Source organism: Methylopila sp. Yamaguchi, assembly GCF_002897035.1.
In the GTDB taxonomy this organism is placed as follows: Bacteria; Pseudomonadota; Alphaproteobacteria; order Rhizobiales; family Methylopilaceae; genus Methylopila.
In genome coordinates, this window is the sequence record NZ_BAUX01000005.1 from 1 (window position 1) to 57,671 (window position 57,671).

The 57,671-nt window shown below is 69.1% G+C and carries 47 protein-coding genes, 2 pseudogenes and 1 riboswitch (1 of these 50 running past the window's edge); of the genes and pseudogenes, 24 read left to right on the forward strand and 25 right to left on the reverse strand.

Annotated features, from left to right (window positions below; genetic code table 11):
- The coding region (locus METY_RS07140) for an AbrB family transcriptional regulator (protein ID WP_103120706.1) at positions 1 to 842 on the forward strand (842 nt) is incomplete at its 5' end.
- Here the strand turns inward: METY_RS07140 and METY_RS07145 are convergent.
- The 6 genes from METY_RS07145 to purC all read right to left on the reverse strand — a co-directional run bounded on the left by METY_RS07145 (position 832) and on the right by purC (position 4,657).
- The gene (locus tag METY_RS07145) at positions 832 to 1,632 is read right to left on the reverse strand and encodes a DUF72 domain-containing protein (RefSeq protein ID WP_103120707.1); all 801 of its coding nucleotides are present in this window, start codon (positions 1,630 to 1,632) and stop codon (positions 832 to 834) included. The two genes, METY_RS07140 and METY_RS07145, sit on opposite strands and share 11 nt — an antisense overlap.
- On the reverse strand, positions 1,632 to 2,321 hold the full coding sequence (purQ, locus tag METY_RS07150; RefSeq protein ID WP_103120708.1) for a phosphoribosylformylglycinamidine synthase subunit PurQ: 690 nt from the start codon (positions 2,319 to 2,321) through the stop codon (positions 1,632 to 1,634). Before purQ ends, METY_RS07145 begins: the two co-directional genes overlap by 1 nt.
- 20 nt (positions 2,322 to 2,341) lie before the next feature.
- Entirely contained in the window at positions 2,342 to 2,908 is a 567-nt protein-coding gene (locus METY_RS07155) for a hypothetical protein (RefSeq protein WP_103120709.1), read from the reverse strand.
- 8 nt (positions 2,909 to 2,916) lie between these two features.
- Positions 2,917 to 3,162, reverse strand: a complete 246-nt coding sequence (gene purS, locus METY_RS07160) for a phosphoribosylformylglycinamidine synthase subunit PurS (RefSeq protein WP_103120710.1) — start codon at positions 3,160 to 3,162, stop codon at positions 2,917 to 2,919.
- Between the two features lie 24 nt (positions 3,163 to 3,186).
- Positions 3,187 to 3,762: a hypothetical protein gene (locus tag METY_RS07165; RefSeq protein WP_103120711.1), complete on the reverse strand. Its 576-nt coding sequence runs from the start codon at positions 3,760 to 3,762 to the stop codon at positions 3,187 to 3,189.
- A gap of 88 nt (positions 3,763 to 3,850) precedes the next feature.
- Entirely contained in the window at positions 3,851 to 4,657 is an 807-nt protein-coding gene (purC, locus tag METY_RS07170; protein WP_020184348.1) for a phosphoribosylaminoimidazolesuccinocarboxamide synthase, read from the reverse strand.
- A 250-nt stretch (positions 4,658 to 4,907) separates the two neighbouring features.
- Between purC and METY_RS07175 the strand changes: the two genes are divergently transcribed.
- Positions 4,908 to 5,312 carry a hypothetical protein gene (locus tag METY_RS07175; protein ID WP_103120712.1) on the forward strand — a complete coding sequence of 135 codons (405 nt, stop codon included), beginning with the start codon at positions 4,908 to 4,910 and terminating at the stop codon, positions 5,310 to 5,312.
- A gap of 64 nt (positions 5,313 to 5,376) precedes the next feature.
- On the opposite strand, the gene glgX (METY_RS07180) is transcribed toward METY_RS07175, so the two are convergent.
- Together glgX (METY_RS07180) and METY_RS07185 are read right to left on the reverse strand one after the other, a co-directional pair.
- A complete protein-coding gene (glgX, locus tag METY_RS07180) occupies positions 5,377 to 7,455 on the reverse strand; it encodes a glycogen debranching protein GlgX (RefSeq protein ID WP_103120713.1) in 2,079 nt (692 codons plus the stop codon).
- Between the two features lie 126 nt (positions 7,456 to 7,581).
- Positions 7,582 to 7,965 (reverse strand): DUF2934 domain-containing protein, encoded by a 384-nt coding sequence (locus tag METY_RS07185; RefSeq protein ID WP_103120714.1) that lies wholly within the window; start codon positions 7,963 to 7,965, stop codon positions 7,582 to 7,584.
- Positions 7,966 to 8,152: 187 nt separating this feature from the next.
- Here METY_RS07185 and METY_RS07190 point away from each other — a divergent pair.
- From METY_RS07190 to METY_RS07250, 13 genes and pseudogenes are all read left to right on the forward strand, one after another.
- Positions 8,153 to 10,105 (forward strand): annotated as a pseudogene (locus tag METY_RS07190) (alpha-1,4-glucan--maltose-1-phosphate maltosyltransferase); the annotation flags it as partial.
- Complete coding sequence (treS, locus tag METY_RS07195; RefSeq protein ID WP_103120716.1) at positions 10,102 to 13,416, forward strand: maltose alpha-D-glucosyltransferase; 3,315 nt, start codon at positions 10,102 to 10,104, stop codon at positions 13,414 to 13,416. The pseudogene METY_RS07190 and the gene treS, both read left to right, overlap by 4 nt.
- Positions 13,413 to 15,596, forward strand: coding sequence for a 1,4-alpha-glucan branching protein GlgB (gene glgB / locus METY_RS07200; RefSeq protein ID WP_103120717.1), 2,184 nt, complete (start codon positions 13,413 to 13,415; stop codon positions 15,594 to 15,596). The genes treS and glgB overlap by 4 nt, the downstream gene beginning before the upstream one ends.
- Positions 15,597 to 15,980: 384 nt before the next feature.
- Positions 15,981 to 18,113 carry a glycogen debranching protein GlgX gene (gene glgX, locus METY_RS07205; protein WP_103120718.1) on the forward strand — a complete coding sequence of 711 codons (2,133 nt, stop codon included), beginning with the start codon at positions 15,981 to 15,983 and terminating at the stop codon, positions 18,111 to 18,113.
- A gap of 14 nt (positions 18,114 to 18,127) precedes the next feature.
- Positions 18,128 to 19,864 (forward strand): malto-oligosyltrehalose trehalohydrolase, encoded by a 1,737-nt coding sequence (treZ, locus tag METY_RS07210; protein WP_103120908.1) that lies wholly within the window; start codon positions 18,128 to 18,130, stop codon positions 19,862 to 19,864.
- Positions 19,861 to 21,948, forward strand: coding sequence for a 4-alpha-glucanotransferase (malQ, locus tag METY_RS07215; protein ID WP_103120719.1), 2,088 nt, complete (start codon positions 19,861 to 19,863; stop codon positions 21,946 to 21,948). The genes treZ and malQ overlap by 4 nt, the downstream gene beginning before the upstream one ends.
- Positions 21,945 to 24,587, forward strand: coding sequence for a malto-oligosyltrehalose synthase (gene treY / locus METY_RS07220; RefSeq protein ID WP_103120720.1), 2,643 nt, complete (start codon positions 21,945 to 21,947; stop codon positions 24,585 to 24,587). Before malQ ends, treY begins: the two co-directional genes overlap by 4 nt.
- A gap of 149 nt (positions 24,588 to 24,736) precedes the next feature.
- Positions 24,737 to 24,967: a hypothetical protein gene (locus METY_RS07225; RefSeq protein ID WP_103120721.1), complete on the forward strand. Its 231-nt coding sequence runs from the start codon at positions 24,737 to 24,739 to the stop codon at positions 24,965 to 24,967.
- 129 nt (positions 24,968 to 25,096) lie between these two features.
- On the forward strand, positions 25,097 to 27,601 hold the full coding sequence (locus METY_RS07230; protein ID WP_103120722.1) for a glycogen/starch/alpha-glucan phosphorylase: 2,505 nt from the start codon (positions 25,097 to 25,099) through the stop codon (positions 27,599 to 27,601).
- 99 nt (positions 27,602 to 27,700) lie between these two features.
- Positions 27,701 to 28,963 carry a glucose-1-phosphate adenylyltransferase gene (glgC, locus tag METY_RS07235; RefSeq protein ID WP_103120723.1) on the forward strand — a complete coding sequence of 421 codons (1,263 nt, stop codon included), beginning with the start codon at positions 27,701 to 27,703 and terminating at the stop codon, positions 28,961 to 28,963.
- A 2-nt stretch (positions 28,964 to 28,965) separates the two neighbouring features.
- Positions 28,966 to 29,655: a hypothetical protein gene (locus METY_RS07240; protein ID WP_103120724.1), complete on the forward strand. Its 690-nt coding sequence runs from the start codon at positions 28,966 to 28,968 to the stop codon at positions 29,653 to 29,655.
- A 24-nt stretch (positions 29,656 to 29,679) separates the two neighbouring features.
- Positions 29,680 to 31,116 carry a glycogen synthase GlgA gene (gene glgA, locus METY_RS07245; RefSeq protein ID WP_103120725.1) on the forward strand — a complete coding sequence of 479 codons (1,437 nt, stop codon included), beginning with the start codon at positions 29,680 to 29,682 and terminating at the stop codon, positions 31,114 to 31,116.
- Between the two features lie 145 nt (positions 31,117 to 31,261).
- Entirely contained in the window at positions 31,262 to 31,873 is a 612-nt protein-coding gene (locus METY_RS07250; RefSeq protein WP_103120909.1) for a L,D-transpeptidase, read from the forward strand.
- An 85-nt stretch (positions 31,874 to 31,958) separates the two neighbouring features.
- Here the strand turns inward: METY_RS07250 and METY_RS07255 are convergent, their stop codons facing one another.
- The 3 genes from METY_RS07255 to METY_RS07265 form a co-directional block, all read right to left on the reverse strand.
- The gene (locus METY_RS07255) at positions 31,959 to 32,936 is read right to left on the reverse strand and encodes a hypothetical protein (RefSeq protein WP_244593559.1); all 978 of its coding nucleotides are present in this window, start codon (positions 32,934 to 32,936) and stop codon (positions 31,959 to 31,961) included.
- A gap of 39 nt (positions 32,937 to 32,975) precedes the next feature.
- On the reverse strand, positions 32,976 to 34,775 hold the full coding sequence (locus tag METY_RS07260) for an ABC transporter ATP-binding protein (RefSeq protein WP_103120910.1): 1,800 nt from the start codon (positions 34,773 to 34,775) through the stop codon (positions 32,976 to 32,978).
- Positions 34,776 to 35,180: 405 nt separating this feature from the next.
- Positions 35,181 to 35,363, reverse strand: a complete 183-nt coding sequence (locus METY_RS07265) for a YdcH family protein (RefSeq protein WP_024816232.1) — start codon at positions 35,361 to 35,363, stop codon at positions 35,181 to 35,183.
- Positions 35,364 to 35,561: 198 nt separating this feature from the next.
- Here METY_RS07265 and METY_RS07270 point away from each other — a divergent pair, with 198 nt between their 5' ends.
- From METY_RS07270 to METY_RS07290, 5 genes and pseudogenes are all read left to right on the forward strand, one after another.
- Positions 35,562 to 35,786, forward strand: coding sequence for a YdcH family protein (locus METY_RS07270; RefSeq protein WP_103120727.1), 225 nt, complete (start codon positions 35,562 to 35,564; stop codon positions 35,784 to 35,786).
- A gap of 70 nt (positions 35,787 to 35,856) precedes the next feature.
- Positions 35,857 to 36,366 (forward strand): 5-(carboxyamino)imidazole ribonucleotide mutase, encoded by a 510-nt coding sequence (purE, locus tag METY_RS07275; protein ID WP_103120728.1) that lies wholly within the window; start codon positions 35,857 to 35,859, stop codon positions 36,364 to 36,366.
- Positions 36,367 to 36,368: 2 nt separating this feature from the next.
- Entirely contained in the window at positions 36,369 to 37,448 is a 1,080-nt protein-coding gene (locus tag METY_RS07280; RefSeq protein WP_103120729.1) for a 5-(carboxyamino)imidazole ribonucleotide synthase, read from the forward strand.
- Positions 37,449 to 37,632: 184 nt separating this feature from the next.
- A pseudogene (gene rpsU, locus METY_RS07285) lies at positions 37,633 to 37,851 on the forward strand (30S ribosomal protein S21); the annotation flags it as partial.
- A 212-nt stretch (positions 37,852 to 38,063) separates the two neighbouring features.
- Complete coding sequence (locus METY_RS07290; RefSeq protein ID WP_103120730.1) at positions 38,064 to 38,921, forward strand: tetratricopeptide repeat protein; 858 nt, start codon at positions 38,064 to 38,066, stop codon at positions 38,919 to 38,921.
- 7 nt (positions 38,922 to 38,928) lie between these two features.
- On the opposite strand, the gene METY_RS07295 is transcribed toward METY_RS07290, so the two are convergent.
- The gene (locus METY_RS07295) at positions 38,929 to 40,146 is read right to left on the reverse strand and encodes a class I SAM-dependent methyltransferase (protein WP_444849073.1); all 1,218 of its coding nucleotides are present in this window, start codon (positions 40,144 to 40,146) and stop codon (positions 38,929 to 38,931) included.
- Between the two features lie 222 nt (positions 40,147 to 40,368).
- Complete coding sequence (gene thiC, locus METY_RS07300; RefSeq protein WP_103120732.1) at positions 40,369 to 42,228, reverse strand: phosphomethylpyrimidine synthase ThiC; 1,860 nt, start codon at positions 42,226 to 42,228, stop codon at positions 40,369 to 40,371.
- Between the two features lie 81 nt (positions 42,229 to 42,309).
- Positions 42,310 to 42,419: riboswitch (TPP riboswitch) on the reverse strand.
- A 105-nt stretch (positions 42,420 to 42,524) separates the two neighbouring features.
- On the opposite strand from thiC, the gene METY_RS07305 reads away from it, so the two are divergent.
- Positions 42,525 to 43,001, forward strand: coding sequence for a bestrophin-like domain (locus tag METY_RS07305; protein WP_103120733.1), 477 nt, complete (start codon positions 42,525 to 42,527; stop codon positions 42,999 to 43,001).
- Positions 43,002 to 43,050: 49 nt separating this feature from the next.
- Here METY_RS07305 and METY_RS07310 read toward each other — a convergent pair whose 3' ends face one another.
- The 12 genes from METY_RS07310 to METY_RS07365 form a co-directional block, all read right to left on the reverse strand.
- On the reverse strand, positions 43,051 to 43,692 hold the full coding sequence (locus METY_RS07310; protein ID WP_444849074.1) for a 2,3-bisphosphoglycerate-dependent phosphoglycerate mutase: 642 nt from the start codon (positions 43,690 to 43,692) through the stop codon (positions 43,051 to 43,053).
- A 103-nt stretch (positions 43,693 to 43,795) separates the two neighbouring features.
- Positions 43,796 to 45,196, reverse strand: a complete 1,401-nt coding sequence (locus METY_RS07315) for an NAD(P)(+) transhydrogenase (Re/Si-specific) subunit beta (protein ID WP_103120734.1) — start codon at positions 45,194 to 45,196, stop codon at positions 43,796 to 43,798.
- A gap of 8 nt (positions 45,197 to 45,204) precedes the next feature.
- Positions 45,205 to 45,648 (reverse strand): proton-translocating transhydrogenase family protein, encoded by a 444-nt coding sequence (locus METY_RS07320; protein ID WP_020184318.1) that lies wholly within the window; start codon positions 45,646 to 45,648, stop codon positions 45,205 to 45,207.
- A complete protein-coding gene (locus METY_RS07325) occupies positions 45,648 to 46,790 on the reverse strand; it encodes a Re/Si-specific NAD(P)(+) transhydrogenase subunit alpha (RefSeq protein WP_103120735.1) in 1,143 nt (380 codons plus the stop codon). Before METY_RS07325 ends, METY_RS07320 begins: the two co-directional genes overlap by 1 nt.
- Positions 46,791 to 46,794: 4 nt before the next feature.
- Positions 46,795 to 47,079: an aa3-type cytochrome c oxidase subunit IV gene (locus tag METY_RS07330; RefSeq protein ID WP_103120736.1), complete on the reverse strand. Its 285-nt coding sequence runs from the start codon at positions 47,077 to 47,079 to the stop codon at positions 46,795 to 46,797.
- Between the two features lie 258 nt (positions 47,080 to 47,337).
- Positions 47,338 to 48,183, reverse strand: coding sequence for a phosphotransferase family protein (locus METY_RS07335; protein ID WP_160147324.1), 846 nt, complete (start codon positions 48,181 to 48,183; stop codon positions 47,338 to 47,340).
- Between the two features lie 121 nt (positions 48,184 to 48,304).
- A complete protein-coding gene (locus METY_RS07340) occupies positions 48,305 to 49,672 on the reverse strand; it encodes an ABC1 kinase family protein (RefSeq protein WP_103120738.1) in 1,368 nt (455 codons plus the stop codon).
- 110 nt (positions 49,673 to 49,782) lie between these two features.
- Positions 49,783 to 50,424: a class I SAM-dependent methyltransferase gene (locus METY_RS07345; RefSeq protein WP_103120739.1), complete on the reverse strand. Its 642-nt coding sequence runs from the start codon at positions 50,422 to 50,424 to the stop codon at positions 49,783 to 49,785.
- Entirely contained in the window at positions 50,421 to 51,608 is a 1,188-nt protein-coding gene (mnmA, locus tag METY_RS07350; RefSeq protein ID WP_103120740.1) for a tRNA 2-thiouridine(34) synthase MnmA, read from the reverse strand. Before mnmA ends, METY_RS07345 begins: the two co-directional genes overlap by 4 nt.
- Before the next feature lie 58 nt (positions 51,609 to 51,666).
- A complete protein-coding gene (locus tag METY_RS07355; RefSeq protein ID WP_103120741.1) occupies positions 51,667 to 52,587 on the reverse strand; it encodes a hypothetical protein in 921 nt (306 codons plus the stop codon).
- A 193-nt stretch (positions 52,588 to 52,780) separates the two neighbouring features.
- Positions 52,781 to 53,455: a flagellar hook assembly protein FlgD gene (locus METY_RS07360; RefSeq protein WP_103120742.1), complete on the reverse strand. Its 675-nt coding sequence runs from the start codon at positions 53,453 to 53,455 to the stop codon at positions 52,781 to 52,783.
- A 16-nt stretch (positions 53,456 to 53,471) separates the two neighbouring features.
- Positions 53,472 to 54,869, reverse strand: coding sequence for a flagellar hook-length control protein FliK (locus METY_RS07365; RefSeq protein WP_103120743.1), 1,398 nt, complete (start codon positions 54,867 to 54,869; stop codon positions 53,472 to 53,474).
- Between the two features lie 292 nt (positions 54,870 to 55,161).
- On the opposite strand from METY_RS07365, the gene sciP reads away from it, so the two are divergent.
- The 3 genes from sciP to fliG all read left to right on the forward strand — a co-directional run.
- Complete coding sequence (gene sciP / locus METY_RS07370; RefSeq protein WP_020184309.1) at positions 55,162 to 55,437, forward strand: CtrA inhibitor SciP; 276 nt, start codon at positions 55,162 to 55,164, stop codon at positions 55,435 to 55,437.
- Between the two features lie 159 nt (positions 55,438 to 55,596).
- Positions 55,597 to 57,288, forward strand: coding sequence for a flagellar basal-body MS-ring/collar protein FliF (gene fliF, locus METY_RS07375; protein ID WP_103120744.1), 1,692 nt, complete (start codon positions 55,597 to 55,599; stop codon positions 57,286 to 57,288).
- Between the two features lies 1 nt (position 57,289).
- Positions 57,290 to 57,671 carry the 5' end (the start) of a flagellar motor switch protein FliG gene (fliG, locus tag METY_RS07380; protein ID WP_103120745.1) on the forward strand. The gene runs 659 nt beyond the window's last position, so the window shows 382 of its 1,041 coding nt (coding positions 1-382); it begins with the start codon at positions 57,290 to 57,292; its stop codon lies beyond the right edge, outside the window.

Here is a 57,671-nt window from a genome sequence, read left to right on the forward strand (position 1 = left end):
CCGAAATCGCCAAGGACTGGCCGATCTTCATCGGCGGCATCGTGTCGACCACGATCGCAAGCAACGCGCTCGGCTACCTGCTCGCCCGGCGGCAGGTGCTGCCGGGCACGACCGCGATCTGGGGGTCGTCCCCCGGCGCGGCCTCCGCGATGACCTTTCTGGCGGAGGCCTACGGCGCGGACGTGCGTCTTGTCGCGGTGATGCAGTACCTACGGGTCGTGCTCGTCGCCGTCTCCGCCTCGATCGTGGCGCTGATCTGGGTTTCGCCGGACCGCGGCGCGGCGAGCGTCGACTGGTTTCCGCCCGTGGACTGGCCGAGCCTTGCCGCCACGCTTGCCCTCGCCGCGGCGGGCGCCTGGGCCGGTCGGCGTTCGCGGCTGCCCGCCGGGCAACTCCTGCTGCCGCTGGCGCTCGGCGTGCTGCTGCACGACTTCGGGCTGCTGAAGATCGAGCTTCCGCCGTGGCTGCTGGCCGCGAGCTATGCGCTGGTCGGCTGGAGCATCGGCCTGCGCTTCACCCGCCCGATCATCCTGCACGCCGCCCGGGCGCTGCCGATTCTCGCGGTCTCGGTGCTGACGCTGATCGCGCTCTGCGGCGGCTTCGCCGCGGCGCTGGTGCATTTCGCAGGCCTCGACCCGCTGACGGCCTTCCTCGCCACCAGCCCCGGCGGCGCCGACTCGGTCGCGATCATCGCCGCGTCGAGCGACGTCGACCTGCAGTTCGTCATGACCATGCAGACCGCGCGGCTGGTGATCGTGCTGCTGACCGGCCCAAGCGTGGCGCGGTTCATCGCCCGGCGGATCGAGCGCCGGCGAGCGGCCGAGACCCCGCCTAGCTCTTGAGGCGCGCGATCATCGCCTGCGCGGCCGCCGGATTGCGGACCTTTGCGCCCGAGATGAAGAACGCGAACACCTCGCGCGGCGTCTTCGGCGCCGGCGCGCGCCCAAGCGTCGGCAGGTCCTTCGGCGTCTCGCCCTTGGCGTAGGCCGCGAACCGCTTCGCCCAGACGTCGAGCTCGTCCTCGGCGTAACCGGTTTCGATCTCCTCCTGCGCGCGCTCCAGCCGCAGATAGACGAAGTCCGCGGTCGGATCGGCGATCATCGGGTGGTCGGGGTCGTCGAGGATCACCTGCGCGACGTTCGCCTCCCGCAGCATCTCCACGAACCGCGGGTCGGCGAAGCTCTCGTGCCGCGCTTCGATGACGTGGCGCAGAGCCAGGCCCTTGTGCTTCGCCGGCAACAGCTTGAGGAAACCCGCGAGATCGTCCGGCTCGAACCGCTTAGTCGCCGCGAGCTGCCACAGGATGGGACCGAGCTTGACCCCAAGCTCCGTCACGCCGCTGTCCAGGAAGCGCGTCACCGACTCCGCGCCCTCGATGAGCACCTTGCGGTTGGTGGCGAAGCGCGGGCCCTTGACAGAGAACAGGAAGCCGTCCGGCGTCTCCGAGGCCCATTTTCGGAAGCTCTCCGGCTTCTGGGAGCCGTAGAACGTCGCGTTGATCTCGATCGCGGTGAGACGCTCGGCGGCGTAGGCCAGCTCGCGCTTCTGCGTCAGATCCTCGGGATAAAACGTCCCGCGCCAGGGCTCGAAGGTCCAGCCGCCGACGCCGACCCGGATCGCCCCGGCCGCCATCACGCGGCTTTCGCAAGCCCCGCGAACAGCGCAAGGCCGTCCGTACCGCCGACCGCGCCGTCGATCAGGTTCTCGGGGTGCGGCATCATGCCGAGCACGTTGAGGTTTTCGGAGTAGATCCCGGCGATGTCGTTGATCGACCCGTTGGCGTTGGCGAGGCCGCCGACGACCCCCGCCGCATCGGCGTAGCGGAACGCGACGCGGCCGTCGCCTTCGAGCCGCTCGATGGTCTCGGCGTCGGCGAAGTAGTTGCCCTCGCCATGGGCGCAGGCGACCTCGATCAGCTGTCCGGGCTGGTAGCCGCTCGTGAACCGGGTGTCGACGCGCTCGATCTTCAGGTGCTGCGTCTTGCAGATGAAGCGCAGGTTCTTGTTGCGGGTGAGGATCCCGGGCAGCAGGCCGCTCTCGACCAGGATCTGGAAGCCGTTGCAGATGCCAAGCACCAGCCCGCCGCGTGCGGCGTGGGCGCGCACCGCGTCCATGATCGGCGCCCGCGCGGCGATCGCGCCGCAGCGGAGGTAGTCGCCGTAGGAGAAGCCGCCGGGCAGCACGACGAGGTCCGTGCCGGCCGGAAGTTCGGTGTCGGCGTGCCAGACCATGGCGGGCGCCGAGCCCGTCCCGGCCCGCAACGCCGCCGCGACGTCGCGCTCGCGGTTGGACCCGGGAAAGACGATGACGGCGGCGTTCATGGGTCTCGGTCCTCGGAGCGTTACTGCTCGATCTTCAGCGAGGCGAGCAAGGCCTCGATCTTCGGCTGGTGGGTCGCCCAGCTCTCGGACGGCGTCACGCAGTTGAAGGCCACGTCGTAGCCTTTCGCGGCGACGAGGAACAGTCCGAAGCGCAGCTTGCCGGGCTCGCCTTCCGCCTTCAACTCCGCCCAGTGCCCGAGGTTCGGCCCGAAACGCTTCGGCGCGAAGGGCGCCACGTAGGAGGTCGCGAAGTCCTTTGGGGCGTTGGCGATGACGCCGTCGCCGAACTTCGTGGCGGTCTGGTCGGCCAGGGCGACGCCGGGGCGCGCCTGTTCGTCCGCGCGGGTCTGGATGGTGCAGAACACGCGCTCCCCGCCGCAGGCCTTGTCGGTGCAGCGAACGCCGATCTGCCGCACGGTCTGGAACTTGGACCAGTTGGCCCCGTCCGGCAGCAGCGAGAACACGCCGTCGGGGCCGCGAATGTCCGGAATGACCGCGGGCTTGGGCGCGCCCTGCGCGACCGCGGCCCCCGCGGCGATCACGAAGACCGCGGTGCTGAGCGCAGCTGTGGGCAGACGGGTCGTCATAGTCGGGGTCACCCCGCGATGTCGTAGCGATAGCTCTCGATGACGGTGTTCGCGAGCAGCTTTTCGCACATGGCTTTGAGGGTCGCCTCCGCCTCGGCGCGATCTTCGGTGGCGAGCTCGACGTCGAACAGCTTGCCCTGGCGGACGCTTTCAACGCCGGGCACGCCGAGAGAGCCGAGCGCTCCCTCGATCGCCTTGCCCTGCGGATCGAGGACGCCGTTCTTGAGGGTGACGGTGACGCGCGCCTTCATGATCGGAATCCTCTCGAGCGACGGTGGCTACAGGGTGGCGTCGAGCGCCTTGTTGATCTTCGCGGCGCTGTCGTCCCGCAGCTTAAGAGCCGCGCTCTCGCCCTTCGTCAACACCTGAACCGCCATCAGCCGCTCGGACCTGGCGTCGAAGATGGTGGACATCACCGCCGAAGATCCGTCCGGGCAGCCGCCGGCGCTGTCGATCTGCACGCGGGCGTCGTTGATCTTCTTGATGTCGTAGCTCCTGAAGGCGCAGCCCGTCGCCTTCATCGATTCCTCGTTGCCGTATTTGAAGGCGGTCAGCGCGCCCTGCGGATCGGCGACGACTTTTTTCAGATACTCGCCGCTCGGCTTCGCTGCGCTGATCCCCAGCACGCCGCGGCCGCCGCAGCTGTCCTTGTCGCAGACGTAGGTGACGCTCTCGCCGGTTGCGTTCTGTTTCGTCCAGCCGGCGCCGACCTCGCCGAGCGTCTTCTCGATGTCGAGCTGGGGCGCGTCTTCGGCGGCGGTCGCAACAGCGGGCGGGGCCACGGTCTGGGCGGCGGCCGGGACAACCGCGAGGCACGTCGCGACGGCGATCAAAGCCCTGATGTTTATGGGCATTTTATTATCCTCCCTTCCGAAACGACGACGCCCCGCTCGGGTGGGAGCGGGGCGTCGGCAGTCTTATGAACCGTGAGGTTGAGGCGCGCTATGCGTCCTTCGACGTCACCAGCACCGGGCCGCGGCCGTTCGGGACCTCCGACTCGGGCAGGATGCCGAGCCGGCGCGCGACCTCGGAATAGGCCTCCACCAGGCCGCCCATGTCGCGGCGGAAGCGGTCCTTGTCGAGCTTGTCGTTCGACTTGATGTCCCACAGACGGCACGAATCCGGGGAGATCTCGTCGGCGACGACGATGCGGACCGTGTCGTTCTCCCAGAGGCGGCCGGTCTCCATCTTGAAGTCGACAAGGCGGATGCCGACGCCGAGGAACAGGCCGGACAGGAAGTCGTTGACGCGGATCGCCAGCGCCATGATGTCGTCGATCTCCTGCGGGCTCGCCCAGCCAAAGGCCGTGACGTGCTCCTCGGAGACCATCGGATCGTTCAGGGCGTCGTTCTTGTAATAGAACTCGATGATCGAACGGGGCAGCTGGGTGCCCTCCTCGATGCCGAGCTTGGTCGCGAGCGAGCCTGCGGCGACGTTGCGCACCACGACCTCGAGCGGGATGATCTCGACTTCGCGGATTAGCTGCTCGCGCATGTTCAGCCGACGGATGAAATGCGTCGGCACCCCGATGTCGTTGAGGTGCTGGAAGACGAACTCCGAGATCCGGTTGTTCAGGACGCCCTTGCCGTCAATCACCTCGTGCTTCTTGGCGTTGAAGGCGGTTGCGTCGTCCTTGAAATGCTGGATCAGCGTGCCGGGCTCAGGTCCTTCATAGAGGACTTTCGCCTTGCCTTCATAGATGCGGCGACGGCGGTTCATCGGCGTATACCGTGGCTTGAGGAAATCCATAACACCTGCCGGTTTGTCGTGTCTGACCGGATGGTCGTCGGTCCGGCGGCGCGCAAGAATCGGTCGCCTCCGGTGGAACGGAGACGCCATGCGCGCGGCCGGACCCTAGCCGATCAGGCCGTCCAGCACAACGAGGGCGACCGCGCGAGCCGCCGCCACATTCCAGCCATGCAACTCCCGAAATCGTAATCCGCCGCGTCGCCTCAGCGCGATGCCCGCGCTGCTCCCATGGTTCCAAGGACGCTCCCACATGAAGCGCACAGCCGCCGCCCTCGCCTTCGTTCTCGGCTTCCTCGCCGCCTCGGGTTCGGCCCGAGCCGCGGCCTCGTGCCCGGGCGTCACGCTTCAGGACGGCCCGCAGCCGCCCGCCGTCATGGCGGCGGTCGGACGGCAGATCAGCGATGGGGCGCTGCCGATCGACCGCACGCTGACCTCGGGCTCATGGCGCATCTACCATGTACGGCCAAAGACGGCGGACCCGCTGTACATGTTCTTCCATGGCGACCCTGCGCGGACGAGCCGGATCTACCTGTCGCCAGGCCTCGGCCGGCCCGACGAGTACGCCGACATCAAAATGGAGGTGGAGCAGAATGCGACTGGCATCCCGCCCGCTCTCTCCGCCTGCTTCGCCAGACTTGTGACCGGCGCTAAGTGAGGGGTGGTGTTCGAGCCTACACGAGCGGGCTCCAACGCGGCCGGCGTCGGAGCCCGCTCGACGATCAACGCATCAGCAGGATGAGCGAGCGCGGGGCGACCTCCAACGGTTCGCCGCCCCCCTGGAGAGCGCGCTCCTCGACCTCGTCGGGTGTCTCGGTATCGATCACGACCCGCCAAGCGGCTTCGCCCTCGGCGGCGGGCAGCATGAACGGCACGACGCCGTCATGGCTGTTGAAGATCAGGATCGCCTGTTCGTCCTCGGTCGTGAGCTGCAGGCCGATGCAGTCGGCGCCGGCGTCCGCCCACTGCTCCGGCGTCTGCTCGCCGCCGCCGGGGTTGAGCCAGGTGACGCCCATCCCGTCGCGGAAGCTCGCCCGGCGCAGGATCGGATGCTCCGCGCGGAGCTGCACCAGCCGCTTGGTAAAGGCGAGGAGCTTCTGGTTGTTCTCGTTGAGGTCCCAGTGGACCCACGAGATCTCGCTGTCCTGACAGTAGCCGTTGTTGTTGCCGCCCTGGGTGCGGCCGAACTCGTCGCCCGCGAGGATCATCGGCGTCCCATGGCTGAACAGCAGCGTCGCCAGGAAGTTGCGCTTCTGACGCTCGCGCACAGCGACGATGCCTTCGTCGTCAGTCTCGCCTTCGACGCCGTAGTTGTAGCTGCGGTTGTCGCCGTGGCCGTCGTTCCCGCCCTCGCCGTTCGCCTCGTTGTGCTTCTCGTTGTAGGTGACGACGTCGTGCAGGGTGAAGCCGTCATGGGCGGTGATGAAGTTGACGCCGGCCCACGGGCGCCGCCCCTGACGGTCGTAGATGTCGCCGGAGCCCGTGATACGTGCGGCGAAGTCGCCGAGATGGCCGGCGCCCTGCTTCCAGTAGTCTCGGACGTTGTCGCGGTACTTGTCGTTCCATTCGGCCCAGCCGGGAGGGAACCCACCGACCTGATAGCCGCCGGGACCGATGTCCCATGGCTCGCCGATCAGCTTCACCTGCCGCAGCACCGGATCCTGCCCGATCGCGTCAAAGAAGCCGGAGCGGGCGTCGAAGCCGTAGGTCTCTCGACCGAGGATGGTGCCAAGGTCGAAGCGGAAGCCGTCGACGTGCATCTCCTCCACCCAGTACCGGAGGCTGTCCATCACCATCTGCAGCACGCGCGGATGTCTAAGATTGACGGTGTTACCGGTGCCGGTGTCGTTGATGTAGTAGCGGTGATTGTCCGGCATCGTCCGGTAGTAGCTCAGATTGTCGATGCCCTTGAACGACAGGGTCGGCCCGAGCTCGTTGCCCTCCGCCGTGTGGTTGTAGACGACGTCGAGGATCACCTCGAGGCCGGCGTTGTGGAACGCCCGGACCATGTTCTTGAAGCTCGCGAGCCGCGCGCGGCCGGACTTGTTGGGTCCGCCGGCGTAGCGGCCCATCGGCGCGAAGAAGCCGATGGTGTTGTAGCCCCAGAAGTTGCGCAGCCCCTTGTCGATCAGGTGCTGGTCGTCGAGGAAGGCGTGCACGGGGAGCAGCTCGACCGAGGTGACGCCAAGCGCCTTGATGTGGTCGATCACGGCCTTCTGGCTCAGCCCGTCGAAGGTTCCGCGAAGATCCTCCGGCACGTCCGGATGGAGCATGGTGTAGCCGCGGACGTGGGTCTCGTAGAACACGGTCTTGTCCCACGGCACGTCCGGCTTGACGTCGCGCGTCCAGTCAAACGCGGTGTCAGCGACTTCGCACTTCGGCATGAACGGCGCGCTGTCCCGCTCGTCGAAGGTGAGGTCCTTGTCTTCGGCGTTCAGATCGTAGGCGAAATGGGCCTCGTTCCAGTCGATGGAGCCGACGAGGCTCTTGGCGTAGGGGTCGAGGAGGAGCTTGTTCGGGTTGAAGCGATGGCCTTCCTCGGGCCGGAAGGGGCCGTGGACGCGGTAGCCGTAGATCTGCCCTGGGGAGATCCCAGGAAGATAGCCGTGCCAGATCTCGTCCGTGTATTCCGGAAGGGTGACCCGCTCGATTTCGTTCTGATTGTCGTCAAAGAGGCAGAGTTCCACGCGCTCGGCGTAGGCCGAAAAAATCGCAAAGTTCGTCCCCTGACCGTCGAAGGTCGCGCCGAGCGGTTGCGGCCGCCCAGCCTCGGCCCGACGGTCGGTCTTGATATCGCCCATGGAAGATGTCGCCTCGCCTCGAGCGGGCCGAAGCGGCCCGCGATCCCGTCACCGCATCACAACGAACGCACCCACTCGACGTTCCGAGCGATCGGGCGCTAACTTCACCCAAATTCTCCGGGCCCTTCAGCCCTTCGTCTTTTTCGACGGCTTCGCCCCGGCGGCCTTCGCGGCCTGGGGCGCGTCGGCCGCGCGCTTGCCGTCCGAGGATTTGCCGCCGCCGGCTTTCGCCGCCTTCGATTCGGGCGCGGGAGGAGCGGGCTTTGCCGGCTTGCCCCCGGCCTTCGGAGGCGTGCCCGCAGCTGTAGCGGCGGCCTTCGCTTTCGGGGCCTTTACCCCTTTTCCGTTGGCGCCGGAGCCCTCGCCGCCGCCCGCCGTCGCCGAGGCGAGCTCTGCGGCATAGCGTCTTTCAGCCTCGCTCCAGTGGCGCGCTTCCGCGCCTTCCGGTCGGCCGTCTTCTTCCCAGATCTGGTAGGCGAGATCGCGCACCCGTCGCTCGCGATTGGTCATGTCCTGGCTCCTTTCACGTCGGGCAAGGGGTTGTCGGAGTGAACCGCTGACCGATCTGTGGAGTTCCGCACGACCTCCCGCTGGACGTCGCGTCCCACGCCGATTCGATCGCCGTAGCCTTCAATTTAAGGGAGACCGCCGCATGACCCTCGCCTCAATCGACGCCATCGAGGGCGCCAAACGCCCGCGCATCGCGATCGAGGCGGTCACGCCCACGGTGGACGGTGGTCGGTTCCCCATAAAGACCGTCGTCGGCCGCGACCTGACGGTCGAGGCCGACGTCTTTGCGGACGGCCACGAGGTGCTGAAGGCCGACGTTCTCTGGCGTCCGTTGGGGGGAGAGTGGCGGCGCAGCCCGATGGCCTACGTCATAAACGATCGCTGGCGCGGGACGTTCACGCCGGACGCGATCGGGCGCCACGAGTTCGTCGTCGAGGCGTGGTGGGACGATTTCGGGACCTTCCGGCGCGACCTGACCAAGAAGCGCGAGGCGGGGCTGGACGTTCGGCTGGAGACGGACGAGGGCCTGCTGCTGCTCGAGGACGTCGCGGCGCAGGCCCCCGCCGAGGCCGCCCGAACGCTCGCCGACTTCATCCTCGCGGCCCGCGCGGCCGACGTGCCGACGCGCGTCGCCGAGCTGCTTTCGCCGGAGGCGCACGCCGCAGCCGTGGCCGCCGACCCGCGCGCCTTCGCGTCACGCTCCGAGATCTTCGGCGTGGAGGTTGAGCGGGTCCAGGCCGAGTTCGCGAGTTGGTACGAGTTGTTCCCGCGCTCCGAGAGCGGCGACCCGACCCGGCACGGCACCTTCCGCGACGTCGTCAAGCGGCTGCCGATGATCCGGGACATGGGCTTCGACGTGCTTTACTTCCCGCCGATCCACCCGATCGGCACGAGCAACCGCAAGGGCCCGAACAACACGCTGACCCCCGGCCCGACTGACGTTGGCAGCCCTTACGCCATCGGCGCGCCGGAAGGGGGCCACGACGCCCTGCATCCCGAACTCGGCACGATCGAGGATTTCCGCGCTCTGGTGCAGGCGGCGAAGGAGCATGGGCTCGAGATCGCGCTCGACTTCGCGATCCAGTGCTCTCCGGACCACCCGTGGCTGAAGGAGCATCCCGGCTGGTTCAACTGGCGGCCGGACGGCTCCATGAAATACGCGGAGAACCCGCCGAAGAAGTATCAGGACATCGTCAACGTCGACTTCTACGGGCCGGACGCCGTGCCGGGCCTGTGGATCGCGCTGCGCGACGTGGTGCTGTTCTGGGCGTCCGAGGGCGTCAAGACTTTCCGCGTCGACAACCCGCACACAAAGCCGTTTCCGTTCTGGGAGTGGATGATCGCCGAGGTCAAGGCGAAGCATCCCGACGCGATCTTCCTTTCGGAAGCCTTCACACGCCCGAAGGTGATGTACCGCCTCGCGAAGGTCGGCTACTCGCAGTCGTACACCTACTTCACCTGGCGCAACACCAAGCACGAGATGGCGGAGTACCTGACGGAGCTGACGACGACGGCGCCGAAGAACTTCTTCCGCCCCCACTTCTTCGTCAACACTCCGGACATCAATCCCTATTTCCTGCAGACGTCAGGCCGCCCCGGCTTCCTGATCCGCGCGGCGCTCGCGACCACGCTGTCGGGACTTTGGGGCATGTACAACGGCTTCGAGATCTGCGAGAGCGCGCCGCTGCCCGGCAAGGAAGAGTATCTCGACAGCGAGAAGTACGAGATCCGGATCCGGAACTGGAACCAGCCCGGCAACATCATCTCCGAGATCACCCGGCTGAACCGTATCCGCAAGCAGAACCCCGCGCTGCAGACCCATCTCGGCGTCACGTTCTACAACTGCTTCGACGACCAGATTCTGCTTTACGGCAAGTCGCGGCCCAGGTCGGACGGCGCGGGCGTCGAGGACATGATCCTCACCTTCGTCAGCCTGGATCCGCACGCGGAGAAGCATGCGGCCTACGAGCTTCCGCTGTGGGAGTTCGGTTTGCCCGACGGCGGGACGGTCGCGGTAGAGGACCTCATGCGCGGCAACCGCTTCACCCTGACCGGCAAATCCCAGTGGGTCTACGTGAACCCGGCTGAAATGCCGTTTCACGTCTGGCGCCTCACGAACGTAGCTGGAGCATCGGCATGAACGCCCCTGTGGCACACGGCGACCTGACGCAGCCGAGCGGGACCGTGGTTTCGCGTGAGGGCGTCGACCCGCTGTGGTTCAAGGACGCGATCATCTACCAGGTGCACGTGAAGTCGTTCTTCGACTCGAACGACGACGGCATCGGTGATTTTCCCGGCCTGATCTCAAAGCTCGACTACATCGCGGGCCTCGGCGTCAGCGTCATCTGGCTGCTGCCGTTCTACCCCAGCCCGCGGCTCGACGACGGCTACGACATCTCCGAGTACAAGGGCGTGTCGCCTGACTACGGCACCCTCGCTGACGTGAAGCGCTTCATCGCCGAGGCGCACAAGCGCGGCCTCAAGGTCATCTCCGAGCTCGTGATCAACCACACCTCGGACCAGCACCCGTGGTTCCAGCGGGCGCGGACCGCAAAAAAGGGCTCGGCGCACCGCAACTTCTACGTCTGGTCGGACGACGACACGCTCTACTCCGGAACGCGCATCATCTTCCTCGACACCGAGCGCTCGAACTGGACCTGGGACCCGGTCGCCGGCCAGTACTTCTGGCACCGGTTCTACAGCCATCAGCCGGACCTGAACTTCGAAAACCCGGCGGTCCTGAAGGCCGTGTTCGGCGTGATGAAGTTCTGGCTCGACCTCGGCATCGACGGCCTCCGCCTCGACGCCGTGCCCTACCTGATCGAGCGCGACGGCACGTCGAACGAGAACCTGCCCGAGACCCACGACATCCTGAAGAAGATCAGGGCCGAGCTCGACCGCACCTATCCCGACCGGTTCCTGATCGCCGAGGCCAACATGTGGCCCGAGGACACCAAGGACTACTTCGGCGACGGCGACGAATGCCACATGGCGTTCCATTTCCCGCTGATGCCGCGGATGTACATGGCGATCGCGCGGGAGGACCGGTTCCCGATCACCGACATCATGCGGCAGACGCCGGCGATCCCCGACAACTGCCAGTGGGCGATCTTCCTGCGGAACCACGACGAGCTGACGCTTGAAATGGTGACCGACAAGGAGCGCGACTACCTCTGGAACACCTACGCCTCCGACAAGCGAGCCCGCATCAACCTCGGCATCCGCCGCCGCCTCGCTCCGCTGATGGAGCGCGACCGGCGCCGGATCGAGCTGATGAACGCGCTGCTGCTGTCGATGCCCGGCACGCCCGTGATCTATTACGGCGACGAGATCGGCATGGGCGACAACATCCACCTCGGCGACCGCGACGGCGTGCGCACGCCGATGCAGTGGTCGATCGACCGGAACGGAGGCTTCTCGCGCGGCGATCCGGCCTCGCTCGTGCTGCCTCCGGTGATGGATCCGCTCTACGGCTACTACGCGGTGAACGTCGAGGCGCAGGCGCGCGACCCGCACTCGCTGCTCAACTGGACGCGGCGCATGCTGGCCACGCGCCGGCAGCACCCGGCCTTCGGGCGCGGGACGATCCGCTTCCTGTTCCCGCAGAACCGCCGCATCCTGGCCTACCTCCGCGAATACGACGGCGAGGCCATCCTGTGCGTGGCCAACATGGGCCGCAGCCCCCAGGCGGTCGAGCTCGAGCTGTCGGAGTTCGAGGGCCGGGTGCCGGTCGAACTGACGGCGGGTTCGGTGTTCCCACCGATCGGCCAGCTCACCTACCTCCTCACGCTGCCGCCCTACGGCTTCTACTCGTTCGTGCTGGCCACCGCGCAGGCTGCGCCTGCCTGGCACAGCCCCGCGCCTGAACCTCTGCCGGACTACGAGACGCTGGTGCTGCGCGCCGGCGTCGACGACGCCATGCAGACCGAGGCGCGCAAGACGCTCGAGACGGCGGTGCTCCCGACCTACCTCGCCAAGCGGCGCTGGTTTTCGGGGAAGGACCAGAAGCAGATCCTGCCGCGCATCAAGTCGCTTACGCGGCTGTCGGCGCGCGGCCAGGACATCGGACTGGTCGAGGTGGAGGTCACCGGCGGTCCGGAGCCGACGCGCTGGCTGCTCCCGCTCGCGGTCGTCTCCGAAGACGAGACGCTGTCGGCGCTGCCCGGCCGCCTCGCCCTCGCCCGCGTCCGCAAGGGCCGCGACGTTCATCTCCTGACCGACGCCTTCGCGATCCCGAGCTTCGCCTTCGCAATCGCCAACGCTCTGCGCGACGAACGCGTGATAGACGGGGCGAGCGGTCAGATCCGGTTCGAGCCGACCCCCGGCGTCGAAATCCCCACCCTGCCGGATGACGCCGAGATCCTGTGGCTCTCCGCCGAGCAGTCGAACTCCTCGCTGATCGCCGGCGACCTGATGATGATCAAGCTGCTGCGAAAGATCGCGGCGGGGCGGCATCCGGAGGCGGAGATGGGCCGCTATCTCACCGAGCAGGGCTACGCGAACGCGGCGCCCTTCCTCGGCGAGATGGTCCGGGTCGACGCCGAGGGGAATCGCGCGACCCTCGCCATCATCCAGGGCTTCATCCGCAACCAGGGCGACGCCTGGACCTGGACGCTCGATCACCTCACCCGCGCCCTCGACGAATTCGGGGCGACGGGCGGCGGCGAGATGGCGGACCACCATCGCTTCGCGGAGTTCACCGCCTTCGCCGCGACGCTGGGCAAGCGCCTCGGCGAACTGCATGCGACGTTGGCGCGTCCGAGCGACGATCCCGACTTCGCGCCTCAGCCAGCCGCCACCAAGGACGTCGAAAGCTGGAAGGCTCGCGCCCTGTCTCTGCTCGACGGCGCGATGCACGCCCTGCAGGCGAAGTCGACCTGGGAGTCCGAAGCGCTCGCCGAGCGGGCGAAATCGGTCATCCGCCGGAAGGACGCGCTGGCCGCCGCGATCGGCCGGCTGGCCGACGCCGGCGTGGGGTCCACTGTCAGCCGCATCCACGGCGACCTGCACCTCGGCCAGATCCTGGTCGCGGGCGACGACGTCGTCTTCATCGACTTCGAAGGCGAGCCTGCCCGTCCCTTGGCCGAGCGGCGGGGCAAGGCCAGCCCGCTCCGCGACGTCGCCGGCGTGCTGCGGTCGTTCGACTACGCCGCGGCGATGGTCGGCCGCAACGAGCAGGCCTCGGCCCATGTCGCCGGACCGCGCCGTGAGGCCTTCATTGAACGCTTCCGCGCGGACGCCGGAGCGGGCTTTCTCGCCGCCTACCGCACGACCATCGAGGCGGCCGGCGGCGGCGTCTCCGAGCCGCTGCTCGACATGTTCCTGATCGAGAAAGCCGCCTACGAAATCGCCTACGAGGCGGCCAACCGGCCAGCCTGGATCGACGTGCCGCTGGGGGGCCTGCACGCTCTCGCCGCCCGGCTGGCGCCTGACGACGGAGCCTCCGCATGACGGCGACCACCACTTCCCTCGACCGGAGCGCGCTCGACGCCCTCGCCCAGGGCCGTCACGGCGATCCCTTCGCCGTGCTTGGCCGCCATGACGACGGCGACGGACCCTATGTCCGCGCCGTTCTGCCGGGGGCCCTCGAGGTCGAGATCGTCGACCGTGCGAGCGGGGCGACGGTCGGCGAACTTACGGACGTCGGCGGCGGGGTCTGGGAAGGCCGCGTCCGCGGCGTCGACCCCTATCTCTTCCAGATCAGCTGGCCCGGCGCGGGCCAGGAGATCGAAGACCCCTACAGCTTCGGCCTGCTCCTGGGCGACCTCGATCTGCACCTGATCGCGGAAGCGCGTCACTTCCAGCTGGCGTCGGCGCTCGGCGCCAACGCCATGACCGTGGACGGGGTCCCGGGGGTTCGTTTCGCAGTGTGGGCGCCGAACGCGCGCTCGGTCGCCGTCATCGGCGACTTCAACTCCTGGGATTCACGCCGCCACCCGATGCGGCTTCGCCAGCCGGCCGGCGTCTGGGAACTGTTCGTGCCCCGCGTCGGCCCGGGCGAGCGCTACAAGTTCGCCATTCACGGGCCGGACGGCGCGCGGCTGCCCGACAAGGCGGACCCGGTCGCCCGCGCTTACGAAGCCGCGCCCGCGACAGGCGCCGTGGTGGCCTCGCCCGAGCCCTACGTCTGGACCGACGCCGACTGGATCGAGCGCCGCACCAAAGCGCAGGAGCCCGATCAGCCGCTGTCGTTCTACGAAGTGCACCTCGGCTCCTGGATGAAGGCGGACGGGCGCGAGGTCGACTGGACCTTCGCGACCGAAAAGCTGATCCCCTACGCCGTCGACATGGGGTTCACCCACATTGAGCTGCTGCCGATCACCGAACACCCGTTCGGCGGCTCGTGGGGCTATCAGCCGCTCGGCCTGTTTGCGCCGACCGCGCGCTACGGCGCGCCGGAGGACTTCGCGCGCTTCGTCGACGCGGCCCACGCCGCGGGCGTCGGCGTGGTGCTGGACTGGGTTCCCGCCCATTTCCCGACCGACGCGCATGGCCTCGGCCGGTTCGACGGCACCGCGCTCTATGAGCACGCCGACCCGCGCGAGGGGTTCCACATCGATTGGAACACCGCGATCTACAACTTCGGACGGCGCGAGGTTCAGGGCTTCCTGATCGCAAGCGCGCTGCACTGGCTCGAGACCTTCCACGTCGACGGGCTGCGCGTCGACGCCGTCGCCTCGATGCTCTACCGCGACTACAGCCGCAAGGCCGGCGAATGGGTGCCGAACCAGTATGGCGGCCGCGAGAACCTGGAAGCGGTCGGGTTCATCCAGCACCTGAACGCGGTGGTGCGCGAACGCGCGCCCGGCGCGATCATGATCGCCGAGGAGTCGACCGCCTGGCCCGGCGTCACGCGACCGACGACGGAGGGCGGCCTCGGCTTCCACTACAAATGGAACATGGGCTGGATGCACGACACGCTCCATTACATGGAGCAGGACCCCGTCTACCGGCAGTACAACCACAACGGCATAACCTTCGGGCTCGTCTACGCCTTCTCGGAAAAGTTCGTCCTGCCGCTCAGCCACGACGAGGTCGTGCACGGCAAGGGCTCGCTGATCCAGAAGATGCCGGGCGACCTCTGGCAGAAGTTTGCGAACCTGCGCGCTCTCTACGGGATGATGTGGAGTCATCCCGGCAAGAAGCTGGTGTTCATGGGCGCCGACACCGCGCAATGGCGCGAGTGGAATCATGACGACCAGGTCGACTGGCCGGCGCTGGACGATCCGAACCACGCCGGGATCCAGCGGCTGATGCGGGACCTCAACCATCTGTACCGCGCCAATCCCGCGCTTCACCGCCGCGACGCGGATCCCGCCGGCTTCCGCTGGATCGTCGGCGACGACACCGCGAACTCCGTCTTCGCCTTCCTGCGGCTCGGCGACGACGGCGACGCACCTGTCCTCGTGGTGGCGAACATGACGCCGGTCCCGCGGCATGGATATCGCATCGGCGTTCCGAAAGCCGGACGGTGGAGCGAGATCATGAACACGGACGCGGGGATCTACGGTGGTTCGAACGTCGGCAACGGCGGCGGACTTCCGACGACCGACGTCGAAAGCCATGGGGAGCAGCAGGCGCTGGATCTGACGTTGCCGCCGCTCGGCGTCGTCTTCCTGCGCGCGGAATGACCATGGCGTGACGGCTGACGGGTCACGGCGCCGCCCTCGATGGCGCGCGCTCCCGGCCGCTTCGTCTCCTGCTTCCGACGGCGCGACCTTCTCCCGTGACGTCGGACGGCGCCCGCTTTGTCGCCGCGGAGGCCGAGGCGCGCGCCGTCCTTTGACCGCATCGTTTCCCCGGAGGAGCGATCTAGGTTCAGATCAGCGATCCTGCGCAAAGGCCGTTACACTCCGTCTCGCGGGCCTCTCCAAGCGCATAAGAGGAGTCTCCGCGCCGGGCGATAGACGCTCGCCGACCACGCCGTTTCGGGACGAACCATTGCACCACGCTCGACACCCTGCAGGCCCGCCCTCCATGCCCACCCGCGGGCGCCTTAGAGCGGCGGAGCGCCCGTGAGCCAGACCTTGGAACCTGGCTCGCCCTACCCGCTCGGCGCGACGTGGGACGGGCTCGGCGTGAACTTCGCGGTTTTCTCCGCCAACGCCGACCAGATCGACCTCTGTCTGTTCGACCCGTCCGGTCGCCGGGAGATCGGCCGCCTGCCGTTGCCCGAGAAGACGGACGAGGTGTTCCACGGGTATCTGCCGGAGGCGCGCGCCGGCTTGCTCTACGGCTTCCGCGCCCACGGCGTGTACGAGCCGCAGCACGGCCACCGCTTCAATCCCAACAAGCTGCTGCTCGACCCCTACGCCAAGCAGGTCGCCGGAGAGGTGCGTTGGTCCGACGCGCTCTATGGCTACCGCCTGCACAGTCCGCGCGGTGATCTCTCCTACGACCGGCGCGACAGCGCGCCGGGCATGCCGAAGGGGGTCGTGGTCGACGACGCGTTCAACTGGGGCGACGACCGCCCCCCCAACACGCCGTGGCAGGAGACGGTGATCTACGAGGCGCACGTGCGCGGCCTCACGATGCAGCGGGAGGACCTGCGGCCGCACGAGCGCGGCACCTTCGCGGCGCTCGCAAGCCCCCCGATGATCGAGCACTACAAGAGGCTCGGGATCACCGCGGTCGAGCTGCTGCCGATCCACGCCTTCGTGCAGGACCGCAGGCTCATCGAGCTCGGCCTCCGCAACTACTGGGGCTACAACACCCTCGCCTTCTTCGCGCCCGAGCAGCGCTACCTCTCGGACGGTTCGCTGAACGAGATCAAGGTCGCGGTGCGCCGGCTGCACGCCGCCGGCATCGAGGTCTTCCTCGACGTCGTCTACAACCACACCGCCGAAGGCAGCGAGGAAGGGCCGACGCTGTCTTTTCGGGGGCTCGACAACGCCAGCTACTACCGCCACGTCCGCGACAACTGGCGGCTCTGCGTCAACGACACCGGCACCGGGAACACCGTGAACCTCAGCCACCCGCGGGTGCTGCAGATGGTCATGGACAGTCTGCGCTACTGGGTCGAGGCCTACCACATCGACGGCTTCCGCTTCGACCTCGGCGTCACGCTGGGCCGCGAGGAGCATGGATTCGACCCTGGCTCGGGCTTCTTCGACGCGATCCGCCAGGACCCGGTCCTGCAGCGGGTGAAACTGATCGCAGAGCCCTGGGACATCGGGCCCGGCGGATATCAGCTCGGCCATTTCCCGCCAGGCTTCGCGGAGTGGAACGACAAGTACCGCGACAGCATGCGACGGCTGTGGCGCGGCGACCCCGGCCAACGCCCCGAAGTCGCAGCGCGGCTCGCGGGCTCGAGCGACCTGTTCGACCGGCGCTCACGCAAGCCCTGGGCCTCGGTGAACTTCGTCGCGAGCCACGACGGCTACACCCTCGCCGACGCCGTCGCTTACGTGGAGAAGCACAACCACGCCAACGGCGAGGACAATCGGGACGGCCATGGCGAGAACTACACCTCGAACTGGGGCGTCGAGGGACCGACCGACGATCCCGACATCCTCGAGACCCGGGCGCGGGTCGCGCGGGCGCTGCTCGCCAGCGTCTTCTTCGCCCATGGCACTCCCATGCTGTTGGCCGGCGAGGAGTTCGGCCGGACGCAGGGCGGCAACAACAACGCCTACGCGCAGGACAACGGCGTCTCCTGGGTCGACTGGCGGCTGGCGGAAGGCGACGAAGGCCGGGCGCTGACCGCCTTCGTCGGCCGCCTCGCGCGGCTGCGGGCGGAGCACCCGATCCTGCGATGCAAACACTTTCTCCACGGCCGGGAAGAACCCGCGCCCGGCGTGCTCGACATCGCCTGGTTCGACGAGGCCGGCGAGGCGATCAGTTCCGACGCCTGGAACAACCCCGATGAAAGGACGTTATCGCTGCGACGCGCCGCCCGGCGGGAGGACGGCGCCGTTCCCATCCTGACCTTGATGCTCAACCCGACGTCCGAAGACCGGTCGTTCAAGCTGCCGCCTCCGGCGCTGCCGACGACCCTGCTGGTCGACACCGCCGCCCCCGAGGCGCCGGAGCGGACGCTTGAGGGCGACGTCGTCATCGTCGCCGCCCGCAGCGCCGTCCTCGTGATGGCGGTGCGCCCAGCCCCAGCGCGTCCTTCCGGGCGCCACGCGAACGGAACCAAACGGTGAGCGACGCCTTCGGCATGGACCTGACCTTCGGCGCGGCCCGCGGCGAGGGGGCGACGACGTTTCGGTTCTGGGCGCCCGCCCATCAGGAGGTGCGGCTCGAGATCCGCGACGGCGAGACGATCGCGATGGAGCGCTCCGACGACGGCTGGTTCGCGGCGACGCTGCCCGCGCCCGCCGGCGCTCGCTACCGGTTCGCGCTTCCCGACGGGCTGACCGTGCCCGACCCCGCCTCCCGCTTCCAGGACGGCGACATCCATGGCTGGAGCGTCGTGGTCGACTCCAGGTCCTATCGCTGGCGCACGGCCGGATGGACGGGCCGGCCCTGGCACGAGGCCGTGGTCTACGAGCTCCACGTCGGCGCCTTCGGCGGCTTCAAGGGCGTGGCGGAGGCGCTGCCTCGCCTGGCTGAGCTTGGGATCACCGCCGTTCAGCTGATGCCGATCAACGACGTTCCCGGCGCCCGCAACTGGGGCTACGACGGCGTGCTGCCCTACGCTCCCGACGAGGCCTTCGGGACGCCCGAGGATCTCAAAGCGCTCATCGACCGGGCGCACGAGCTCGGCCTGATGATGATGCTGGACGTGGTCTACAACCACTTCGGGCCGGACGGGAACTACATCGGCTCCTACGCTCCGACCTTCTTCCGCGAGGACCTGCACACGCCGTGGGGCGGAGCGATCGACTTCCGGCTGCCGGAGGTGCGGGCGTTTTTCACCGAGAACGCACTGTACTGGCTGATGGAGTACCGCTTCGACGGCCTGCGCTTCGACGCGGTGCACGCGATCTCCGAAAGCGACTGGATCGACGAGATGGCGGCGACGGTTCACGCGACGGTCGAGCCGGGACGCCATGTCCATCTCGTGCTGGAGAATGAGCACAACGAGCAGAGCCACCTCGCCGGCGACGTCGATGCGCAGTGGAACGACGATTTCCACCACGTCATCCATGTGCTCCTCACGGGCGAGCGCGAGGGCTACTACGAGGACTACGCCGAGGACACCGCGGGCAAGCTCGCACGCACCCTATCCGAAGGCTTCGTCTACCAAGGTGAGCCGTCCCCCCATCTCGACGGCAAGCGCCGCGGGACCCCGAGCGGCCACTTGGCCCCGACCTCCTTCGTAAGCTTCCTCCAGAATCACGACCAGATCGGCAACCGCGCCTTCGGCGACCGGCTGTCGACGCTCGCGCCGGCCAAGGGCGTCGAAGCGGCCACCGCTGCGCTGCTGCTGATCCCGCACGTGCCGATGATTTTCATGGGCGAGGAGGTCGCAAGCGAGACGCCGTTCCTGTTCTTCACCGACCATCAGGGCGAACTGGCCGATGCGGTGCGCGAAGGCCGCCGGAAGGAGTTCTCGAAGTTCGCCGCCTTCGCCGGCGCCGAGGTGCCGGACCCGAACGCTGCGAAGACCTTCGAGGACTCGATCCCGCAGCCGCATCCGGAGCGCGCCGAGGCGCGCTCAGCGCTGTTCAAAACGCTTCTGACGCTGCGGGCCGCCGAGATCGCGCCGCGCATTCCCGGCGCGCGCTCCGAGGGCGCCGAGGCCGTCGGCCCAAAGGCCGCCGTCGCCCGCTGGACGCTCGGCGACGGCGCGAAGCTGACGCTCGCGCTCAATCTCGACGACAAGGCGACGAAGATCGCGGGCCTGGCCGGCCCGTTGCTGTTCGAGAGCGACGTCGGGGCGTCCGACTCCGTCCGCGCCGGCGAACTGCCAGCCTTCACGACCATAGCCCTGCTGGAGACCCCCGCGTGAGCGCTGACGACGACGTTCGCGACCTCGCCGAACGGGCGGGCTTCTCGGTCAAGTGGACCGATCAGTCCGGCAAGGCCCAGACGGTGCGGCCCGATACGCTGCGGCGGCTCTTGAACGCGATCGGCCTGCCGGCGGAGTCCGAGGGCGACGTCCGCGCCTCCCGCGAGACGCTCGACTCCCTCGCGCGCGCGCCTTCGGACTTCGTGACGGCGCGGATTGGCGAACCCTTCGCCGTCGACGCCCGGCCGATGAGCCCGGCCCTCTTCGTCCGCGAGGACGGCGAGCGCTTCGACGTGTCGCTCGGGGTGGGCGACGACGGCCGCGCGCAGATGCGCCCGATCCTCGAGCCCGGCTATCATCGGCTGGAGGTCGGAGACCGCGTGATCACCGTCGCCGTCGCGCCCCGGCGAGGCGTCAGCATCGTCGACGTCGCGGGCGCCCGGCGGATGTGGGGCCTTGCAGCTCAGGTCTACGGCCTGACGCGATCGGGCGACGGCGGCGTCGGCGACATGGGCGGCGTCGCGGCGCTCGCACTGGCCGCCGCGCACTCGGGCGCGGACGCGGTGGCGCTCTCGCCGCTGCACGCCGGCTTTTCCGCTGACCCGCACCATTTCGGGCCCTACTCGCCTTCGAGTCGCCTGTTCCTTAACCCGCTGCACGCCGACCCCGACTTCCTGTTCGGCGAAGAGCGCGTGCGCGAGGCGATCCGCGTCTCCGGCGCCGAGGACGCGCGCGCCGAGGCGGAGCGCGCCGCCCTCATCGACTGGCCCGCCGCCGCGCGCGCCAAGTTGTCCAGCCTGCGGATGCTGTACGACAGCTTCCGGGCTGTCGAGCTTCAAGAGCCCTCGCCGGGGCGCCTCGCCGCCGACTTTGCGGCTTTCCGCGCGGATGGCGGGGCGCTGCTCGAGGAGCACGCGCGGTTCGAGACGCTGCATGGCGCCCGCTTCCGCGCCGACCCCCGGCAATGGAGCTGGCGCAGCTGGCCGGAGCCGCTCAGGGATCCGAACAGCGCCGAGGTCGCCGCCTTCGCCGCGGAGCACGCCGACGAGGTCGGCTTCCACGTGTTCCTCCAGTGGCTCGCGGACCGCTCCTTTGGCGCGGCGCAGAAGCTCGCGCGCGACGCCGGCATGGCGATCGGCCTGATCTCGGACCTCGCGGTCGGCATGGACGCCGGCGGCAGCCACGCCTGGAGCCGGCAGGAGGACGTTCTGGTCGGCCTCTCGGTGGGCTCGCCGCCCGATCTGTTCAACCCGAGCGGCCAGGCCTGGGGTCTCGCGACCTTCTCGCCGATGGCGCTCAAGGCCCGCGCCTACGCGCCGTTCCTGGCGACGCTGCGCGCCTGCATGAAGAACGCGGGCGGCGTCCGCATCGACCATGCGATGGGCCTCGCCCGGCTTTGGATGGTGCCCGAGGGCGCGGGCGCCGGGGAAGGCGCCTACCTCTCCTACCCCGTCGACGACATGCTGCGGCTGATCGCGCTGGAGTCGCTGCGCAACAACGCCGTCGTCGTGGGCGAGGACCTCGGCACCGTGCCCGACGGGTTCCGTGAGCGGCTGGCCGACGCCGGCGTGGCCGGCATGCGCGTCCTCCAGTTCGAGAAGGACGAGGCCCACTTCTTCCCGCCCTACTATTATCCCTCCGACGCGCTCGCGATGACGACCACGCACGACCTGCCGACCATGGCGGGCTGGTGGTCGGGCGCCGATATCGCGCTGCGGGCGGAAATCGCCGGCGAGCAATCCGGGGAGACCGCGGAGAACGACCTCGCCACGCGGGCGCAGGACCGGATCGATCTCTGGCGCGCCTTCACCGAGGCCGGCGCGGCCGACGGCGAGCCGCCGGCGCCCGATCGCCCCGCCCTGGCGGTCGACGCCGCCGTGCGCTTCCTCAGCGAGACGCCGTCGAAGCTTGTGCTGCTGCCGCTTGAAGACGCGCTGGGCGTCACCGACCAGCCGAACCTGCCGGGCACGCTCGACGAACATCCCAATTGGCGTCGACGCCTGCCGGCGCCCGCCCCAGATCTGCTGAACGACGAGGCCGCCGTCGGGCGGCTCCGCAGCCTCAACCGGAGACGCCACACGTGACCGACCCGCAGACGCCCGCCGCTCCGCCCCGCGCGACGATGCGCCTGCAATTCCACAAGGATTTCCCGTTCGAGAAGGCGATTCCGCTCGCGCCCTATCTCCGCAAGCTCGGGATCAGCCATCTCTACTCCTCGCCCATCCTCACGGCGCGCGCGGGCTCGATGCACGGCTACGACGTGGTCGACCCGACGACGGTCAACCCTGAGCTCGGCGGAGAGGACGGACTGCGCGCGCTGGTCGCCGCGCTGCGCGCCGAAGGCCTTGGCCTGATCGTCGACATCGTTCCCAACCACATGGCGGTCGGCAAGGACGACAACGCCTGGTGGCTCGACGTGCTGACCTACGGGCGCGGCAGTCGCTTCGCGCATTTCTTCGACATCGACTGGGAGCCGACGGACCCGGCGCTCAACGGCAAGATCCTGCTGCCGACGCTCGGATCGACCTATGGCGAGACGCTCCGCAACGGCGACCTGCAGATCACCCGCGAAGGCAAGCGCGGCGGACTGGTGGTGCGCTACGCCGATCACATGTTCCCGCTCAGGCCCGAGGACCGCTACGAGATCGAGGCGGCCGGGCTCGAGGCCTACGATCCCTCGACGGAAGAGGGCCTAGCGCGCTTCCACGCCTTGCTCGAGAAGCAGAACTGGCGGCTCGCGCACTGGATGGTGGCGGGCGACGAGATCAACTGGCGCCGCTTCTTCGACGTCAACGAACTTGCGGGCCTGCGCATCGCCGATCCCGCGGTGTTCGACGCCACCCACGAGCTGCTTCTCAACCTTTACGCCGAAGGCCTGATCGACGGTTTCCGTGTCGACCACATTGACGGGCTGATGGATCCCGGCGGCTACGCCCGTCGGCTTCGGGCGCACCTCGACGCCGCCCAGAGCAGCCGTCCCGGCGCTCTCGCGGAGCAGAAGGCCTATCTGGTCGTGGAGAAGATCCTCGGACCGGGCGAGGAGTTGCCCAAAGACTGGGGCGTGGACGGGGCGAGCGGCTACGACTTCATGGACGAGGTCAGCCTGTTGCTCCACGACGCGAGCGGCGAGGAGAAGCTTTCCGCCTTCTGGGCCGAGATCAGCGGCCGTCCCGCGGACTTCCACGCAGAGGAGGAGACCGCGCGCCGCGAAATCCTGGACCGCTCGTTCTCGTCGCAGCTCGATCAGGCGACGGACGCTCTGCACCGGGTTGCGCGGCTCGACTTCGACACCCGCGACACCGCGCGAGCGGCCATCCGGCGCGCCCTCGTGGAGCTGCTGGCGCATTTCCCGGCGTACCGCACCTACGCCAACGCCGCGGAGGGGCGGACGGAGGCGGACAAGCCGATCTTCGAGCGCGCCATGGAGAAGGCGCGGCAATCGATTCTGCCGGCGGACCTGCCCGTGCTGGAGCTTCTCGACGGGTGGCTCGGCGGCAAGCCGGCGGCCGACGACCTTCTGCTGCGCGACAAGGCCATCCGGCGATTCCAGCAGCTTTCGGCGCCTGTGGCCGCGAAGGCGGTCGAAGACACCGCGTTCTACCGCCATGGCAAGCTGCTCTCGCGCACGGACGTCGGCTTCGACGTCGCGACCTTCGCGATCGACGTGCCGACCTTCCATGAAAAGGCCGCCGCCCGCGCCCGCACCTTCCCGAACGCGATGCTCACCGGCGCGACCCACGACCACAAGCGCGGCGAGGATGTGCGCGCGCGGCTCGCGGTGCTGAGCGAGATCCCCGACGAGTGGATCGCCGCCGTGAGGCGCTGGCGCGAAGCGGCCGCGCCGTTGCGTACGGAAACCGCGCCTTCGGCCGGAGACGAGCAGATTCTCTACCAGACGCTGGTCGGAGCCTGGCCGCACGATCTCGACCCCGGCGACGCCGAGGGCTGCCGCACCTTCGCGAACCGTATCGCCGGCTGGCAGGAGAAGGCGCTCCGCGAAGCGAAGCTTGCAACCGACTGGACGACGCCGAACGAAGCCTACGAGACGGCGGCTCGCGAGCTGCTGATGGGGATTCTGACGGGCCCCGACGCCGGGCTGCGCACCGACATCGCAAGCTTCGCGGACCGAATCGGCCCGGCGGGCGCGGCCAACGGTCTCGTCCAAACCCTTCTCAAGCTGACCACGCCGGGCGTGCCAGACACCTACCAGGGCACGGAGTTCTGGGACCTCACGCTCGTCGATCCGGACAACCGCCGCCCGGTGGATTACGACGCGCGGGCGGCCGCTCTCGCCAAGGCGGAAACGGCGGAAGCCGCGGCCGGCCATTGGAGGGACGGGGCGACGAAGCAGGCGTTGATCGCCGCGGTGCTCGGGGAGCGCGCGCGCCGCCCCAACCTCTTCTCAAAGGGCGCCTACGAGCCGCTGCAGGTCGAAGGCCCGCTCGCCGCCGACGTGGTCGCCTTCGCTCGACGGCTGGAGGACGAGTGGGCGATCGTGGTCGCCCTGCGTCACACGGCCAGGCTGCTTGGCGCTGGGGGCCAGTTGGGCCTCACGGCGCAAGATGTCGCAGGCACACGCGTGACCTTGCCGTCACACTTCTCCACGATCGACATGATCGATCGATTGTCAGGACGCCGCATCAACCCGGCCTCGACGTTCGAACTCTCTGATTTTCTACGGCTTCCCGTCGCTTTCCTGGCGCCGTCCTCAACCGGAAGCTAGTCTTAGGGATCGATTTCAATCTCTCAGCTTCGTGGTTCAATTGGCGACCGGCGCAACAAGACGCCGGCGGCCCGGGGGGGCCGCGCCTTGTTTCGCGCGCTTTCGGATGCGAGGGCCCTGCGGAACGTCGCTGATTGGGGTGAAGCGAAATGGACGCCGTCAAGTTCACCATGTCCCGCCAGGAGGCGGATCTGACGATTCAAGCGCTCGACGTCTATGCGACGACGCTGATGTGCGCGCCGCTTGGCCTCGGCATGGATCTGCTGGTCTCGGTCCGCGATCTCCGAGCGAGGCTCGAAGACATCCTTGCGCAGGACGACGCCGTCCGCGACGCCGCGGGCGCACAGGACGGCAACGTGCTGCGCTTCGCGCGCGGCTGAGCCCTAACGCGACGGTTACGCTCAGTTTTTTTGCTGTCTTCGCGATGCAGCAATCGCCATCGCGCGGCGTGCGTGTTTGACTGCGGCTCCCAGCGTCGTCACCGACGCGCCATCTGAGGGAGCCCGATCATGGACGACGTCGCCAGCCCGGCCACGAACGAGATCGCCCGACCGAAGCGCGAGGCTGCGGCCGGCGCGCCCGAAGGCGGCGTGGACGCCGCCAAGCTGCGCAAGGAGATCCTGGCGGAGCTGACCTATTCCGTCGGCCGCTCGCCCGAGACCGCGAGCCCGCGCGACTGGTTCGTGGCGACCGCTTACGCCGTGCGCGACCGAATCGTCGATCGCTGGGTCGTCGACCACGCGTCCAAGGACAAGAAACCCGAGAAGCGGGTGTACTACCTCTCGCTCGAGTTCCTGATCGGGCGGCTGCTGTTCGACGCGCTCAACAACCTCAACCTCACCGAGACCGCGCGCGAGGCGCTAGAAGGTCTGGGCGTCGACCTCGACGTGATCCGCACCGCCGAGCCGGACGCGGCGCTCGGCAACGGCGGCCTCGGCCGTCTCGCCGCCTGCTTCATGGATTCGATGGCCTCGATCGGCGTGCCGGCCTTCGGCTACGGCATCCGCTACGATCACGGCCTGTTCCGCCAGGGCATGCGCGACGGCTGGCAGCAGGAGTATCCGGAAGACTGGCTCTCCTTCGGCAACCCCTGGGAGTTCGCCCATCCGGAGATCGACTATCCCATCGGCTTCGGCGGCTATGTCGAGCAGGTCTACGAGCAGGGCGCGGTGCGCCACGTCTGGCGGCCGGGCGAAGTGGTCGAGGCGGTCGCCTTCGACATCCCCGTCGTGGGCTGGCGCGGCCGCCATGTGAACACGCTGCGGCTGTGGTCGGCGCGCGCGGCCGACCCGCTGAAGCTCGACGCCTTCAACCGCGGCGACTACATCGGCGCGCTCGCCGACCGGGTGCGCGTGGAGTCGATCTCGAAGGTGCTCTACCCCTCCGACGAGACCCCGAACGGCCAGGAGCTCAGGCTGCGGCAGGAGTTCTTCTTCGCCTCGGCCTCGCTGCAGGACCTCATCCGCCGCCATCTGGAGGAGCACGGCGACCTGCGCTCGCTGCCCGACCACGTCGCCATCCAGCTCAACGACACCCATCCCGCGATCGCGGTGCCGGAGCTGATGCGGATCCTGCTCGACCTGCACGGCTTCGAATGGGCGGACGCCTGGAAGGTCACCGTCGCGACCTTCTCCTACACCAACCACACGTTGCTGCCGGAAGCGCTCGAGAGCTGGCCTGTGCCGCTGATCGAGCGGCTGCTGCCGCGGCACATGCAGATCATCTACCTGATCAACGCGCTGGAGCTCGAGGCCGCCAAGAAGAAGCGCGCCGCGGACGACGCGGTTTTGGCCTCTATCTCCCTCATCGACGAGAACAACGGCCGGCGCGTGCGCATGGGCCAGCTGGCCTTCGTCGGCTCGCACAAGATCAACGGCGTCTCGGCGCTGCACACCGAGCTCATGAAGCAGACGGTGTTCCGCGACCTGCACGCGCTGCACCCCACGCGCATCGTCAACAAGACGAACGGCATAACCTTCCGCCGCTGGCTCAGCCAGGCCAACCCGGGACTGACCTCGATCCTGATCGAGGCCATCGGCCCGGAGCTGCTCGACGACCCGAACGAGCTGATGAAGCTCCTGCCGATGGCGGGCGACTCGGCGCTGCAGGAAAAGATCGCGGAGTCGAAGCGCGCCAACAAAGTCGCGCTCGCCAAGATCATCTCCGACCGGCTCGACGTCCACGTCGACCCCGACGCCCTGTTCGACGTCCAGATCAAGCGCATCCACGAGTACAAGCGCCAGCTGCTGAACATCCTGGAAACGGTCGCGATCTACAACGCGATGCGCGCCCAGCCGATGCGGGCTTGGATGCCGCGGGTGAAGATCTTCGCGGGCAAGGCGGCGGCGAGCTATCACCAAGCCAAGCTCACCATCAAGCTTGCGAACGACGTGGCGCGGGTGGTGAACCAGGACCCGACGGTGCGGGGCCTGCTGAAGGTCGCGTTCCTGCCGAACTACAACGTCAGCCTCGCCGAGGCGATCATCCCGGCCGCCGACCTCTCCGAGCAGATCTCGACCGCGGGCATGGAGGCCTCCGGCACCGGCAACATGAAGCTCGCGCTCAACGGCGCGCTCACCATCGGCACGCTCGACGGCGCCAACGTCGAGATCAAGGAGCGGGTCGGCGACGACAACATCTTCATCTTCGGCCTGACCGCCCAGGAGGTGGAGGCTCGCAAGCGGCGCGGCCACGACGCCCACGCGGCGGTGGAGAACTCCGCGGTGCTGCGCGAGGTGCTGGACGCAATCCGCAACGGCGTGTTCTCGCCCGGCGACCCCGCGCGCTACCGCGGCTTTATCGACGGCCTGCTGGAGCACGACACCTTCCTGGTCACCGCGGACTTCGACGCCTACTTCGCCGCGCAACGCAGGGTCTACAAACTCTGGCGCGACCGCGACGCCTGGATGCGTTCCAGCATCGCGAACACGGCCCAGGTGGGCTGGTTCTCGTCCGACCGGACGATAGGTGAATACGCCGAGGACATCTGGAACGTGCGCCCGTCGCTGGGCTGACGCGCGTTCCGGCCTTCCCCCTTTGAACGGCCGCCCGTCGCGCCGCCCCGGCGCGGCGAGGACGGCCGACGCAACGACATACCCGGAGACACGCCCGCCATGCCGCCCAAATCGCCGCTCGGCCCGCCCTACGCTCGCGGAGCCATGGCCTACGTCCTCGCCGGCGGGCGGGGATCGCGGCTGATGGAGCTCACGGACCGGAGGGCTAAGCCCGCGGTCTACTTCGGGGGCAAGACCCGCATCATCGACTTCGCGCTGTCGAACGCGCTGAACTCCGGCATCCGCCGCATCGGCGTCGCCACACAGTACAAAGCGCACAGCCTGATCCGCCACCTGCAGCGGGGGTGGAACTTCTTCCGCACCGAGCGCAACGAAAGCTTCGACGTTCTGCCGGCGAGCCAGCGCGTTTCCGAAGAGGCCTGGTATCTCGGCACGGCGGACGCCGTCTATCAGAACATCGACATCATCGAAGACTACGCCCCGCGGCACATGGTGATCCTTGCGGGCGACCACATCTACAAGATGGACTACGAGCTCATGCTCGCCCAGCACGTCGAGAGCGGCGCCGACGTCACCGTCGGTTGCCTCGAGGTGGCGCGCGCGGAGGCCTCCGGCTTCGGCGTGATGCACGTCGACGCGAGCGACCGCATCGTCGACTTCCTGGAGAAGCCCAGCGACCCGCCGGCGATGCCCGGCAAGCCGGACGTCTCGCTCGCCAGCATGGGCATCTACGTCTTCGACACGCCCTTCCTGTTCGACCTGCTGCGCAAGGACGCCGCCGATCCGAACTCTGCCCACGACTTCGGCAAGGACATCATCCCGCAGATCGTGAAGGGCGGCAAAGCCGTCGCCCACCACTTCGCGCGCTCCTGCGTGCGCTCCGCCACCGAACAGGAGCCCTACTGGCGCGACGTCGGCACGGTGGACGCCTATTTCGAAGCGAACATCGACCTCACCGACTTCGTGCCCGCGCTTGATCTCTACGACCACGACTGGCCGATCTGGACCTTCTCCGAGATCACGCCGCCCGCGAAGTTCATCCACGACAGCGACGAGCGCCGCGGCCGCGCGGTCTCGTCGCTCGTGTCCGGCGGCTGCATCGTCTCGGGCGCCGGGGTGCGGGAGTCGCTGCTGTTCACGGGCGTGCGCGCCAACTCCTTTTCGGAGATCGAGCGCGCGGTGGTGCTGCCCTACGTCGACATCGGACGGCACGCGCGCCTGAAGAACGTCGTCATCGACCGCGGCGTGAAGATCCCGGAGAGGCTCGTGGTGGGCGAGGACCCCGAACTCGACGCCGAGCGCTTCCGCCGCACGAGCAAGGGCGTGTGCCTGATCACGCAGTCGATGATCGACCGGCTGTAGACGTGGGCTTTCGGTATCGCACGTGGGCGGCGGTCCTGATCGGGAGCCTGGCTCTCGGCGGCGCCGCCCGCGCGTTGATCGACCGCGAGCCGCAGGACCGGATCAGCGCGGAGTGGCGCGATCTCGCGGAGCGCTGCATAGCGTCCGTAGAGCGCAGCGCACCGTTTGACGCCTCGGACCTCGAGGCGTTCACGCCTCCGCCCGCCCTGCGAGCGGATATCAAATTTAGGCGTGACCATCAGCGGGCCTGGATCCGAAACGGTAGCCGCTTCGCTGTCGTCGAGACCGACCTCGCCAAGCGCCCGGCGGCGGCGCGGAGCTGCTCGATCGTGCTTGCGACGACGTACGACTCTCTGAACGAGGTCGAGCAGGGCGCGCTGATCCGCACCTTCTTGCTGCTGCGGCGCGACCTGCTGAGTTCGTCGCGCTATGAGACCCCTGATCTGGCGCAGATCCATCCGCTCATCATGCTGTTCGCACGGTCTATCGGTCGGAACGCCAGAAGCTGCCAAACCGTCATCCTGCTGACGTTAGACCCCGAGAATCGCGCGGTCCGCCTTATAATCGGCGAGCGTCAAGACGCCCCCTGCAGGAGGCCCGGCACGGGCGCGCATCTGGATGAGCCAAACCCGGCCCTCCGAGACTCGCTTGCTCGCACTGCAGCCTTCGACTGGATAAAGCCTACGTCGTAGCCACACCTGTCTCGTCGAGTCGCCATGACCGCCGTTCTCGCCGTCGCGTCGGAAGCCTTTCCGCTGATCAAGACCGGCGGGCTCGCCGACGTCGTGGGCGCGCTGCCGGCGGCGCTCGCGCGGCAGGGCGTCGCCGTGCGCACGCTGTTGCCGGGCTATCCCGCCGTTATGGCGGCGCTTCAGGACGGCGAAGCGTTCTTCCGCTTCGATGATCTCTTCGGCGGTCCCGCCGCCTTGATCGCGGGCGAAGCGAAGGGGCTCGACGTCATCGCGATCGACGCGCCGCACCTCTACGCCCGGGCGGGCAACCCTTATGTCGGCCCGGACGGGCGGGACTGGCCCGACAACGCCTTCCGCTTCGCAGCGCTTGGAAAGGTCGCGGCGGAGATCGGACGCGGCGCGGCAGGACTGCCGGCGCCCGACGTCGTGCATCTGCACGACTGGCAGGCGGGACTCGCGCCGGCCTATCTCGCCTACGGCGCTGGGCCGCGGCCGCAGACGGTTGCGACCATCCACAACATCGCCTTCCAGGGCTGGTTCCCGCCCACGCTGCTCAGCGCCCTCGGCCTGCCGGATCACGCGCTGACGATCCACGGCGTGGAGTATTACGGCGGGATCGGCTTCCTGAAGGCCGCACTGAAGTTCGCGAACCGCATCACGACGGTGTCCCCGACCTACGCGGCCGAGATCCTCGAGCCGGACGGCGGCGTCGGGCTGGAGGGATTGCTGCGCGACCGCGCGGCGGACGTCGTCGGGATCCTCAACGGCATCGACGTGGAGGTCTGGAATCCCGAGACCGACGTCGACCTGCCCGCGCCCTTCTCCGCCCGCGACCGCGGCGGCCGCGCCGCGAGCCGCGCCGCGTTGCTGGCGCGCTTCGGCCTGGCGCCGGCCGCCGGGCCGATCTTCGGGGTCATCAGCCGGCTGTCGAGCCAGAAGGGCCTCGACCTGCTGGCCGACGCGATTCCCGCCCTGCTCGATCTCGGCGGGGCGCTTGCGCTGGTGGGTTCCGGCGAACCCGAGCTTGAAGCCCGGTTCCGCGATCTCGCCGACCGGCACGCCGGACGCATCGGCGTCTTCATCGGCTACGACGAGCGCCTCGCCCATCTCGTGCAGGCGGGCTCCGACGCGATCCTGGTGCCGTCGCGGTTCGAGCCTTGCGGCCTGACCCAGCTCTGCGCGCTGCGCTACGGCGCGCTGCCCGTCGTGTCACGCGTGGGCGGCCTCGCCGACACGGTGATCGACGCCAACCCGATGGCGCTGGCGGCGGGCGTCGCGACCGGCGTCCAGTTCAACCCGGTCAACCGGAGCGCGCTGGAGACGGCGCTGCGCCGCACCGCGCAGCTCTACGCAGACGGCCAAGCCTGGGCGCAGTGTCAGGCCAACGCCATGCGCGCCGACGTCTCGTGGGACGCCTCGGCCAAGGCCTATGCGGAGCTTTACGCCTCGCTCGCCCGCTAGGCGCGACTGTGGCGTCCGGGCGACATCGCACTGCGGAATCCACGCGGCGCTCCCAAGGTCGCTCTCCTGCTGACCGCGGGGCGCTCTATTCTTGCGTCTAGTCCGACGGCGCGACCCGCACGCCGCGGTGGCGTCGGGGAACATCATGACGTTGCGTTGGGTTCGCTCTCAGGCCTTTTCGACGCTCGCCGTCTGTCTGGCGGCCGGCGCGCTCGCAGGGTGCGGCGGCGCCGCTGGAACGGGAACGTCCTCCTCCGGCTATGTCGCGGCCGCCATGGCCACGAGCTACCCCGACACGCTGCCCGTGCAGTTTCGCCGGCAGCAGGTGACGGACCCGACAGGCGAGGCCCCCGGCACCATCGTCATCAACACCAGCGACAAGTTCCTCTACCTCGTCGAGCCCGACGGCAAGGCGATGCGCTACGGCGTCGGCGTCGGCCGCGAAGGATTTGGCTGGACGGGCGAGGCCAAGGTCGGCGCGAAGCAGGAGTGGCCGGACTGGGTGCCGCCGGCCGAGATGCTGCAGCGCCGCCCGGACCTGCCGCTGCGCATGGCCGGAGGGCCGGAGAATCCGCTGGGCGCCCGCGCGCTTTATCTCCACCGCGACGGCAAGGACACCCTGTTCCGCATCCACGGCACCAATGAGCCGAAGACCATCGGCCAGGCCATGTCGTCCGGCTGCATCCGCATGGTCAATTTCGACGTCGAGGACCTGTATCAGAGGGTGCCGCTCGGCGCGAAGGTCGTGGTGCGGTAGGTCTCGACGTTCAAGCAAGCCTGCCGGCGTCCCGGGCCTTGAGCCGGGACCCGCGCGCCGGACCTCCAGCGGAAACGGACTGGCTTTAGCGCGCCAGCGCCTGACGCACGACGGCGACCACGTCGAGGTGCGCCGGCAGGTCGGTGTTGGTGTGGTGCCAAGCGCCCGGCGCGACGATGCCGGCCGGACCGCCGGGCCGCGAGTTGAGCCGGCCGAACCAGTCCCATTCGCCCATGACGTCGACCACGTTCTGAAACGCCGGCGGCAGGGCGACGCGCGCGCTGATCGTGACGACCTTGGCGGAGGCGGCGAGCCGCCGAAGACGCGCTTCGTCCTTGCGGCGCAGCGCGTTCAGCGCCTCCGAGATCACCAGATTGCCCTTGGAATGCCCGACCAGCAGGTCGAAGGCGATGTCCTTCCGCTCGAGGAGGGCGAGCACGGTCTGGGTGTCGAGGCTTCGGCGGATGAGCACGTCCTCGCCCCCGGCGCCGCCGGGCTCACGCGCGGGCGCCGGGCGGCTCGCGGCGTCGAACGCTTCGAACATGCCCCGCAGGCCGCTGAGGCCGCCGAACCAGAAGAAGCCGCCAAAAGCCTCCGTCGCGAGATCCGCGAGCCCATAGCCCGAGACCACCGCCGCGACCGGCGCGCCGACCGCCGCCGCGACGTTGCGGGCGAAGGCGGCGGAGCCCAGCGCGCAGCTTCCGACGCCCGCCACCGTCAGCGTGGTGACGCCCTTGCCTCCTGACCGGATGAAATGCTCGGGCCCCGGACACAGCGTGATGTCGCCGGCGCCGGGCGGCGGCACGATCAGGATCGCGCCCTCGCCGGCGAGCCCGGGACTGATCGCCTGCGCCTCGGCTTCGCTCACGACCTTGATGTCGTAGAACAGCGCGTCGAGCACCGCGTTGCGCTGTTGGACCCCTTCCAGAATGGCGGTCCGCACCGGCGCGGCGCCCGCGCGCTCGGGGAGCGACGCGGCGCGCGCCAGTTGCGCCGCGTGCAGGATGTCGGTCGTGATCTTCACGGCGGCCCCGGGGGTGGCGTCTGTATCGCAGTGCAGCATGTCGCAGAAGCGCCCCCGGCGCAATTGCGCCATAATCGTTTACGCAACCGCGCCGTCCACGAGATCCGACGACTGCCGCTCGAACAGCCGGCGGTAGACGCCGTCCTGCCGCGCCAGGAGAGCCGCGTGGTCGCCCTGCTCCACCACTCGCCCACGCTCGAACACCAGGATGCGGTCCATGGCGCGGACCGTGGACAGGCGGTGCGCGACCACGATCGTGGTGCGGCCGATCATCAGCCGTTCGATCGCTTCCTGGATCGCAGCCTCCGACTCGGAGTCGAGGCTCGAGGTGGCCTCGTCGAGGATCAACACCGGCGCGTCCGCGAGGAAGGCGCGCGCGAGCGCGATGCGCTGGCGCTCGCCGCCGGAGAGCTTCACGCCGCGCTCGCCGACGAGAGTGGCGTAGCCCTTCGGCAGGCGGGCGATGAAGCCGTCGGCGTTGGCGAGCGCTGCGGCGCGCTCGATCTCGGCCAGACTCGCGCTTGGCCGGGCGTAGGCGATGTTTTCAGCAAGCGAGCGGTGGAACAGCACAGGCTCCTGGGGAACGATCGCAATCTGCGCGCGGAGCGAGGTCTGGGTGGCGTGCGTCACGTCCTGGCCGTCGATCGTCACCCGGCCGCCGGTCGCGTCGTAGAGGCGCTGCACCAACTTGACGAAGGTGGTCTTACCCGAACCCGAACGCCCCACGAGACCGACGCGCTCGCCGCCGCGGATCACCACCGAGAAGTCGCGGTAGAGCGGCGTGTCGTGGCCGGCGTAATGGAAGTCGACGTTCTCGAACGCGATGCGCCCTTCGCCGATGACGATCGGCCGGGCGTCCGGCAGGTCCTCGACGCCGATCGGGACGTCGTGCAGTTCGACGAGCTCCTGCAGGTCGTTGACCGACCGTTGAAGGTCGGCGACGTGCATGCCGACGTCCCGCAGATAGCCGTGGATGACCGCGAACATGGTGAGCACGAAGGCGGCGTCACCGGCGGTCGCCCGCCCGCTCCACCACAGCCACACCGCAACGCCGAGCGTGGCGGCGCGCAGGGCCATCAGGATGAGGTTCTGCAGCACGCCGTTCCAGGTGCCGCGCCGCCAGGTGCGGGTGGTGCGCCGGCTCCACTTCTCCATCACCTGGGCGAGCCGTCCCTCCTCCCGCGCCTCCGCGCCGAAGGCCTTGACGACGCCGTTGCAGGTGACGGCGTCAGCCAGCACGCCGCCGAGCCGGGTGTCCCAAGCGTTGGACAGGCGCGCGGCGGGCGCGACCCACAGCAGAGAGATCGCGACGGTCGTCGCCACATAGGCGACCGCGCCGATGAAGGTGACGAGGCCCATGAGCGGCCAGTGCGCGGCGAGGATCGCGGTCGCGCCCACCAGCACGAGCAGCGACGGCGTCAGGGCGATCAAGACGAGATCGTCGAACTGATCGACGGCCCAAATGCCGCGCGTGATCTTGCGCACGGTCGAGCCTGCGAAGCTGTTCGCGTGCCAGTCGGTCGACAGCCGCTGCACCCGCGCGAAGGCCTCGGCCGCGGCGTCCTTCATGATCATCTGGGTCATGGGGATCACGGTCATGAAGGCGACGCAGCGCGCGAGCGCGATCGCCCCCGACAGGCCGACGATAGCCGCGAAGGCCCACAGCGCGCCCGGCAGGGCGGCGTCACGATCCGCGGCTGCGAAGGCGTCCACCAGTTGGCCGGCGAACACTGGGATCGCGACGTCGGCGAGGGTCGCCGCCGCCATGGCGCCCGCGACCAGCCCGACCCGCGCGGGCTGACGCGCCCAATGGCTGAAGACGAAGCGGACGACCTTCGCGAAGGGCGCGTCGCGAAGCGAAGTGCGGGGATGAGACATGACGGCTTCCAGCCGCGCGCAGGCGACGGCCGGCTCCACATAGGCGACGCGAGGCGAGCCGCGGGGGTCGCAGGACGACCTCGCGAGCGCGCCGGCGCGCGGAACGAAGGATTAACGACGAGGGAGACTTGTCGGCGGACGCGGGCGGCGGACCGCGCGCGGGTCGGGCCTAGCGGCGGCGCGACCGGCCGGAGGACACGAATGCGATGATCTCTGTCATGCAGGCTCCTCCCGTCTGGCGGCCAAATTCAGAGCCTATCCGTGTACCCGCAGGCGATTCGCCCCGCAAGTGGGCCCGCCGCGACGCCCGCGCCTCTGTGGCCGGAATGCCTCACATATAAAAACGCCGCCGACCTTTTTTGATCGACGGCGCTTCAACGGAACTACAAAAGAGCTTCGACGGCCTCAGTGCAGCGTAAGCTGCGGACCAGTCAGCTTGATCATCTCGTCCTTAATCCGGAGTTTTTTGCGCTTCAGCGCGGAGACCTTGACCTCATCCATGTTCGGATGGGTCAGCTCGAGTTCGATTTCACGCTCGATAGCGCGATGCTTCTTCTCAAGCTGGACCAGATGCGACTCGATGGACATTAAGAACGTCTCCCTCGTCTGGTTTGACGTCATCAGCATGTCACGAGACTTTTCGTCTGTCGAACGGTCAGAAGGGCTGTCGGGCCATCACAGATGCGCGACCGGCTGCGCCTCCTGGTGGGCTCGCGCCCTTGCCGCCCGCAAGGGCCGCGGCGATACTCCGCCGCGCATGCGTGGCGTCGAGGCGGACAGGATGACATGGCGAGACGGGACGACGAGGAGCGGGCCGAGGAGCAGGCGGCCCGGGAGGAACTCGCCCGCCTCCGCGAAGAGCATCGCGACCTCGACTCCGCGATCGAGGCGCTGGAGCGCGTCGGGGCGGGCGATCGGCTGCAGATCCAGCGCCTGAAGAAGCGCAAGCTGGGCCTGAAGGACCGCATGTCCTTCCTGCACGATCAGTTGACCCCCGACATCATCGCCTGACGGCGCGCTTGCGCGCGTCACGGCCGGCGCCTATCGTCGCCGTTCCTCCCACTGTCCTGGAGCCTTTGAGATGGTCGCGGAACGCCGCGCCGAGCCCGCGCCTGTCGCGATCGTCATGGGCAGCCAGTCCGACTGGACGACGCTGGTCCATACCGCCAACACGTTGACCCAGCTCGGCGTCGCCCATGTCGCGCGGATCGTCTCGGCGCACCGCACGCCGGACCGGCTTGTCGCTTTCGCAAAGGCGGCGCGCGAGGATGGTTTCAAGGTGGTGATCGCAGGCGCCGGCGGCGCAGCCCACCTCCCCGGCATGGTGGCGTCCATGACGCCGCTGCCGGTGTTCGGCGTGCCGGTCCAATCGCACACCCTGTCCGGCCTCGACAGCCTTCTGTCGATCGTCCAGATGCCGGCCGGCATTCCCGTCGGCACGGTGGCGATCGGCCGCGCGGGCGCGATCAACGCGGCCCTGCTGGCCGTCTCCGTGCTCGCGCTGACCGATCCCGAACTGGCGCAGCGGCTGGACGCCTGGCGCGCCGCCCAGACGGACAACGTCGCAGAGATCCCCGTCGGAGACAGCTGACCATGACGAGCGCGCCCCTCAGCCCCGGCGGAACGATCGGCATCCTCGGCGGCGGCCAGCTCGGCCGCATGCTCGCGCTCGCCGCGGCCCCGCTCGGCCTCAAGGTCCACGTCTACGCGCCCGATCCGCAAAGCCCGGCGTTCGACGTCGCGGCCGAGCGCACGATCGCGGCCTATGACGACGAGACCGCGCTCGCGCTGTTCGCGGAGAGCGTCGACGTCGTCACCTACGAGTTCGAGAACGTGCCGGCCGAGACCGCGCGGCTCGTCTCCGCCCATCGCCCGCTGTTTCCCGACGCCCACGCGCTGGCGACCACCCAGGACCGGCTGAGCGAGAAGAGCTTCCTGCGTGACCTCGGCTTGCCGACGCCGGCCTTCGCGGCTGTCGACGACCGCGCGAGCCTCGCGGCGGCGGTCGGCGCGATCAGCCGCCCGGCGGTGCTGAAGACCCGCCGCTTCGGCTACGACGGCAAGGGCCAGGTGCTGGTGCGGGAGGGGCTCGGCCTCGACGCCGCGCTCGGCATGATGAACGGCCAGCCCGCCATCCTCGAGGCCTTCGTGCCGTTCCGCGCCGAGGTTTCCGTGGTCGCCGCCCGCGGGCGCGACGGCGCGTTCGCCGCCTACGACGTGGTCGAGAACCGGCACGAGAACCACATCCTGCGCACCTCGCACGTGCCGGCCGCGATCAAGCCGGAGACGGCCGCGGCGGCGGTCGCGATCGCCCGCAAGATCGCCGACGCCTTCGCCTATGTCGGCGTGTTCGCGGTTGAGATGTTCCTGGTCGACGGACCGACCGGCGAGAAGGTGGTCGTCAACGAGATCGCCCCGCGCGTGCACAACTCCGGCCACTGGACGATCGAGGGCGCCGAGACGAGCCAGTTCGAGCAGCACGTGCGCGCCATCGCGGGTTGGCCGCTGGGCTCGACCCGCACCCGCGGCGCGGTGGTCATGACGAACCTGCTCGGCGCGGAGGCGAACGGCTGGCGCGACCTGCTCGCCGAGCCAGGCGCCGCCGTGCACCTCTACGGCAAGGGCGAGCCCAAACCGGGCCGCAAGATGGGCCATGTCACCCGGGTCACCTGAGGCCGCCGAAACCCCGCGCGCGTAGGGACTTCGCCCGCATGGACAAGGGCCAAGCCCTCTGCTAAGCATCTTTCGGTGATGAGACGCGTGCGCTGAAGGCGTGCGACGTCTTTTTGTTTTTTAGTTCACGCTCTGTCGCTGGCAGGGCGATCCGCCCTGAGACAAACGCTACCCGAGGCACGACGTGCAGGTTCTCGTTCGCGACAACAATGTCGACCAGGCCCTCAAGGCCCTGAAGAAGAAGATGCAGCGCGAAGGCATCTTCCGTGAAATGAAGCTCCGCGGACATTATGAGAAGCCTTCCGAGAAGAAGGCGCGCGAAAAGGCCGAGGCGGTGCGCCGTGGTCGCAAGCTGGCTCGCAAGCGCGCTCAGCGCGAAGGCCTGCTGCCGATGAAGAAGAAGTGATTCGGTGATCCCGGGCGCCCGCTGAGGGCGCGCTGATCAACGAAACGAGCGTGAAACGCCCGCGGGATCCAAGACCGGCGGGCGTTTTTGCGCTTTGGCCGCAACACATCGGCGATAAGCGGCGGCACTGCGGCGTCGGATCCGCAATCTCGCCGCAATCCGCCTGTGATTGGCGAGCCTTGGGCGTCCAGCGGTAAGGTGGTGGGGACATGCGGCTTAGAGTCGACTCGAGCTTTCTTCTTCGCGCGGGGGCGGCGAGCCTGCTCGCTCTTTCGCTCGCCGCCTGCGACACGGTGGGCTCGGGCGCGTCGCTCGATCCGGACGCCTATGCGGCCCGCCAGTCCGACCTCGGCTCCCTCAGCCAGGTCGTTCAGCAGAACCCGAGCGACCCTGAAGCCTGGAACATGCGCGGCTCGGCCTACGCCCGGCTCGGCCAGTACGACAACGCCATCGCCGACTTCAGCCAGGCCGTCCGCATCAACGGCGGTTTCGCCAAGGCCTACGCCAACCGCGCGCTGGCCTACCGTTCGCTGAACAAGACCGGCGAGGCCTTGGCCGACTACGACCGCGCGATCCAGGCCGATCCGAGCTACAGCCCGGCCTATGTGGGCCGCGGCAATCTCTACCGCTCCTCCGGCCGCATGGAGCAGGCGCTCGGCGATTTTCAGCGCGCGATCGAGCTCGATCCGAACAACGCCCAAGCCTGGCACAACCGAGGCCTGATCCATCAGGCGCAGGGCAACCACGACGGCGCGATCGACGACTTCACCAAGGCGACGGCCATCGCGGTGACGGCGGCCGAGCCCTACGTCGGCCGCGGCATGAGCTATCTCGCGACCAACGACCCGGACGCGGGGCTCGACGATTTTGACACCGCCCGCACGCTGAACCCCAAGTACATCGACGCCTGGATCGGCCGCGCGCTGGCCTTCGAGCGCAAGAACGACCTGCCGCGCGCCCGCGCGTCGTTCGCTCAGGCGCTGCAGATCGACCGCAACGACAAGCGCGCCACCGAGGGCTTCCGCCGCGTCGGCGGCAAGGCCGGCGTAACCTACTCCGAAGGCTGAACGCGGCTCACTCCGCGGCGGCCGCGAGGCCGCCGCAGCGCTCCTTCCGTTCGAGCGCGGCTTCCGTCATCTCGATGTAACCGCGCGTCAGCGGAACCGCCTCCTGCCTGCGCGCGAGCTGCAGCTGGAACACCACCGCGCCTTGGTGGCGGAACGCCGCCTCGCAGGCCGCGAGATAGAATTCCCACATCCGGCAGAAGCGCTCGTCGTAGAGCCGCGCCGCCTCCTCGCGCCGGGCCAGGAACCGCGCGCGCCAGTCGCGCAGCGTGAAGGCGTAGTGCAGGCGCAGCACCTCGACGTCGGTGACCACCAGCCCGGCCTTTTCGATCAACGGCAGCATCTCCGACAGCGCCGGCAAGGCGCCGCCGGGGAAGATGTACTTGTCGATCCAGGGGTTGGTGAACCAGGGGCCGTCCGAGAGCCCGATGGTGTGAAGCAGCATCACGCCGTCAGGCGCGAGCAGGTCGCGCGCCTTCTCAAAGAAGGTCCGGTACTGCGTCACGCCGACATGCTCGAACATGCCGACCGAGACGATGCGGTCGAAGGCGCCTTCCAGGGTGCGGTAATCGCGCAGCTCGAAACGCACCCGGTCGGACAGCCCGCCCTCCTCCGCGCGCCGACGGGCGCCCGCGAGCTGCTCCTCCGACAGTGTGACGCCCAGCACCTCGCGGGCCCCGGCGACGCCGGCGAGATAGAGCCCGAGCCCGCCCCAGCCCGAGCCGATGTCCAGCACGCGCTCCCCGCCGCGGATCACGAGCTTCGCCGCGATGTGGCGGCGCTTGGCCGCCTGCGCCTCGTCCAGCGTCAGGCCGTCCCGGTCGTAGTAGGCGCAGGAGTACTGGCGGTCGTCGTCGAGGAAGAGGTCGTAGAGCCGACCGTCGAGGTCGTAGTGGTGCGCCACGTTCTGACGGGAGCGGGTCAGGCCGTTGCGTTGCGCGAAGCGCCGAAGCGCGAACCGCACCTTGTGCAACAGCCGTACCGGGAGCGGCTCGGGCTTGCCCTTGAGTTCGCCCAGCAGCAGATCCAGCGCCTGATAGATGTCGCCCTCTTCGACGAGCAGCCGGCCGTCCATGAACAGCTCGCCCACCTTCAGATGGGGGTCGAGCGCGAAGGCCCACTGCGCGCCGCGATCGGCGAAGCGGAGGGCGACCGGCGGCCCTGAGCCGTCGCCGAAGACGTGACGCGCGCCGGAGGCCATGACGACCGACAGTCGGCCGCGGCTCACGATGCGTCTCAAGATGCCTGCAAGCAACGACTCCATAAGCATGCTCCCGCACACGCAAGACGACGGCCTTCGGAGAGCAAACACCGGGCCAGACGTCCGGAAACGCTCGGGAAAACCATGGTCTCATCGTGCAGGACGGCGGCGTCCGCGCGCCAGAGGGCGAGCCCCTCGATGCGCGGGCGCCGGCTATGCGTCAGGCGAAAAGCTTTCCTGCCAAGAAACTCAAGGGATCGCGGGCGCGGCGACGTAAAGCGCGCCGCCTTGCGCCAGGAACTCCGCGGACTTCGCCTTCATCCCGGCCTCGGCGTCGAACGTCACGTTCTGGGCTCTCACCTCCGCGCGCAGGTCCTGCGTGATCTTCATCGAGCAGAACTTCGGCCCGCACATTGAGCAGAAGTGCGCCACCTTGTGCGCGTCCTTGGGCAAGGTCTCGTCGTGGAAGGCCCGCGCGGTGTCGGGGTCCAACGAGAGGTTGAACTGGTCCTCCCAGCGGAAGTCGAAGCGCGCCCGACTGACCGCGTCGTCCCGGATCTTGGCCGCGGGGTGGCCCTTGGCGAGGTCGGCCGCATGGGCCGCGATCCGGTAGGTGATGACGCCGGTCTTGACGTCGTCGCGGTTCGGCAGCCCCAGATGCTCCTTCGGGGTGACGTAGCAGAGCATCGCCGTGCCGAACCAGCCGATCATCGCGGCGCCGATTCCGGAGGTGATGTGGTCGTAGCCCGGCGCGATGTCGGTGGTGAGCGGCCCGAGCGTGTAGAACGGCGCCTCGCCGCAGACCTTGAGCTGCTTGTCCATGTTGGCCTTGATCTTGTGCATCGGCACATGGCCGGGGCCCTCGATCATGACCTGGCAGCCCTTGCCCCAGGCGACCTGCGTAAGTTCGCCGAGCGTCTCCAGCTCCGCGAACTGCGCGGCGTCGTTGGCGTCGGCGATCGAGCCTGGCCGCAGGCCGTCGCCGAGCGAGAACGACACGTCGTACTTCCGCATGATGTCGCAGATGTCGCCAAAGCGCTCGTAGAGGAAGCTCTCGCGGTGCCCGGCGAGGCACCAGCGCGCCATGATCGAGCCGCCGCGGGAGACGATGCCGGTGACGCGATCCGCCGTCAGCGGCACATGCGCCAGCCGCACGCCGGCGTGGATGGTGAAGTAGTCGACGCCCTGCTCGGCCTGCTCGATCAGCGTGTCCTTGAACACCTCCCAGTCGAGCTTCAGCGGATCGCCGTCGACCTTCTCGAGCGCCTGGTAGATCGGCACCGTGCCGATCGGCGCGGGCGCGTTGCGAAGGATCCAGGAGCGGATGTTGTGGATGTTGCGGCCGGTGGAGAGGTCCATCACCGTGTCCGCGCCCCAGCGGAGCGCCCAGACCAGCTTCTCGACCTCCTCCGCCGCGCCGGAGGTCACCGCCGAGTTGCCGATGTTGGCGTTGACCTTGACCAGGAAGTTCCGGCCGATCGCCATCGGCTCCAGCTCGACGTGGTTAATGTTCGCCGGGATGATCGCCCTCCCCCGCGCGACCTCGGACCGCACGAACTCGGGCGTCACGAAGGCGGGGATCTCCGCGCCGAAGTCCTCGCCATCGCCCCGCCGCAGGGCGGCGCCCTCCGGCGCCTGCTCGCGGGCGAGGTTCTCGCGGAAGGCGACGTAGACCATCTCCTCGGTGACGATGCCGGCCCTCGCGAACTCGTACTGGGTGACGAGCTGGCCGGCCGAGGCCTCCCGGATCGCGCGCGTCGCGGGACAGGGCGCCACCAGCCGATCGGCGGGGACGTGGCCGTTGTCTTCCGGCTTCACGGCGCGGCCGGGCACAACCGGATAGCCGCGGGCGGCGATCCAGCTCTCGCGCACCGGCGGCAGGCCGGCCGCGAGATCGACCGCGACGTCGTCCTCGGTGTAGGGGCCGGACGGATCGTAGACACGCACCGGCGGCTCGTTCGGATCGCTGAGCGCAATCTCGCGGAACGGGACCCTCAGTTGGGGGTGCGACTTCGGCGAGGCGTAGACCTTGCGCGAGCCGAAGATCGGCCCGGTGGTGACGCTGGTCGGCGCGGCTTTCGCGTCTTTCGGGGGGATGTGGACGTTCATTGGGGAATCTCCTCGAGCGTTTCTCGTTGGGAGATCCGGATTCTGACGATTGTCAGGGAGAGCCCGGGCGCGGCGGCCCTTAGGCTTATCGGTTCCCGTCCCTTCGCCGGCATGACCCGGATCAGGTTCAAAGGGATCGGCCTCTGGCCATCTCAGCCCCGCATCGCAGCGGGACGCCCCTCGGAATGGAGAGAGGTTAGAAGCGGCCGACGGGGATGTCGAGAGGTCGCCGTCGCTGCTAGCGTGACCGTGACGAGAGGCCGGCGATCGCGGGCCCCCAATCTGGCGTACCCGGAATGATCGAGCACCTTGTCGCCTTGGCGACCTTTCTCGGCCTCGTCCTCGCGTCGTTCGGCTGCCTGGCCTTCCATCCGCGCCTGCCTGAGCGCCACCGGAACGAGGAGACGCACAACGTGGTGCGGCTCACCGCGAACATCTTCGTGGTGATGACGTCGCTGGTGCTCGGCCTGCTCATCAACTCGTCGAAGACGGCGTTCGACGCCATCGACCACAACGTCCACTCGTTCGCGACCGAGCTGATCCTGCTCGACCGCACCTTGCGGGCCTACGGTCTGGCGTGGCTGACGCTGATCTTCGCAAGCTTCAGCTACCGCGCCCCGGCGAACGCCGTCGTGATCTCGGCGCTGATGGTTGGGGCGGCGCTGGTATCCAGCGCTTTGTTCCTCATCCTCGACATGGACTCCCCGTTCAGCGGCTCCATCCGCGTGTCGTCGAGCGCGATGGAGACGGCGCTCGCGCATATCCGCCGGTGAGGTCGACGAACGCGGTGAGACGCGCGACGTCGCTCGTCCCCCGAGGCGCTCAGCGGGCCCCGGAAAGCTCCGTCGCCTTCACCAGCCGCTCGCCGTCCTCGGCCAGCGTGTAGACGAGGATCTGCGCCGTCCCGATGTTCACGTCCTCGATCGCCTCCGGATCGATGCCGTCGAGCCGCATGAGCATCGAGCGCAGCGCGTTGCCGTGTCCCACCAGCAGCACGCAGCCTCCAGCGCGCACGGCCGGGGCGATGGCGCGCGCGTAGAATGGCCAGACGCGCGCGGCCGTCATGGCCAGGCTCTCCCCGCCTTGCGGAACCGCGTCGTAGGACTTGCGCCAGATCCTGACCCGCTCAGGCCCGAAACGCTCGCGCGCCTGCGTCTTGTTGAGGCCCGCGAGCGCTCCGTAGTCGCGCTCGTTGAGCGCGGAATTCCGAACCACCGGCAGGTCGGACTGGCCGAGCTCCGCCAGGATCAGCTCCATCGTCCGGCCGGCCCGCGTCAGCACGCTGGTGAAGGCGTGCGTGAAGCGGAACCCCAGCCGCGCGAGTTCGCGCCCTGCGGCCCGCGCCTCCTCCTCGCCGCGAACGGTAAGCGCGGGGTCGCGGAGACCCGAAAACAGGTCCTGTTCGTTGTCCTCGCTCTGTCCGTGCCGGATGAGGACGAGACTGCGGGAGAGGTCAGTGATCATCGGAAGCGTCATGCCGTTTCGGAGGTGTCGGCGCAGCATCGCACGAACGAAAAGGCCGGGCGCATGGCCCGGCCTTCACGCATGGTCGCATCGTCGTTGCGGCTCAAAGGCTCTTGACGATGCTCTCGGTCATCTTCTTCGCGTCGCCGAACAGCATCATGGTGTTGTCGCGGAAGAACAGCTCGTTCTCCACGCCGGCGTAGCCCGCCGCCATGCCGCGCTTGATGAAGAGCACGGTGCCGGCCTTTTCGACGTCGAGGATCGGCATGCCGTAGATCGCCGAGGTCTTGTCGGTCTTGGCCGCCGGATTGGTGACGTCGTTGGCGCCGATGACGAAGGCGACGTCCGCCCCCGAGAACTCCGAGTTGATCTCGTCGAGCTCGAACACCTCGTCGTAGGGCACCTGCGCTTCCGCGAGCAGCACGTTCATGTGGCCCGGCATGCGGCCCGCGACCGGATGGATGGCGTATTTGACCTCGACGCCCTCCTCCTTGAGCTTGTCGCACATCTCGCGCAGCGCGTGCTGGGCCTGCGCCACCGCCATGCCGTAGCCCGGCACGATGATGACCTTGGACGCGTTCTTCATGATGTAGGCCGCGTCCTCGGCAGCGCCCTGCTTCACCGGGCGCTGCTCAGCCGCGCCCGCCGCTCCGCCGGCCGCCGCGGCGTCGCCGCCGAAGCCGCCGAGGATGACGGAGATAAAGCTCCGGTTCATGCCCTTGCACATGATGTAGGACAGGATCGCGCCCGACGAGCCGACCAGCGCGCCGGTGATGATCAGCGCGAGGTTGCCGAGCGTGAAGCCGATGCCGGCCGCGGCCCAGCCAGAGTAGCTGTTGAGCATCGAGACGACGACCGGCATGTCCGCGCCGCCGATCGGGATGATGATCAGGAAGCCGAAGGCGAGCGAGGCCAGCACGATGAGCCAGAACACGAAATGGCTCTCGGTCAGGACGAAGATGATCGCCAACACGATGATCAGGGCCGCGAGGCCGGCGTTGATCAGGTGCCGCATGGGCAGCATGATCGGCGCGCCGGACATGCGTCCGTCGAGCTTGGCGAAGGCGATCAGCGAGCCGGTGAAGGTGATCGCGCCGATCGCCACGCCAAGCGCCATCTCCACGAGCGACTGGCCGTGGATCGCGCCCGGGATCCCGATGCCGAAGGCGTCGGGCGCATAGAGCGCCGCGGCGGCCACCAGAACGGCGGCGAGGCCGACGAGCGAGTGGAACGCGGCGACGAGCTGCGGCATCGCGGTCATGGCGATGCGCTTCGCGGTCACCGCGCCGACCGCGCCGCCGACGCCGAGGCCGGCGATCACGAGGACCCAGCCGCCGACGCCGTGAGGCGGAGAGACGAACAGGGTGGTCAGGATCGCGAGCGTCATGCCCGCGATGCCCATGGCGTTGCCGCGGCGCGAGGTCGCCGGGCTCGAAAGCCCCTGCAGCGACAGGATGAAGAGGACGCCGGCGATGAGGTAGAGGATCTGGACGAGGTCGGTCATCGGTCCCGTCAGCCCTTCTTCTTGTACATGCCGAGCATGCGCTGGGTGACGAGGAACCCGCCGAAGATGTTGATCGAGGCGAGCACGAGGGCGACGAAGCCGAAGCCGCGAGCCCACCACGGGCCGGAGCCGCCGGCGAGATCGACGCCGACCGCGAGCAGCGCGCCGACGACGATCACGGACGAAATGGCGTTGGTGACCGCCATCAGCGGCGTGTGCAGCGCGGGCGTCACGCTCCACACCACGTAGTAGCCGACGAACACCGCGAGCACGAAGATCGCGAGCCGGAAGACGAAGGGGTCGATCACCCCGCCGGAGGCGCCGTGGAGCGCCGCGCCGGCGGCGTCGGCGATCTGGTCGGCGTAGCCCTGGGCGGCGGCCGCCGCGTCACGGGCGGCGTCGGCCGCGGCCTGCGCGCGGTCCGCGGCCTCTTCAGGAGACAGGACGGCCATCAGTTCGCCTCCGCCGGTTTTGCAATCGGATGGATGACGGCGCCGTCGCGGGTCAGAGCGGTCGCCTTGACGAGTTCGTCGTCCCAGTTGACGGCGAGCTCCTTGGTCTCCTTGGAGATCAGGGTCTCCAGGAAGGACGACAGGTTCTTGGCGTAGAGCGCCGAGGACGAGGCGGCGAGACGGCCGGGAACGTTGAGATGCCCGACGATCTTGACGCCGTCGATCTCGACGACCTGCCCGGGGACCGCGCCTTCGACGTTGCCGCCGCGCTCGACCGCGAGGTCCACGATCACCGAGCCGGGCTTCATCGACTTGACCATCGCCGCCGTCACCAGCCGCGGGGCCGAACGACCCGGGATGAGCGCGGTGGTGATGACGATGTCCTGCTTGGCGATGTGCGCGGCCACGAGCTCGGCCTGCTTGGCCTGGTACTCGGCCGACATCGGCTTGGCGTAGCCGGCCGCGGTCTCGGCCTGCTTGAACTCGTCGTCCTCGACCGCGATGAACTTGGCGCCGAGCGAGGCGACCTGCTCCTTGGCCGCCGGACGGACGTCGGTCGCCGAGACCACGGCGCCGAGGCGGCGGGCGGTGGCGATGGCCTGCAGGCCCGCGACGCCCGCGCCCATGACGAAGGCCCGGGCCGGCGGAACCGTGCCGGCGGCGGTCATCATCTGCGGCATGGCGCGGCCGAACTCCGCCGCGGCGTCGATCACCGCGCGGTAGCCCGCGAGGTTCGCCTGGCTGGACAGCACGTCCATCACCTGCGCGCGGGTGATGCGGGGCATCAGCTCCATGGCGAAGGCGGAGACGTTGGCGGTGGCGAGCGCCGCGATGGCGTCGGCCTGGCCGTAGGGGTCCATCGTGCCGATGACGAGCGCGCCGGGCTTCAGCCCCGCGAGACTCTCAGGGGACGGCCGGCGGACGGTGAGCAACACGTCGGCGCCGCTCAGGGCGTCGGCGCGCGAGGCGGCGATCTGCGCGCCCGCCTCTTCATAGGCGGCGTCGGTGACGCCGGACGCCACGCCCGCGCCCGTCTCGATGCTGATGTCGGCCCCGAGGCCCTTCAGCTTCTTGACGACGTCAGGCGTCAGCGCGACCCGCGGCTCCGCCGCGTCGGTTTCTTTCGCGACTGCGATTTTCATGGGGTCAGACGACGTACCAGAGCGCCACGACCACAAGCGCCGCGACGGCGATCGGGATGATGGTGCCCTTCTGGGACACGGCGCCGATCACGCCGCCGACGATCGAGAGCACGATGCCGAGGCCGCACAGCCACCACGGGCCGGTGACGCCGCCGATCGCCAGCGAGATCACGACCAGCACGACCATCGCCGTGCCGACCTTGGACATCTTCATGACCGCGGCGTAGGTCCGCTCGTGCTCCGCGTAGTCGTTGCCTGTCGCGGTCGCGTATTCCGTGGTTCCGGCCATGATAAAGTCCCTTTGTGCGTTCTAATCGGCGCTTGAAGCTTCGGCTTAGCGGAAACGCGGGGGGGAGGCAATTCCCTTTCAGCGCCTGGCATGCCAAATACCAACAGCTTTTAGCCCTGCTGAACCCTTGATAACCCAGGCGGTCTAGCGCGCGCCCGCCTCCCGGCTCGGCTCGCGTGAGCCGAAACGCAGGCCTCGCGCGGCGGCTGCGTCCGAGCGGCGAAAGTAAGGCTGTCGGAGCTCTGGGTCGTCGCCGCGTCAGCGCCCTGCGGCGGCGGGCTGGACGAGGCGGACGATTTCGGCGGTGAGCCCCGCGCGCCGTGCGACATACGGCGCCGAGGTCGCCTTCGACTCCAGAAACACGGCCGCCCAGGCGCGCACCTCGTCGAGCGACCGGCCGGTCTCCGCGCAATAGGCCGCCATGTACTCGGTCGCGAGCAGCCGGCGGTAGGCGCGCCCCAGCGGCGCCGGCGCCGGCGTGCCGATCCGCCGCGACGAGAAGATGATCGCGGCGGTGCGGCCGGCGTCCGCGGTCAGGGCCCCGAAGCCGGACCGGGCCCAGTCGAGCACGAGCAGCCGCTGGCCGTCCCACAGCACGTTCGAGGGCGAAAGATCGCCGTGGCAGAAACCGCGCTCGGACGCCCCGATCAGCTGCGGCACGCGGTCGAAGTCGGCCTCCGGCGCGAGCCGGCGCAGCCTCCTCAGGGCCCCCTCGGCCGACACGCTCTTCTTGTCGAACCTGGCGTCCGGTGGCGTGGCATGGATCTGCGCGTGCAGACGCGCCATGCGGCGGATGAGCGGCAAGGCGCGGTGGGGCCGCCACCGCAGGGTGCTGGAAAGCGGCCGCCCAGCTTCGAACGACCCGACAACCGAGCGCCCGGCTGACGGGCCGGCCGGCTCGTCGACGCGCCAGGTCGGGACGCCTGCCTCATACGCCAGCCGCGCGTTGCGGCGCTCGCGCTCGATCAGGTCGTCGGGCACGTCGTCGTGAAACGCCTTCTCGATCCGCCCGTCCGGCAGCCGATAAATGACGGCCTGGGTGCCGCGCCCGATCTCCAGACGGGTCTGGCCTCCGCGCCGCCCGAACCACTCAGACAGATCCAAATCTCCCGGTTGTCGCCGAGCCTCCCGCCGGCGCGCCTCCTGAGACGCGCCGGGGCCGTGTGGCAGAGGCGCGGACGATAGCCTCTCGGGCCGAAGCGCGACAGCGCGGAGTAGAGACCCCTCAGCCCAAAAGGCCAGCGGCCGCTTTGGCTTCGGCCTGCCGGGCCTCGACCCGCTCGACCGTGAAGTCCGCGATCGTCTCCTCGAACAGGCGGCGGAAGTTGAGTTCGGCCTGGAGGTGCAGGAACACGCCGCCGAGCCCGATTGCCGCACGATCCATGAAGACGAACTCGCGCGGGATGCGGATCGGGCCCTTGCGCTTCAGCTCCTGGTGCACGCGGGAGGCTTCGGCGCGGCCATAGGCGCCAGGCGACACGCCGTCGGCGATGGTCCGCACGCGGTCGTCGAGCAGGGGGCCGTAGATGAAGCGCGCCCAGATGTTGAGAACCTCGATCAGCTCCTGCTTCAGGCCGCGGAACCCCCAGGTCTCGTAGGCGTGAACCACCCGCGCGTCGTCGCCGTCGCGCAGGCCCTCGTAAAGGTCCACGACGCCGCCGACGAAGGCGGGCGGGAAGATGCGGATGCAGCCATAGTCCAGCAGGTTCACGCCCTGCGGCTCGCCACCCTCGTCGAAGGCCGCGTAATTGCCGAGGTGCGGGTCGCCGTGGATCACGCCATAGCGCGAGAACGGACGCCACCACGCCCTGAACATGGCGACGGCGAGCCGGTTGCGGATCTCGAGCGGGGCCTCCTTGTGGACCAGCAGGCGCCGTCCCTCCAGCCAGTCGAGCGTCAGGAGACGGCCGGTCGAGAGCTCGTTCCAGACGCCCGGCACGCGCACCTCCGGCGTGTCCTGCAGCATGACGCCGTAGAGCGCGGCGTGCTTGGCCTCGCGGCGGTAGTCCAGCTCCTCGCGAATCCGGGCGCCGATCTCCTCGACGATCTCGGAGGTGTCGATCGCGCTGTCGAAGCGCCGGCGCAGGTCGAACAGCAGCGACAGCTGACCGAGGTCCGCCTCGACCGCCGACGCCATGTCCGGGTACTGCAGCTTCACCGCCAGCCGTTCTCCGCCCTGAGAGGTCGCGCGGTGAACCTGCCCGAGCGACGCCGCAGCCGCGGGCTCCTTCTCGAACGATCCGAACTTCGCCTGCCAGTCCGGCCCGAGCTCCGCCGCCATCCGGCGCTTCACGAAGGCGTAGCCCATCGGCGGGGCGTCGGACTGGAGCTGCGACAGCTCCTCGGCGTACTCCGGCGGGAGGGCGTCGGGAATGGTGGCGAGCAGCTGCGCCACCTTCATGATCGGCCCCTTCAGGCCGCCGAGCGCCGCGCGCAGGTCCGCCGCCCGGTCGGCCCGCCCCGTCGCGCGGCCGAGAAGCTGCGAGCCCGCGATCCGCGCCGCCACCCCGCCGACGTTGACGCCGACCCGCGCATAGCGCGAGGCGCGGGCGGCGAAGCGGTTGCGTTCGAGATCGCGATCGGATGGCGGCATAAGGGGACTTTCGGTTCGGCGGGGTGTCGAAGCTTACGTGGGCCCGCCACCCGGGGTTCCCAAGCCGAACGACGAAAATGCCGCGCGGCTTTCGCGCTCTTCCGCCGAAATTACCCCGCCCGCTTGATCCGGATCATCTTGAAGAACGGCGCGGGGAAGATCGACGTCACCTCGACGACGCTCATGTCGGGCGTGGTCGCGGCCCAAGCGTCGAGGCGCGAGACCTTGAAGTCGGTGGACCAGCCGACCGTCTTGACAATCGGGGCGAGCGCCGCCTCGATCTTCATGAGCGGGCCGTCCTCGGCGCCCATCTTGGAGGCGACGATGATCTCGCCTCCGGGCTTCAGCACGCGCCGCATCTCCGAGAGCGCGGCCTCGGGGTTCGGCACCAGCGTGATGACGAAAGGCACGGTGACGGCGTCGAAGACGGCGTCGGGCAGGCCGAGGTTGCAGGCGTCCATGACGGAGAGCCCGCGGACCTGGGTGAGGCCCTGCGCCACGACCTTCTCGCGCGCCTTGGCGAGCATGTGCTCGGAGAGGTCCACGCCGACCACGCGCGAGCTCGCGGGGTAATAGCGCAGCACGAGGCCGGTGCCGACGCCGACCTCGAGGATGTCGGGACCGCAGGCCGCGGCGGCGGCGGCGGCCTTCTTCTGGCCGTCGGCCAGAAACCGCACATAAACCTTGTCGTAGAACTTGGCCCAGATCTCGTAGGCCTTCTTCTGTCCTTCCAGATCGTACTGGACGCTCACCGCATCGCCTCGCTCGCCGCTTCGTTCGGCGCGGGAACGCGCGGCTGGGGCCGAACGATCCCGCCGCCGAGCACCCGCTCGCCGGTCGCCTCGTCGTAGAACACGCAGGCCTGCCCCGGCGCGACGCCGCTCTCGCCGTCGAGCAGCTCCACCTCGGCCTCGCCCGGCCCAAGCGCCGTGAGCCGCGCGGGGACCGCGGGCCGCGTCGAGCGCACGCGGGCGCGGACGGCAAGGCCCGCGACGTCCTCGAAGGCGCCGTCGCCGAGCCAGTTCAGGCTGCGCAGGCGGATCGTCCGCGTCTCCAGCGCCTCGCGCGGGCCGACGACCAAGGTCTTCGCCGCGGCGTCGATGCGCACCACGTAGAGCGGCTCGCCGACCGAAAGATTCAGGCCGCGCCGCTGGCCGACCGTGTAGCGGAGCACGCCCTCGTGGGTCCCCAGCCGGCGGCCGTCGATGTGCACCACCGGACCGGGCTCGGCGGCGCCGGGCTTCAGCTTCTCGATCATGTCGGCATAGCGGCCGCTCGGCACGAAGCAGATGTCCTGGCTGTCGGGCTTGTCGGCCACGATCAGCCCGAGTTCACGCGCGACCTCGCGCACCGCGGGCTTTGGCAGGCCGCCGAGCGGGAAGCGCAGCAGCGACAGCTGTTCCGGCGTCGTGCCGTAAAGGAAGTAGGTCTGGTCGCGGTCGGCGTCGGCGGGGCGATAGAGCCCGCGGCCGCCGCCCGGCAGAGCGCGCGAGGCGACGTAGTGTCCGGTGGCGAGGGCTGCGGCGCCGAGATCCTTCGCGGTCTGCAGCAGGTCGACGAACTTGACGGTCTGGTTGCAGGCGACGCAGGGGATAGGCGTCTCGCCGGCAAGGTAGCTCGCGGCGAAGGGGTCGATCACCGCCTCGCGAAACCGCTGCTCGTAGTCGAGCACGTAATGGGGGATGCCGAGCGTCTCCGCGACGCGGCGAGCGTCGTGGATGTCCTGGCCCGCGCAGCAGGCGCCCTTGCGGGCGGTCGCGGCGCCGTGGTCGTAGAGCTGCAGCGTGACGCCTACGACGTCGTAGCCGCTGCGCGCCAGCAGCCCCGCCACGACGGAGGAGTCGACGCCGCCGGACATGGCGACCACGACGCGCGTGTCGGCGGGCGCGCCGGGCAGATCGAGATCGATGGTCGGGGTCAAGGCGTGTCCAGCCATGATGCGTTGCGGCAGGTCTTTACTCCGCGCGGCGCTGTCGCGAAAGCGCAGCGTCGGCTCAACTGTCCGGCGCCGGCGCGAGGATGAGGCGGATCGGCTCGAAGCCAGCCCGTTTCTTCCATGTAAGGAGCCCTTCCCCGCCATGCTCGGCCGCGCCGTAAAGCACGACGCGCACGCCCTCCACGAGCGGCTCCTCGCTCTCGATCAGCCAGCGGATAATGGCGTCGTGCAGCAGGTTCATGACGCCGTGGCCGAGGTGCTCGCCGTGGCCCATCAGGTCGGTGTAGTGCAGCACGTCGCCGATGCGCATCAGCTTCATGTAGGCGACGAGCCTGCGGTCGACCTGCACCCTGCCCTGAACGTGCCCCGGCTCGGGCAGGAACACGCCCCACCACAACGTCCAGTGCCGTGAGCATTTCGGCATGCGCCAGGTCGCGGGCCGGGCGGCCGGCTTCGCGACGTCCTCGGGCTTCAGGAACCAGTAGTCGAGCACAGGACCGGCGGCGCGGGTGCGCAGCGAGGTGCGCACGGCGTGAATGTCGTAGACGTGGGCGTGGACGGAGAAGCGCTCGGCCGCGTAGCCCATCTTGCCGGCCTTGCGGATCTTCGGCAGCGTCCGCGACGAGCGGCGCTTCACCACGGCCTCATAGTCCGCGACGCTGGCGAACCGCGCGAGATCGATCGCCATCGGCGTCAGCGACAGGCGGCGGGCGGCGCGCCCGAGCGTCCGGTCCAGGGGGCCCTCCCCCCGCGGCTTGAGCGCGTAGCGCGCGACCACGCGCCGGCGCTCGCCGGAATCGAAGCCGCAGGCCGGGCCGCAGCCGGCGACGCGATGGGGATGGATCATGATTTCGGGCGGCCCGCCCGCTGCGGCGCACTCAAAGCCGACGATGCGCCGCCGACCGAGCGCGAGCGCAAGCGCCGGCTCGTAGGTCGAGTGGTAGACGGCGAGCGCCGCAGCCTTGAGCCTGTTCGCCATCATCCGGCTTCTATCAGACGTTCCCCATCCTGATCGAGCCTGTTGAGCGCGCAAGCTCATCGTCTTGCCGAGGTCGTCCGAGGCGAGACGCGAGCCTTGATCGCAAACTGACCTCATGGCGCGGAGCCGGGCGCAGGTCAGCGGAGCGCGCGCTTCGCTCCTACAGCCGCTTTGCCTGCTCTCGAACGGCCGCTCAGGAGTTCGTGGCGGTCGTCGCCTTTACCTTGGTGACCGAGCTCAGCGGAACCGAAAGGCTGCCGATCAGCAGGACCGGGATGTCGCCGCTGAAGTCGACGCCGTCGACGACGCCCGTCACCTCGGTGCTGACGCTCGCGCCGTTGCCGGAGCTGTCCACGCTGCTGACGGTGACGGTGTAGTCGCCGGCCGGGGCGGCGGAGCCGTCGGTCTGCTTGCCGTCCCAGGTGAAGGTCGCCGTGCCCTTGTCGAGCGCCACCGTCTTCGTGGCGACGAGGTCGCCGTCGGCATTGCGGATCTTCACCGTCGCCGTGACGTCGTCCTCGGCCGAGGTCAGGCTCCAGCTCGCCTTGTTGTTCGTCAGCTTGGCGGTGTCGCCCGCGGCCGTCACGGTCTTGCCGACGAGGCCCACGGCGGTGTCGGAGCCGGCCGTCTGCGTCGCGTTGAGGATCGCGCTCAGGGTCGTATTGGACTGCAGCTGCTGCTCGACGCCGGCGAATTGGACGAGTTGCTGGGTGAACTGGTTGGTGTCCAGCGGGTCCAGCGGGTTCTGGTTCTGCAGCTGCGTGGTCAACAGCGTCAGGAAGGTGTCGAAGTTGCTCGCGAGCGTGGAACTCGCGACGGACGTGTTCGCGGAGCCGGAGGTCGAGGTGGAGGTCGCGGTGATCGACATCAGAAGATCCTTCGGCTCAGACGCGGACGTCCAGCGCCGACGCCGCGGCGCGGAGCGGGCGATAGGCGATGGGGGCGGCGTCGCGCCCGATGGGAAGGTCGGTCTCGTTCGCGTCGAGGGAGCCGCCGGCCGGCTCGCGCCGCGCCTGCGGGTCGCCGGCGTTCGCGCCGCCCGAGCGCACTTCGACGGTGAAGCCTCCCTCGGGCAGCCTGAAGCCGGCCTGCTCGAGCGTGCGCTGGAGCGCGCGGGCGTCGTTCTGCAGAAGGTCGCGCGCTTCGGCGCTGTCGACGGTCAGCTTCGCGCCGACCCGGCCGCCGCGGCCGATGTCGAGCCGGACGTCGATGCGGCCGAGGTCGGAGCCGTCGAGCTGCGCCTCGAAGCGGGTGCGTTTCAGGCCGGCGGTCGCGGCCGCGATCGCGTTCGACACGACGGCCGAGGCCAAGGCGGCCGTCGCCTGCGGCGTGGTCGGGGCGGCCGTCGCGGCGCTGGGCGCGGGCCGCGCCGCCGCGGCGTCGATCAATAGGACGGCGGAGGAGGAGGAGGACGAGGACGCTGCCGCGCCGCTGTTCTGGAGCGTCGCAGGGGTGTCAGCCTCGGCCGCCTCGGAGCCGTGGGTCTGGCCGCCCGCGCCCTTTTGCTCCTCGCCTCCCCCTGCATCCGCCGACGCGCCGTCGCTGGCGGTCGCCGCGGCCGGATCAGCGGTCGCGACGGGGGTTTCGGGGGCCGTCGGGGCGAGCGGGTCCGGGACGACCCCCTGCGTCGCCGGGGCCGCGGCGGCGACGGCCACGGCCGCAGCCTGATGCGCGCTCGTCCCCGACGGGCTGGCGGACGGCTTGGCCGCCGCGGCGCCGGCGTCGGGCGCGGTCTTGGACGGATTGGAGACGCCAGGCTCGGTCTCGAAGTCCGGATCGGCCGTCCCGACCAGCGACGCAACGCCCTCGATCGTCGCGTTGGGTTCGCTTGAAGTATTCGCGGCGGGATTGGTCGCCGGGCTCGCGACGATCGGCTGTTGCACGCGAGCGAGCGCTTGCGGGTCCGCAACGATCGTCGCCGGAGCGCCGGCGGTCGAGGCGGCCACGCCCTCAGCCTTCGCCTCGCCCTCCGCCGGCGTCACGGGGACCGCGAGAGGCGCGAGCGCCAGGGCGAGCACGACGTCCGGCAATGTCTGGCCGCGGCGGGCCGCGGGCCGTTCGGTCTCGTCCTGCTTCGCCGTCTCTTCGTCGGCGGCTTGCGAGCGCGGTTCGACCGGCGCTCGCGTCGGAGAAGAATCGGTGGCGGCGACATCGTCCGCGGCGGCGAAATTCGCCGCGTCGAGCGCTTGGGCGAAGTCGCCGTCGGCCTGCGCGGCGCGCGCCGACGCGGCCGGCGGGACCGGCGCCTGGAGGCTTGAGCTGGACGAGACGGGATGCGGCATGAGCGGGACCAGGACGCGGACGCTCCACGGGTCGCAATCGGCATGCCATCCAAAGCGCTTGGAAAATGAGGGGTTTGGCCGCCCTAAAGCCCGGCGATTTCTGCCGGGGTGGGAAGATTTTGCCCTCGCTGCACGGCGACTAGCAGAACGCAAAGATCATAATTCGTTAAAGTTTGAATTACTAGTTTTTAACCTTTGTAGATCGCTCGAAGTCGGCTTTTCCGCTTAGGTAAATGTTAAATCCACCGACGTAACGTCATCGAAGACGGGAAAGTCGCGTGTGAGAGTACCGATGACGGAATTGCATCGCGGGCGGACCAAATATGTGATCGGACCGGACGGTAGTCCGCTGACGATCGCCGATTTGCCCCCTTCCGACACGAAACGCTGGGTCATCCGCCGGAAGGCCGAAGTCGTCGCCGCAGTGCGTGGCGGGCTTCTCAGCCTGGAGGAGGCCTGCCAGCGCTACACCCTCACGGTCGAGGAGTTCCTGTCGTGGCAGGCCTCGATCGACCGGCATGGCCTCGCCGGTCTGCGCACCACGCGGATCCAGCAGTATCGGGCCTGATCTGCCCAAGATCAGAACGTAGCAAACGCCGGCGCCTCGCGCCGGCGTTTTCGTTTGCGCTTCCCCCCGCGGGCGCCCGTTAACGACCCGTTTACCATACGGCAGGCAAATCTTGCCGGGTGGCGCGCGACCGACCAGCGGCGGCGCCGGGAGACGGCAGTGAACGGGTTCGTCGGATTCTTGCGTTCCTTTGGGGCCGGCCGCATCGCCGCGATGCTCGCCGTCGTCCTCGCGCTCGTCGGCTTCTTCGCCTTCACGATCGTGCGCTTCTCCCAGCCGCAGATGGTGGCGCTGTTCACCGATCTGTCGATGACCGACTCCGCGGCCATCATCAAAGAGCTCGAGCAGCAGAACGTGCCCTACGAGCTCCGCAACGAGGGCGCGGGCATCCTGGTGCCCAAAGAGAACGCGGCGAAGCTCCGGATGGGCCTCGCCGAAAAGCGCCTGCCCTCCGGCGGCGGCGTCGGATGGGAGATCTTCGACAAGGGCGACGGCTTCTCCGCGACGAGCTTCGTCCAGAACGTCAATCACCTGCGCGCGCTCGAAGGCGAGCTCGCCCGCTCCATCAGCTCGCTCAACCGAGTGGAGGCCGCGCGCGTCCATCTGGTGATCCCCGAAAAGCCGCTGTTCACGCGCGACGCGCCGCAGCCCTCCGCCTCCATCGTGGTGCGGGTCCGCGGCGACCTCGACGGCGGCGAGATCCGCGCCATCCGCCACCTGGTCGCCTCGGCCGTGCAGGGCCTGAAGCCGGACAAGGTCTCGCTGGTCGACGAAGGCGGGCGTCTGCTCGCCGACGGCGCCGAGGGCGAGGACGGCGGGACCGCCGCGGCGGAGGAGCGCACCGTGACGCTGGAGCGGCGGCTCCGGGAGAGGGCGGAGGCCATCCTCGGCCGCATCGTCGGCCCGGACCGCGCCCGCGTCGAGGTGCGGGCGGAGATGGACAACACCAAGTCCACCGTCACCGCCGACACCTTCGATCCGGAAGGCCGCGTGGTGCGCTCGACGCAGACGCGCGAGGAGAGCTCGCAGTCGAGCCAGCCCGTCGACCAGACCGTGTCGGTCGGAAACCAGATCCCGAACGGCGCGGCAGCCCAGGCTCAGGCTCAGGCCGCGACCGGGCCGAAGGACGCCTCCAACAAGACCGAAGAGGTCGTGAACTACGAGATCTCGCGCACCACGCGGACCGAAGTGAAGGACGGCGGCCGGCTGAAGCGGATCTCGGTCGCGGTCCTCGTCGATGGGGTCTACACGCAAGGGCCGAACGGCGACGCCGCCTACGCCCCCCGCAGCCAGGAGGAGCTCGACCGCATCGGCGCGCTGGTGCGCTCCGCGGTCGGCTTCGACCAGGCCCGCGGCGACGCGATCGAGGTGGTCAATCTCCGCTTCGCCACCATGCCCGCCTCGCAGAGCGCGGGCGACGCGCCGGGACTGTTCGACTTCACCCGGGACGACATGATGCGCTGGGCCGAGCTCGGGGTGCTCGCGCTGCTCACCATTCTGGTCCTGCTCGTCGTGGTCCGCCCGCTGGTGCGCAAGGCGCTGTCGCCCGACCGGGTCATGCTCGTCGCCAACGGCGCCGGCGGCGTCAGCATCGTCGGGGCGGGCGAGGCAGGCGGCGCGGGGGGCGTGGTCCAGCTGACGGGCGGCGGGACCCCCGCCCTGGCCTCGCCCGACGGTTCGGTCGCGGGGCTTCCCGTTGGGACGGACGCGGAGGCCGCCCAGCGGATCGCGATCGCCGAGCTGTCCGGCCGCGTCCAGTCGCAGTCGGTCCAGCGCATCGGCGAGCTGGTGCAGAACAACCCGAACGAGACGGTCGCCATCATCCGCCAGTGGCTGCAGGAGCCCGCCTGAGATGGCCCGCGCTCCCGTCCGCTCCACCGCCGTCGCCACCACCGACCGCTCGCTGACGGGCGTCGAGCGCGCGGCGGTGCTGATGCTCGCGCTCGGCGACGAGCACGGCGCGCCGATCTGGAAGCTGCTCGAGGACGATGAGATCCGCGAGGTCTCCTCGGCCATGGCGAGCCTCGGGTCGATCGAGATGTCGAAGGTCGAGACCCTGCTGGTGGACTTCGTCGGCCAGCTCTCGGCCGCGGGCGCGCTGATGGGCAACTTCGACTCGACCGAGCGTCTGCTCGCGCGCTTCCTGCCGAAGGACCGCGTCGGCACCATCATGGAGGAGATCCGGGGTCCCGCCGGCCGCACCATGTGGGAGAAGCTCTCCAACATGCAGGAGG

Coding starts and splice junctions, on each gene's coding strand:
- METY_RS07155 (WP_103120709.1), bottom strand. CDS start 2,908: ATGACGACCCGTCTGCCCACAGCTGCGCTCAGCACCGCGGTCTTCGTG.
- METY_RS07145 (WP_103120707.1), bottom strand. CDS start 1,632: ATGGCGGCCGGGGCGATCCGGGTCGGCGTCGGCGGCTGGACCTTCGAG.
- METY_RS07270 (WP_103120727.1), top strand. CDS start 35,562: ATGGCGAGACGGGACGACGAGGAGCGGGCCGAGGAGCAGGCGGCCCGG.
- METY_RS07260 (WP_103120910.1), bottom strand. CDS start 34,775: ATGTCTCATCCCCGCACTTCGCTTCGCGACGCGCCCTTCGCGAAGGTC.
- METY_RS07310 (WP_444849074.1), bottom strand. CDS start 43,692: ATGATCACTGACCTCTCCCGCAGTCTCGTCCTCATCCGGCACGGACAG.
- glgA (WP_103120725.1), top strand. CDS start 29,680: ATGACCGCCGTTCTCGCCGTCGCGTCGGAAGCCTTTCCGCTGATCAAG.
- METY_RS07250 (WP_103120909.1), top strand. CDS start 31,262: ATGACGTTGCGTTGGGTTCGCTCTCAGGCCTTTTCGACGCTCGCCGTC.
- METY_RS07320 (WP_020184318.1), bottom strand. CDS start 45,648: ATGGCCGTCCTGTCTCCTGAAGAGGCCGCGGACCGCGCGCAGGCCGCG.
- sciP (WP_020184309.1), top strand. CDS start 55,162: ATGACGGAATTGCATCGCGGGCGGACCAAATATGTGATCGGACCGGAC.
- purE (WP_103120728.1), top strand. CDS start 35,857: ATGGTCGCGGAACGCCGCGCCGAGCCCGCGCCTGTCGCGATCGTCATG.
- METY_RS07325 (WP_103120735.1), bottom strand. CDS start 46,790: ATGAAAATCGCAGTCGCGAAAGAAACCGACGCGGCGGAGCCGCGGGTC.
- METY_RS07365 (WP_103120743.1), bottom strand. CDS start 54,869: ATGCCGCATCCCGTCTCGTCCAGCTCAAGCCTCCAGGCGCCGGTCCCG.
- purQ (WP_103120708.1), bottom strand. CDS start 2,321: ATGAACGCCGCCGTCATCGTCTTTCCCGGGTCCAACCGCGAGCGCGAC.
- METY_RS07360 (WP_103120742.1), bottom strand. CDS start 53,455: ATGTCGATCACCGCGACCTCCACCTCGACCTCCGGCTCCGCGAACACG.
- METY_RS07340 (WP_103120738.1), bottom strand. CDS start 49,672: ATGCCGCCATCCGATCGCGATCTCGAACGCAACCGCTTCGCCGCCCGC.
- METY_RS07355 (WP_103120741.1), bottom strand. CDS start 52,587: ATGGCGAACAGGCTCAAGGCTGCGGCGCTCGCCGTCTACCACTCGACC.
- METY_RS07290 (WP_103120730.1), top strand. CDS start 38,064: ATGCGGCTTAGAGTCGACTCGAGCTTTCTTCTTCGCGCGGGGGCGGCG.
- mnmA (WP_103120740.1), bottom strand. CDS start 51,608: ATGGCTGGACACGCCTTGACCCCGACCATCGATCTCGATCTGCCCGGC.
- METY_RS07315 (WP_103120734.1), bottom strand. CDS start 45,196: ATGACCGACCTCGTCCAGATCCTCTACCTCATCGCCGGCGTCCTCTTC.
- METY_RS07175 (WP_103120712.1), top strand. CDS start 4,908: ATGAAGCGCACAGCCGCCGCCCTCGCCTTCGTTCTCGGCTTCCTCGCC.
- METY_RS07330 (WP_103120736.1), bottom strand. CDS start 47,079: ATGGCCGGAACCACGGAATACGCGACCGCGACAGGCAACGACTACGCG.
- treZ (WP_103120908.1), top strand. CDS start 18,128: ATGGACCTGACCTTCGGCGCGGCCCGCGGCGAGGGGGCGACGACGTTT.
- glgB (WP_103120717.1), top strand. CDS start 13,413: ATGACGGCGACCACCACTTCCCTCGACCGGAGCGCGCTCGACGCCCTC.
- METY_RS07255 (WP_244593559.1), bottom strand. CDS start 32,936: ATGCTGCACTGCGATACAGACGCCACCCCCGGGGCCGCCGTGAAGATC.
- METY_RS07230 (WP_103120722.1), top strand. CDS start 25,097: ATGGACGACGTCGCCAGCCCGGCCACGAACGAGATCGCCCGACCGAAG.
- thiC (WP_103120732.1), bottom strand. CDS start 42,228: ATGAACGTCCACATCCCCCCGAAAGACGCGAAAGCCGCGCCGACCAGC.
- METY_RS07185 (WP_103120714.1), bottom strand. CDS start 7,965: ATGACCAATCGCGAGCGACGGGTGCGCGATCTCGCCTACCAGATCTGG.
- METY_RS07305 (WP_103120733.1), top strand. CDS start 42,525: ATGATCGAGCACCTTGTCGCCTTGGCGACCTTTCTCGGCCTCGTCCTC.
- glgX (WP_103120713.1), bottom strand. CDS start 7,455: ATGGGCGATATCAAGACCGACCGTCGGGCCGAGGCTGGGCGGCCGCAA.
- METY_RS07280 (WP_103120729.1), top strand. CDS start 36,369: ATGACGAGCGCGCCCCTCAGCCCCGGCGGAACGATCGGCATCCTCGGC.
- purC (WP_020184348.1), bottom strand. CDS start 4,657: ATGGATTTCCTCAAGCCACGGTATACGCCGATGAACCGCCGTCGCCGC.
- glgC (WP_103120723.1), top strand. CDS start 27,701: ATGCCGCCCAAATCGCCGCTCGGCCCGCCCTACGCTCGCGGAGCCATG.
- METY_RS07265 (WP_024816232.1), bottom strand. CDS start 35,363: ATGTCCATCGAGTCGCATCTGGTCCAGCTTGAGAAGAAGCATCGCGCT.
- METY_RS07165 (WP_103120711.1), bottom strand. CDS start 3,762: ATGCCCATAAACATCAGGGCTTTGATCGCCGTCGCGACGTGCCTCGCG.
- METY_RS07225 (WP_103120721.1), top strand. CDS start 24,737: ATGGACGCCGTCAAGTTCACCATGTCCCGCCAGGAGGCGGATCTGACG.
- treS (WP_103120716.1), top strand. CDS start 10,102: ATGAACGCCCCTGTGGCACACGGCGACCTGACGCAGCCGAGCGGGACC.